General features: G+C 46.4%; 54 protein-coding genes and 3 pseudogenes (2 of these 57 running past the window's edge). 6 read left to right on the top strand and 51 right to left on the bottom strand.

What is annotated here, in order from left to right:
* On the bottom strand, positions 1 to 510 hold the 5' portion of the coding sequence (locus tag MKY75_RS10690) for a PLP-dependent cysteine synthase family protein (protein WP_029519141.1). It extends 414 nt beyond the left edge of the window; the window shows 510 of its 924 coding nt (coding positions 1-510); it begins with the start codon at positions 508 to 510; its stop codon lies off the left edge, out of view.
* Between the two features lie 256 nt (positions 511 to 766).
* On the opposite strand from MKY75_RS10690, the gene MKY75_RS10685 reads away from it, so the two are divergent.
* Entirely contained in the window at positions 767 to 1,129 is a 363-nt protein-coding gene (locus MKY75_RS10685) for a hypothetical protein (protein ID WP_069010202.1), read from the top strand.
* A 139-nt stretch (positions 1,130 to 1,268) separates the two neighbouring features.
* On the opposite strand, the gene MKY75_RS10680 is transcribed toward MKY75_RS10685, so the two are convergent.
* The 27 genes and pseudogenes from MKY75_RS10680 to MKY75_RS10555 all read right to left on the bottom strand — a co-directional run bounded on the left by MKY75_RS10680 (position 1,269) and on the right by MKY75_RS10555 (position 28,981).
* Positions 1,269 to 1,568, bottom strand: coding sequence for a DUF6509 family protein (locus MKY75_RS10680; RefSeq protein WP_039273380.1), 300 nt, complete (start codon positions 1,566 to 1,568; stop codon positions 1,269 to 1,271).
* Positions 1,562 to 3,529 carry an ATP-dependent DNA helicase gene (locus tag MKY75_RS10675; protein WP_029519138.1) on the bottom strand — a complete coding sequence of 656 codons (1,968 nt, stop codon included), beginning with the start codon at positions 3,527 to 3,529 and terminating at the stop codon, positions 1,562 to 1,564. The genes MKY75_RS10680 and MKY75_RS10675 overlap by 7 nt, the downstream gene beginning before the upstream one ends.
* Positions 3,530 to 3,887: 358 nt before the next feature.
* A complete protein-coding gene (locus MKY75_RS10670; RefSeq protein ID WP_340885212.1) occupies positions 3,888 to 4,640 on the bottom strand; it encodes a hypothetical protein in 753 nt (250 codons plus the stop codon).
* A gap of 43 nt (positions 4,641 to 4,683) precedes the next feature.
* A complete protein-coding gene (locus MKY75_RS10665) occupies positions 4,684 to 5,178 on the bottom strand; it encodes an RDD family protein (protein ID WP_029519136.1) in 495 nt (164 codons plus the stop codon).
* 397 nt (positions 5,179 to 5,575) lie between these two features.
* Complete coding sequence (locus MKY75_RS10660) at positions 5,576 to 6,712, bottom strand: glycosyl hydrolase (RefSeq protein WP_340885209.1); 1,137 nt, start codon at positions 6,710 to 6,712, stop codon at positions 5,576 to 5,578.
* 56 nt (positions 6,713 to 6,768) lie between these two features.
* The gene (locus MKY75_RS10655) at positions 6,769 to 8,679 is read right to left on the bottom strand and encodes a glycosyl hydrolase (RefSeq protein WP_340885208.1); all 1,911 of its coding nucleotides are present in this window, start codon (positions 8,677 to 8,679) and stop codon (positions 6,769 to 6,771) included.
* 28 nt (positions 8,680 to 8,707) lie between these two features.
* Positions 8,708 to 10,612, bottom strand: a complete 1,905-nt coding sequence (locus MKY75_RS10650) for a heparinase II/III family protein (RefSeq protein ID WP_340885206.1) — start codon at positions 10,610 to 10,612, stop codon at positions 8,708 to 8,710.
* Between the two features lie 206 nt (positions 10,613 to 10,818).
* A complete protein-coding gene (locus MKY75_RS10645) occupies positions 10,819 to 11,811 on the bottom strand; it encodes a cation diffusion facilitator family transporter (RefSeq protein WP_025724173.1) in 993 nt (330 codons plus the stop codon).
* Positions 11,812 to 12,060: 249 nt separating this feature from the next.
* On the bottom strand, positions 12,061 to 12,330 hold the full coding sequence (gene rpsN, locus MKY75_RS10640) for a 30S ribosomal protein S14 (RefSeq protein WP_029519131.1): 270 nt from the start codon (positions 12,328 to 12,330) through the stop codon (positions 12,061 to 12,063).
* Between the two features lie 266 nt (positions 12,331 to 12,596).
* Positions 12,597 to 13,565, bottom strand: coding sequence for an ABC transporter ATP-binding protein (locus MKY75_RS10635; protein ID WP_069010207.1), 969 nt, complete (start codon positions 13,563 to 13,565; stop codon positions 12,597 to 12,599).
* Positions 13,558 to 14,541 carry an ABC transporter ATP-binding protein gene (locus MKY75_RS10630; protein ID WP_340885205.1) on the bottom strand — a complete coding sequence of 328 codons (984 nt, stop codon included), beginning with the start codon at positions 14,539 to 14,541 and terminating at the stop codon, positions 13,558 to 13,560. Before MKY75_RS10630 ends, MKY75_RS10635 begins: the two co-directional genes overlap by 8 nt.
* Positions 14,542 to 14,554: 13 nt before the next feature.
* Positions 14,555 to 15,481, bottom strand: a complete 927-nt coding sequence (gene opp4C / locus MKY75_RS10625; protein WP_029519128.1) for an oligopeptide ABC transporter permease — start codon at positions 15,479 to 15,481, stop codon at positions 14,555 to 14,557.
* A 15-nt stretch (positions 15,482 to 15,496) separates the two neighbouring features.
* Positions 15,497 to 16,450: an ABC transporter permease gene (locus MKY75_RS10620; RefSeq protein WP_165147273.1), complete on the bottom strand. Its 954-nt coding sequence runs from the start codon at positions 16,448 to 16,450 to the stop codon at positions 15,497 to 15,499.
* Positions 16,451 to 16,557: 107 nt separating this feature from the next.
* Positions 16,558 to 18,282: an ABC transporter substrate-binding protein gene (locus MKY75_RS10615; RefSeq protein ID WP_049817073.1), complete on the bottom strand. Its 1,725-nt coding sequence runs from the start codon at positions 18,280 to 18,282 to the stop codon at positions 16,558 to 16,560.
* Positions 18,283 to 18,480: 198 nt separating this feature from the next.
* On the bottom strand, positions 18,481 to 19,416 hold the full coding sequence (locus MKY75_RS10610; RefSeq protein WP_029519125.1) for an ArsR family transcriptional regulator: 936 nt from the start codon (positions 19,414 to 19,416) through the stop codon (positions 18,481 to 18,483).
* A 250-nt stretch (positions 19,417 to 19,666) separates the two neighbouring features.
* A pseudogene (locus MKY75_RS10605) lies at positions 19,667 to 19,918 on the bottom strand (discoidin domain-containing protein); the annotation flags it as partial.
* A 159-nt stretch (positions 19,919 to 20,077) separates the two neighbouring features.
* Positions 20,078 to 20,212, bottom strand: a pseudogene (locus tag MKY75_RS25585) (dockerin); the annotation flags it as partial.
* A 9-nt stretch (positions 20,213 to 20,221) separates the two neighbouring features.
* Entirely contained in the window at positions 20,222 to 21,379 is a 1,158-nt protein-coding gene (locus MKY75_RS10600; RefSeq protein WP_340885203.1) for an amidohydrolase, read from the bottom strand.
* A gap of 56 nt (positions 21,380 to 21,435) precedes the next feature.
* Entirely contained in the window at positions 21,436 to 22,452 is a 1,017-nt protein-coding gene (locus MKY75_RS10595; protein ID WP_340885201.1) for an LLM class flavin-dependent oxidoreductase, read from the bottom strand.
* A 15-nt stretch (positions 22,453 to 22,467) separates the two neighbouring features.
* Complete coding sequence (locus tag MKY75_RS10590) at positions 22,468 to 23,220, bottom strand: amino acid ABC transporter ATP-binding protein (RefSeq protein WP_340885199.1); 753 nt, start codon at positions 23,218 to 23,220, stop codon at positions 22,468 to 22,470.
* Entirely contained in the window at positions 23,217 to 23,927 is a 711-nt protein-coding gene (locus MKY75_RS10585; RefSeq protein WP_340885196.1) for an amino acid ABC transporter permease, read from the bottom strand. The genes MKY75_RS10590 and MKY75_RS10585 overlap by 4 nt, the downstream gene beginning before the upstream one ends.
* Positions 23,924 to 24,703 (bottom strand): amino acid ABC transporter permease, encoded by a 780-nt coding sequence (locus MKY75_RS10580; RefSeq protein ID WP_340885194.1) that lies wholly within the window; start codon positions 24,701 to 24,703, stop codon positions 23,924 to 23,926. Before MKY75_RS10580 ends, MKY75_RS10585 begins: the two co-directional genes overlap by 4 nt.
* Positions 24,704 to 24,779: 76 nt before the next feature.
* Positions 24,780 to 25,631 (bottom strand): transporter substrate-binding domain-containing protein, encoded by an 852-nt coding sequence (locus tag MKY75_RS10575; RefSeq protein WP_029519118.1) that lies wholly within the window; start codon positions 25,629 to 25,631, stop codon positions 24,780 to 24,782.
* Positions 25,632 to 25,791: 160 nt separating this feature from the next.
* Positions 25,792 to 26,682: a LysR family transcriptional regulator gene (locus MKY75_RS10570; RefSeq protein ID WP_340885192.1), complete on the bottom strand. Its 891-nt coding sequence runs from the start codon at positions 26,680 to 26,682 to the stop codon at positions 25,792 to 25,794.
* A gap of 111 nt (positions 26,683 to 26,793) precedes the next feature.
* Positions 26,794 to 27,324, bottom strand: a complete 531-nt coding sequence (ssuE, locus tag MKY75_RS10565) for an NADPH-dependent FMN reductase (protein ID WP_340885189.1) — start codon at positions 27,322 to 27,324, stop codon at positions 26,794 to 26,796.
* Positions 27,325 to 27,341: 17 nt separating this feature from the next.
* A complete protein-coding gene (locus MKY75_RS10560; protein ID WP_340885187.1) occupies positions 27,342 to 28,682 on the bottom strand; it encodes an LLM class flavin-dependent oxidoreductase in 1,341 nt (446 codons plus the stop codon).
* Between the two features lie 29 nt (positions 28,683 to 28,711).
* Positions 28,712 to 28,981 (bottom strand): glutaredoxin family protein, encoded by a 270-nt coding sequence (locus MKY75_RS10555; protein ID WP_029519113.1) that lies wholly within the window; start codon positions 28,979 to 28,981, stop codon positions 28,712 to 28,714.
* A gap of 272 nt (positions 28,982 to 29,253) precedes the next feature.
* Here MKY75_RS10555 and MKY75_RS10550 point away from each other — a divergent pair, with 272 nt between their 5' ends.
* Positions 29,254 to 30,123: a DUF421 domain-containing protein gene (locus MKY75_RS10550; protein ID WP_069010217.1), complete on the top strand. Its 870-nt coding sequence runs from the start codon at positions 29,254 to 29,256 to the stop codon at positions 30,121 to 30,123.
* 87 nt (positions 30,124 to 30,210) lie between these two features.
* Here the strand turns inward: MKY75_RS10550 and MKY75_RS10545 are convergent, their stop codons facing one another.
* The 5 genes from MKY75_RS10545 to MKY75_RS10525 form a co-directional block, all read right to left on the bottom strand.
* Complete coding sequence (locus MKY75_RS10545) at positions 30,211 to 31,335, bottom strand: sensor histidine kinase (protein ID WP_165147288.1); 1,125 nt, start codon at positions 31,333 to 31,335, stop codon at positions 30,211 to 30,213.
* Entirely contained in the window at positions 31,332 to 32,006 is a 675-nt protein-coding gene (locus tag MKY75_RS10540) for a response regulator transcription factor (protein WP_340885183.1), read from the bottom strand. Before MKY75_RS10540 ends, MKY75_RS10545 begins: the two co-directional genes overlap by 4 nt.
* A 63-nt stretch (positions 32,007 to 32,069) precedes the next feature.
* Positions 32,070 to 32,885 carry an ABC transporter permease gene (locus MKY75_RS10535; protein WP_029519108.1) on the bottom strand — a complete coding sequence of 272 codons (816 nt, stop codon included), beginning with the start codon at positions 32,883 to 32,885 and terminating at the stop codon, positions 32,070 to 32,072.
* Positions 32,882 to 33,901, bottom strand: a complete 1,020-nt coding sequence (locus tag MKY75_RS10530; protein ID WP_165147309.1) for an ATP-binding cassette domain-containing protein — start codon at positions 33,899 to 33,901, stop codon at positions 32,882 to 32,884. Before MKY75_RS10530 ends, MKY75_RS10535 begins: the two co-directional genes overlap by 4 nt.
* A gap of 78 nt (positions 33,902 to 33,979) precedes the next feature.
* Complete coding sequence (locus MKY75_RS10525) at positions 33,980 to 34,309, bottom strand: antibiotic biosynthesis monooxygenase family protein (RefSeq protein ID WP_013310063.1); 330 nt, start codon at positions 34,307 to 34,309, stop codon at positions 33,980 to 33,982.
* A gap of 134 nt (positions 34,310 to 34,443) precedes the next feature.
* On the opposite strand from MKY75_RS10525, the gene MKY75_RS10520 reads away from it, so the two are divergent.
* Entirely contained in the window at positions 34,444 to 35,304 is an 861-nt protein-coding gene (locus MKY75_RS10520; protein ID WP_029519105.1) for a LysR family transcriptional regulator, read from the top strand.
* Positions 35,305 to 35,309: 5 nt separating this feature from the next.
* On the opposite strand, the gene MKY75_RS10515 is transcribed toward MKY75_RS10520, so the two are convergent.
* Positions 35,310 to 36,497 (bottom strand): GTP-binding protein, encoded by a 1,188-nt coding sequence (locus MKY75_RS10515; RefSeq protein WP_340885180.1) that lies wholly within the window; start codon positions 36,495 to 36,497, stop codon positions 35,310 to 35,312.
* A gap of 140 nt (positions 36,498 to 36,637) precedes the next feature.
* Here MKY75_RS10515 and MKY75_RS10510 point away from each other — a divergent pair.
* A pseudogene (locus MKY75_RS10510) lies at positions 36,638 to 37,331 on the top strand (DMT family transporter); the annotation flags it as partial.
* Positions 37,332 to 37,397: 66 nt separating this feature from the next.
* Here the strand turns inward: MKY75_RS10510 and MKY75_RS10505 are convergent.
* The 8 genes from MKY75_RS10505 to MKY75_RS10470 all read right to left on the bottom strand — a co-directional run bounded on the left by MKY75_RS10505 (position 37,398) and on the right by MKY75_RS10470 (position 44,236).
* Positions 37,398 to 37,685: a hypothetical protein gene (locus MKY75_RS10505; protein WP_223822054.1), complete on the bottom strand. Its 288-nt coding sequence runs from the start codon at positions 37,683 to 37,685 to the stop codon at positions 37,398 to 37,400.
* A 66-nt stretch (positions 37,686 to 37,751) separates the two neighbouring features.
* Entirely contained in the window at positions 37,752 to 38,120 is a 369-nt protein-coding gene (gene mnhG, locus MKY75_RS10500; protein ID WP_165147318.1) for a monovalent cation/H(+) antiporter subunit G, read from the bottom strand.
* A complete protein-coding gene (locus MKY75_RS10495; RefSeq protein ID WP_340887085.1) occupies positions 38,104 to 38,397 on the bottom strand; it encodes a Na(+)/H(+) antiporter subunit F1 in 294 nt (97 codons plus the stop codon). Before MKY75_RS10495 ends, mnhG begins: the two co-directional genes overlap by 17 nt.
* Positions 38,397 to 38,873, bottom strand: coding sequence for a Na+/H+ antiporter subunit E (locus tag MKY75_RS10490; RefSeq protein ID WP_165147321.1), 477 nt, complete (start codon positions 38,871 to 38,873; stop codon positions 38,397 to 38,399). Before MKY75_RS10490 ends, MKY75_RS10495 begins: the two co-directional genes overlap by 1 nt.
* 6 nt (positions 38,874 to 38,879) lie before the next feature.
* Complete coding sequence (locus MKY75_RS10485) at positions 38,880 to 40,355, bottom strand: Na+/H+ antiporter subunit D (protein ID WP_340885178.1); 1,476 nt, start codon at positions 40,353 to 40,355, stop codon at positions 38,880 to 38,882.
* Positions 40,352 to 40,687, bottom strand: a complete 336-nt coding sequence (locus tag MKY75_RS10480) for a Na(+)/H(+) antiporter subunit C (protein WP_134902158.1) — start codon at positions 40,685 to 40,687, stop codon at positions 40,352 to 40,354. The genes MKY75_RS10485 and MKY75_RS10480 overlap by 4 nt, the downstream gene beginning before the upstream one ends.
* 1 nt (position 40,688) lies before the next feature.
* Positions 40,689 to 43,547 (bottom strand): Na+/H+ antiporter subunit A, encoded by a 2,859-nt coding sequence (locus MKY75_RS10475; RefSeq protein ID WP_340885175.1) that lies wholly within the window; start codon positions 43,545 to 43,547, stop codon positions 40,689 to 40,691.
* A gap of 47 nt (positions 43,548 to 43,594) precedes the next feature.
* Positions 43,595 to 44,236: a universal stress protein gene (locus tag MKY75_RS10470; RefSeq protein WP_165147333.1), complete on the bottom strand. Its 642-nt coding sequence runs from the start codon at positions 44,234 to 44,236 to the stop codon at positions 43,595 to 43,597.
* Positions 44,237 to 44,425: 189 nt separating this feature from the next.
* Between MKY75_RS10470 and MKY75_RS10465 the strand changes: the two genes are divergently transcribed.
* Positions 44,426 to 44,653, top strand: a complete 228-nt coding sequence (locus MKY75_RS10465) for a hypothetical protein (protein WP_165147336.1) — start codon at positions 44,426 to 44,428, stop codon at positions 44,651 to 44,653.
* A 179-nt stretch (positions 44,654 to 44,832) separates the two neighbouring features.
* Here MKY75_RS10465 and MKY75_RS10460 read toward each other — a convergent pair whose 3' ends face one another.
* From MKY75_RS10460 to MKY75_RS10435, 6 genes are all read right to left on the bottom strand, one after another.
* Positions 44,833 to 45,807: an aldo/keto reductase gene (locus MKY75_RS10460; RefSeq protein ID WP_340885174.1), complete on the bottom strand. Its 975-nt coding sequence runs from the start codon at positions 45,805 to 45,807 to the stop codon at positions 44,833 to 44,835.
* A gap of 407 nt (positions 45,808 to 46,214) precedes the next feature.
* Positions 46,215 to 48,890 (bottom strand): YhgE/Pip domain-containing protein, encoded by a 2,676-nt coding sequence (locus MKY75_RS10455; protein ID WP_340885172.1) that lies wholly within the window; start codon positions 48,888 to 48,890, stop codon positions 46,215 to 46,217.
* A 210-nt stretch (positions 48,891 to 49,100) separates the two neighbouring features.
* Positions 49,101 to 49,652, bottom strand: a complete 552-nt coding sequence (locus MKY75_RS10450) for a DUF2062 domain-containing protein (protein ID WP_049817076.1) — start codon at positions 49,650 to 49,652, stop codon at positions 49,101 to 49,103.
* Between the two features lie 190 nt (positions 49,653 to 49,842).
* A complete protein-coding gene (locus MKY75_RS10445) occupies positions 49,843 to 52,296 on the bottom strand; it encodes a glycogen/starch/alpha-glucan phosphorylase (RefSeq protein WP_340885170.1) in 2,454 nt (817 codons plus the stop codon).
* Between the two features lie 45 nt (positions 52,297 to 52,341).
* Positions 52,342 to 53,445, bottom strand: a complete 1,104-nt coding sequence (gene glgD, locus MKY75_RS10440) for a glucose-1-phosphate adenylyltransferase subunit GlgD (RefSeq protein WP_340885168.1) — start codon at positions 53,443 to 53,445, stop codon at positions 52,342 to 52,344.
* A 23-nt stretch (positions 53,446 to 53,468) separates the two neighbouring features.
* Positions 53,469 to 54,614, bottom strand: a complete 1,146-nt coding sequence (locus MKY75_RS10435) for a glucose-1-phosphate adenylyltransferase (RefSeq protein WP_340885165.1) — start codon at positions 54,612 to 54,614, stop codon at positions 53,469 to 53,471.
* Positions 54,615 to 54,869: 255 nt separating this feature from the next.
* Here MKY75_RS10435 and MKY75_RS10430 point away from each other — a divergent pair, with 255 nt between their 5' ends.
* Positions 54,870 to 55,007 carry a hypothetical protein gene (locus MKY75_RS10430; protein ID WP_023988334.1) on the top strand — a complete coding sequence of 46 codons (138 nt, stop codon included), beginning with the start codon at positions 54,870 to 54,872 and terminating at the stop codon, positions 55,005 to 55,007.
* A gap of 104 nt (positions 55,008 to 55,111) precedes the next feature.
* On the opposite strand, the gene MKY75_RS10425 is transcribed toward MKY75_RS10430, so the two are convergent.
* The 3 genes from MKY75_RS10425 to MKY75_RS10415 form a co-directional block, all read right to left on the bottom strand.
* Positions 55,112 to 55,924, bottom strand: a complete 813-nt coding sequence (locus MKY75_RS10425; RefSeq protein ID WP_029519094.1) for a DUF3891 family protein — start codon at positions 55,922 to 55,924, stop codon at positions 55,112 to 55,114.
* A gap of 131 nt (positions 55,925 to 56,055) precedes the next feature.
* Positions 56,056 to 56,844, bottom strand: coding sequence for a response regulator transcription factor (locus MKY75_RS10420; RefSeq protein WP_340885164.1), 789 nt, complete (start codon positions 56,842 to 56,844; stop codon positions 56,056 to 56,058).
* Positions 56,816 to 57,671, bottom strand: partial view of a sensor histidine kinase gene (locus tag MKY75_RS10415; protein ID WP_340885162.1) — the 3' end only. The gene runs 1,106 nt beyond the window's last position; the window shows 856 of its 1,962 coding nt (coding positions 1,107-1,962); the start codon falls outside the window, past its right edge; its stop codon occupies positions 56,816 to 56,818. The genes MKY75_RS10420 and MKY75_RS10415 overlap by 29 nt, the downstream gene beginning before the upstream one ends.

Here is a 57,671-nt window from a genome sequence, read left to right as displayed (position 1 = left end):
CACTTTGCCGTCCAGATCGTTCCATATTTCAGGTCCCATTGTCGTATAGTATGCCTCGGGATTATCCGGATTACTGAATTGCCGCGGCAAGTATGCATCTTTTATTTCAGCAGCCAATTCTTTTGTTTTTTCGATAGCTCCTTTCATCCCCTTACTCGTCGGGGTATGAACGATGCGTGCTCCCAATGCCTTCATCAGGTCCTGTTTCTCTTGGCTGAACTTCTCAGGCACAGCAAAAATAACCGAGATATTATAATGAAGTGCTGCCATCGCAAGACCAATACCTGCGTTGCCTGCTGTTGCTTCAATTAATGTCCCACCTGGCTTCAGCTGACCTGTTTTTAATGCTTTTTCAATAAGAGCCTTACCCACCCGATCCTTTACGCTGCCGCCGGGATTCATAAACTCCAGCTTCGCAAACAGGCGAATTCCTCTCGGTAGAGAATAGCTGTTCAGCTCCACTAATGGCGTACGTCCGATGAGTTCAAGGGTATTTTGATATACATTCATAATTTCAAGCTCCTTTTAATGGCGAATCCAAAATAAACCAATGGTCAAAAATTAACGCCTACTGTCGGAGAAGTTCGCTATCATCTCCAAGAAAACATAGTAATGCGGTAAGTATTGATGCAATAAGATTTTATGTGTATTTGAAGCTTTTGTCAAATGGACCAGTCACAATACCCACACCCCCTGCCTGCTTGCTCGATAGGATAGAGAAGATGTCACAAAATATTTCCCGTGCAACATAAGGAGGAGTTCATATATGGGAAAGCAATTTCTAAAGATAGCTGCCGTATATTTTGCCCTCAGTGTGCTGCTTAGTGCCATTATTGGCGTGTCGGGTGATTACAGTCTGTCCAATATTCAGTCTAATATCTATTTATTAGGTTGGACAACGCTTGGAATCATAGGTCTGATCTATGTGGCCTTTCCCGCACTTTCAGTTACTATTCTGGCACATATCCATTTTTGGATGCATAATATCGGTCTGCCCGTGTTGATATTGGCGCTTATAGGTCAAAATTACAAGGTTCCAGAGACTGAAGTTTGGATCGTCATAGGGTGGGTGTTACTCGCAGGGGGGATTATGCTGTTTATGGTGAATGTGTGGGACAGACTGCGCTAGAGCAGATAAGTTCTCTTCATTTGACCATAAAAAAAGGAGCCTGATCATGTCAGGACTCCTTGATATCTTCATCATATGTTAGCCATATACCAGCTGTACTAGCTAAGTGTCTTACTGTTACTTCACTATTACTTCACTGTTACTTCACTGCTTCATCCTGTACATGTTCTTTACAGAAGTTCTCAACAGCTTGCAGCTCATCCTCTTCAAGTTCAAGATCAATGTAACGATTCGTTACTTTTTCAATTAATTCATACTTCAGCAGTCCTGTCTTTTCTTCGTCTACTAAATAAAGACAACGGATATACAGTCCGTTTTCAGTGTATAGCTCGTCGTCCTCCTCTACCTCTACATCAATGATAAATTCATAACGCTGTCCAGTCAAAATACCAAAAGCATCTTTAATCTGATCTACGGTGTACGCTGTAAAGTTCAACATGTTTTTATTCCCTCCGGGTTTCCTTCAATTACGGTGCATTCTACGCCTGCAGGCAGTAGTTGTTCAACTTGTATACGTACTTCTTGGCGACTCAAATCCTGGCCCATGATGGATATCCAGCCCCGATCATTACGCGAGCGAATTAAACGCCCTATGCCTTGTCTGAGTCTAAGTGCCATGTGAGGCATATCTATCTGAATAAACGGATCTGCTGCATCCTTGCGCAGAGCCGTAAAAACCGGATCATTCGGAGGAAATGGCAGTGACCAGATAATAACGTGCGACAGAGAAGGTCCAGGAATATCCAATCCTTCCCATAATGTGACAGCGCACAACACACTTTCCTCATCATTCTGAAAAGCTGAGATCAGATGGCTGATTTCAGCCGAACCTTCGTACAGAAAACGATAGGCAGACGCCTCCGGGTAAGCAACGAGACCCGTCTGGAATGCAGCCAATTCCTCCTGTGAAGGAAACAGGATAAGCGCTCTTCCCTGCGATTTCTCCAGCAGTGCCAGCGCTCTCTGGATTGGATCATCCCCCGCTTGCAACGGGTACAGTGCAGCTTGCATCTGATCGCTGTAGTCATAAGGTGAAGCAACAGAGAACGTTAGCGGATTTTCAATACCGAGACTCTGCGCCATATAGTCAAAAGAGCTTTCTACGGAAAGCGTAGCTGAAGAGAATACGATCGGTATATGCTGCGCAAATACTCGCTCTTTGAGAATCTCTTTTACCATCTTCGGCATAACCACAAGCGTTAATCCATCCTGATCCTCCATCACCCACGAAATGAGAAGTTCAGGACGCTTAAACAAAGCCAACGCGGTTTGAATCATTTCCAAATGTTCTTCCACAATTTTGACTTGATACTCATCCAAAGAGAATAGTCCGCTTTCAAATACAAGCTCTTCCTCGATCATGCCGATCAGTTCTCCAAAGCGGTTTACCTCTCGAGTCAGTGACTCATTCAGGATGAACTCCTTGCGATTAGAACCCTGGACAGGCTGACTGTTCTTATCTAGTGCAGCGAACAAAGCCTCACTTTGGGAGATTGCATCTTCAATCGTCATTGCCAGAGATTCTCGCACTTCTCCCTCCAGCAGTCGGGTAATTATAGACTCAAACTGAGCGTGCTTAAGCTTGTAAGTAAGCGCATTTTGTGCCGCTGTCTCCAGTAAATGCCCTTCGTCAAAAACAACAGAGCTGTGCTCCGGCAGCAACGGCAACTGACCCTCGCGCTTTCTCGCTTCGTAGGTCCATACATGCTCCATATAAAAATCATGAGAGCAGATGACCAGATCTGCCGCTTTGCGATAATGATCACGAGACAACGTCTGACCACAACGATGCCGCTGATGGCAAACGAGACAGTCTTGAAATACATCCCATCCGAGTCTGCTCCATTGTCCATCTGTTAGCTCAGGATATTCCTTTCGGTTCCCGTAAGGAGTGAAGGACTGTAACGTATCTGGAAAATGAACAAAATCCGGTAGATCCTGATAGATATCACGGAAAACATCTGCGTCCTCATCCAGTCCGCTTCGCACCTCATCCAGCTTATTCAGGCAAATATACTGATCTGGCGACTTCCCCAATCTGGCATCAATCGTCAGACTCAAATGCTGTGCCAGCTTGGCGATATCCCCTTCCGGCTTTACCAATTGTTCAATTAACGATTCATCTGCACAGGCGATAATCGCCGGTTTTCTCATGTATCGGGCATATGCAATAGCGTACAGCAGGTATACCAGCGTTTTACCAGTACCCACACCTGCTTCTGCAAAAATGGTCTTTTTTTCCTTATAGGCACGTTCTAGCTGGAATGCCATATAAATTTGTTCATCCCGAACCTCAAAGCCGACTTCAGGCAAAACTTCATAAAATACATCCGCAATCCAGTCACTTGCCTGCTCAATAAACGGCTTGGACGGATCAAAGGCAAAAGGGTAAGTAGTCAATCGGGCTGTGCCTCCAATTCGTTCATAATGTGCATCCTTTCATTATAACGCAAAACAAGCTAAAAAGAACATGAAAACTGTAAGAGCAGCTTATATTTTTTTTATGTCGGTATAAGATTCCCTTTAAAATAAAGGGGCATACTTTCGTCTCAGTGAGATGCTACGTTATATTAATATTTCATAAAGAAAGCTACATAGACATCTACGATGGAAATTTTTTGAGAAATGTCTGTTTTTTCCGTAATAGTAAATGAAGAAAATTATCATGACAAAATAAAAGAAACTAGCTAATGTATTACAAGCATTAGCTGGTTTCTTGTTGATTGATGAATATGCATTAAGCAGAAGCTCGTTCTCCTTAACTCATGTTTAAGATTCGCCAATTAGATCCAATTTTCCCCACGCTTATTAATACATGGTTTTGTTCTTCTCCATCTATATAAAGCTTAACTTCAAGCACCCTTATTTCTTGTATATTCATAGTCTGCTCTATAACATTTTTGTTCTTTTCACTATGACTCGATATTATTTGAGGCTTAGAGTACGTGCTACTCACCTTCATTTCCTTGATTTTCTTTAGGTCCCTAGCAGCATTCGCTTCTCCCATAACGATACGTTTGCCCACCATATCCGGATTTGAGTTTAGGAACAGTAACATATAAAATTTCTCCCAATACTGTTCATATTCGATAAAGCTTTTTAAAAAGTTATGGCTTTCAAAGGAAGGAATGGGAGCACCTGCTTGAAGCTCATAGGTATGGAGCAAATTGAAATGATTATCTACTGTATTCGCACGATACTTTTCCACAATAGGAAAACATTTTAACGCACTGTCGAAGTTATGATCATTTACAGCTTCAAAAAAGGCTTCTACCACCAATTCGGGCGTGGAAAATTGCGCCTCAGTGGGTTGTGGCAGATCTGCCTGCAAGTTCTCCAAATAAGTGCTTCCAGGCTGCTCTTTTCTAGCATCTTCAGAGCTGATCTCTCCAGAATGTCCTTTATTCGTACAACCCGCAACCACTACGAACAGCAGCAGGACTACAACTGAACAAAATATCCATTTTCGTTGTCGCATGAATTCATGTTCCCCCATTATTTTGAAAATCAAAGACTACTAAGCTTTCCTTAATAATCGGTGATCTCCTCCGTACTTACAGAAAAGACGATTGCTGATTGTATCGCTGCAACTCTTTTTTATGTACAACAAAGGTATTGGTACAAAGATCGTGGACTCCCTGTTTCTTCGCAGTAAAAGCGACCACAATATATATAAGACGTAAAATCACAAAAGAAACGGCTTTAATCCAATAACGTCCTGAGGCATGCAAGAATCCAAGACGCTTTCCTTCCTTGTCTACAACAATTAAAGAGAACACAAGCTTACCCGGTGTTGCTCTTACCTTCGATGATTCCCATAACACACAGTAAAGCCATGGTACTACGAGCCATAAGATCAGCGGCCAAACCATAAGCAGCACTTGTATGAAACCCGTCTCCTTTATACCCAGAAGATCTGGGATAATGTTAATTGCTCCCCCTACTAAAAGGACTATGCCAGTAAGGATGATCAAATCAATCAAAAACGCGGCTGTTCTTATCCAGAATCCTCCGTACATCCGTCTTTCAGTATCACTTGTTCCTGTCATGATATGTATAACTCCTTTTGAAACGATATTTAAAATCCAGTTTATTCCTTTACACAAGATGATATCATACGGTTACCTACCTATATTGTCAATTTACGAATAAATACTCTTAAACAAGTAAAAGGACCTATTTCCATGCATTAAAATGAAAATTTTTAGGAATTAAGATCTTATATACAATGATTTTTCTTTGATTGGGTACAAAATAAGCGCAGCTACAATCTCTTCCCCCTCTATAAGTAGTACTTTGGCATCGAATTAAATAAAGTCTTTTTTTGTGCATAAAAAAACAGCGTATATGTAAATGAGATTACATACACGCTGCCTCACTATTACTCTGTGGATTTGACAAGCAACAGCTCAGCTCGAATGAGCTTGTTCCCGACCATCTTACTCACTATATTTTTTTGCATTCAACACTAAACAAACCTTCTTCACCGCGCAGCTTTGCCAATGCCTCGACAAAGAAATAATCGCCATAGATAATGGGAACGTTGATGTATTTTTGCTCAGGATAATGTACGGTCCCATTCATCAGCAATCCCTCATGCTCCTCGCCCCACGCCGTACACGTATGATGCAAGCCCTTGAGAATAGATTCTGCAGCTTCTGTAAAATGCTCCGCACGTGTCGAATATTTTGCCAGCTCCAGCAAACCACTGGCTGCAATTGCCGCAGCCGACGAATCCCATGCTTCGCGGTGCCCTTCTTCTGCTCTAAAATCCCACACAGGCAGGCAAGCATCACCCAACTGGGATAGGAAAAAATCAGCCGTGTTCTCGGCCACCTTCAAATAACGCGAATCGCGCGTGTACCCATACGAAAGCGTAAAACCATACAATGCCCAAGCCGTGCCACGTGCCCAGGCAGAACCGGGAGCAAATCCCTGTCCACCATGCTCGGCGACCTTTTTTCCAATCTCCGGATCGAATTCGACCACATGTGCGATAGAACCGTCCGAGCGGACAAATTCACGTGCTACGGTATCTGCATGCTGCATAGCGAGAGCGGCAAAACGCGGATCTCCGCTTTCCTCCGAAGCCCAATAAAGCAAGGGTAGATTCATCATACTATCTATAATCGCAACGCCCCGTGTATCCATGTCCTTCGAGGGGAAGTTCCATGCGCGAATAAAACGGCCATTCACGTTAAAACGAGCAGCCAGCAGATTGGCAGCCAACACCCCGCGTCTTCTGGACTCTAAATCTCCGGTCAGCCGATGGGCGGCTACACCGCTGAGCAGCCAAATAAAGCCAAGATCATGGTCTACAGCTTCGCTATTATAGAGTATTTTTTCCAAACGACCCTCGCACCGCTGTGCAATCCCGGCAGCCACACTGTCAGGACGCGCCCGATTGGTCAGCCACAGTAGCCCCGGATAAAAGCCTGCTGTCCACCACGCTTCTTCACGATTATCATAACGTCCACCCTCAGCAACATGTGGAAAAGCGTCCCCCAGTCTTGCCGCTAAGGCAAGGGTCTTATCCAAAGCCAGCTCCCACGATTGTTCCAGCCACGCTTCTGCTTTCGTCATTTCTTTTCCCTCTCCTTTTTCCGCATGTTAAACCATATTCATGGCTCCAGCTCTAACTATTCAGGTAACCGAATGATAAAGGAAATGCGGTTGCCTTCATATTCCAGACGCGCTCCCTTAAGTAAACCATTCCGACAGGCTACTGAAGCTAATTCTTCCGGCCATACCACGTTCGTTCCTTCCGTCGTCGGGATAACTTCGAGGCTTGCGCCTGCGTATTCTACTCGAATGCTTTCCGTTTCTTTCCCGGCTGACATGACATGATGAATTACGCTGCGTTCCCGACCGTCATACGCCATTAAGGGAATAAGTGCCCCTACATTCTGAATATTGCCTTGAATCTCATACGCCACTTCAATTTTGCCAGGTACCTGACGATAATGCGTTCGGATTTCCCTCACTCCCGGGAAGGGACCTTCCCACAGAAGAGTAAAATCCGTTGCTCCGTCAGACGCTGAGCTTTGTTCCAGCTGCACGGTTCCTCCGCCATCCTGCGGGTCAATCCCTCCATCCCGATCGAACTCCAGCGTACCGGGAATGCCTTCCGACAAGCTGTGCCACTTTCCGTCCTCCGTTTGCCAGGCCGGGGTATAGCTCAGCGGGAAAATATCTCCCTCCGCGAAGCCTGTAAAGCCACGGTCTGCATGACCTGCTGAGGACGGACCGATCAGCGACGGCAGCGCAGACTGCTGAATACGCACGATGCCCGGAACATTATACGGGTCGTTGACCGATGTTTGCACAAGCATTTGCTGCCCCTCTACGGCTGCAATGACAGTCTGGAACCAGCCATCCGTTGCCAACACCCGGCTGCCGATTTCCGCCGGGACGAAGGTTGGAGAAATGCGATCCATCTCCTCCCCATATAGAAGGGTGTGGGCCAGCACAGCCGCCGTCCACAGACTGTAGCAGGTATGATTCGAGTACACCTCAAAGCCATGCCGTGCCTCGGACGAATAATGGTTGCGGACGATGTGCAGCTTGCCGTCATCGGTCTGCCAACGGCTAATTGCTTGCCAGCATAGATCTGCTGCCCGTCGGAACGCACCTGCAAGCCCATGCTCTCCTGCCGTAATAGCCTGCTGAGCATGTGTTGTAAAGACAAAGGCAGCAGCCGCTTCGTTCCACTGATGCTGCGCGCTTCTTCCACGCGGCGGAATTTCCCCGTGCGGGGATAGCGCCAGTAATGTGCTGAGCGCCCCCCTGCGAAGGTGGTCACGCAGTTCGAGTGCGCAGCTGCCATCATATCCATTCTCCAGCATCACGCCCAGATGGAAGCGTGTAACGATATCGTAGGCAAATGGGCTATTGGGCCGATCCAGCGGTCCATCCTGATACAGGCCCAAACCGGTAAAACGAGGCAAATGGTAGCTTCGGATATACTTCTCCATCCATTCCGAATCGGCTGCAATTCCTTCCGCTGCACGCAAAAACTCGCCGGAAATCATAATTGCATTCCAGTTGATCATCCGGTTCGGGTTTTTCATTTTGCTCATCGTAAAAATGTAGGTCTGCTCCGGCTGAATTCTGCTCAGTTGTTGCTTCCATGCCGTGGCTTGTTCTGGCAGCAAATTTTTAAGGAGCCGATACGCTCCCATCATCATAATTGGAAAAAAGTCTGGGTGGTGATCGGGCGCTTTTTCCTCCACTACACAAGCTATGCTATGCGTCAAGGCCGCAGCAGCAGATTCCAGTAAATCATGCCGGCCTTCTTTGACCAATACCGCCGCAGCGAACGCATAGGACGGGGTGGAGTAGTACCGTTCACTTTCAGAATGGAGGTCAATGATAGCTCCAGATTCATCCTGATGCAGGGCATATGCGCGAACCAGCTTTTCCAGCACGGCCAGCTTATGTTGGTGAGTCCATCCGTCATTCACTTGGTTCGGTGCGCTTTCCACCTGTTCTATAAATCTCTCCAGTTCCGTCTGCCAAGGGTACGCGCTGCCTGTCTGCAGCTTATTCATCCTGTCTGCCTCCCATTCAAAATGAAAATTAATGTATGGTAAAAAACAGATTGCAATCTACGCTTGCAGAACCGTTCCAGTGATTGGAGCCCAGCTGCAGCGATGTTTTATAAAACACAAAGGGAACTCCGTCATGATCTATGTGCTTCACAGCCTCCACCCCCGCCCGCAGCACGCTGGCATCATAATCTAGCCTGACGACCGCGCTCGTTCCCTTCCATTCCACGAAGTTTGCTCCCAGATTAGGCTGGATGCGGCTGATGAAAAGCTCCTCCACATCCCATGACTTCATGCTCACGCCAGACGTTTCAAACTCAAAATGATCTGTGACGGTAAGCCTTGCTCCCTTGCTTCCCTCCAGCACAGTCCATGTGAAGGAGCGGGTGAAGACTGCCAATTCTTCTACGGGATAAGCAGATGTCAAATCAAGCTTAAGTCTTGTGCCTGGCTGTACCTCCTCCTGCTCATCCAAAGCAATATCCAGTACAACCGCCTTTGCCTTTGCGCCCGATTGCTGCATAGTCCCATTGATGACAGGCACGGAGTGACCTCCGGAGGAGATATTGATAATCGACTCTCTTCCCGGTGAAAAATAGGCCTTCGTGTATAAGCCTGCTCCCAGATCACACAATAGATTTTCGCCACCACCATGAAGGATGAAGTGTCCAAGATCGTTATGATTGTGCGGTTCATTGTTATGCCCAGCCTTCGCTGAAAATGCAAGCATGATACCTGATTCACCCTTTTGGCTTCCATGTCCACTATGGCTGGAACTGCGGCTGCGGCACATCAGCCAACCAAGTTGCGGCAAATAATTGGCAACGGTCTCACCGCTCCCAAATGCCAAAGGATTCGTCCAGACCAGATTACGCAATACATGAGCCCAGCGGCGACAGGGGTCTTCCAACAGACCAGGTACGCGGAAAGGGAGTGTAGATGGTCGTTCTTGCAATGAATTCAAATGAGAGATGAGTCCGGAAGGCAAACGTTCCGTTTCACTACTGTCCGAATAATTAGCAAAAATGCCATCCGACAGATGAACCCGCTCTGCAAAGGCTGCGATTTGCCTAATCTTTTCCGAGTTCAGAATATCCACTGCTCCTTCGGTAAACTCACGCAGCATATCGGCAAAATAAATGAAATAACCAAAGCCGTACACCCAGTATCCTACGCCTTCGGGGCATCCCCCGTCCTCACTGTAGCCTGCCAAAAAACAATCCAGTGCGCCCAGCATACTCTCGATGGCTACCGCTCTGGAAAAGTCATCTTCTACCAGCAGCAATGCTGCAATTCCACAACCCGAAGCACATACTGCCGACCAGTTATGATCTGCGGTTTCCCATCCAAAATGACGAGGCTGCCAAAAAACGGGTTCCAGCACACGACGTTCGATCTCTTCGTGCACCTGAGCAACCACATGGCTAGCCAGTTGTTCTCCTAGCAGCAATAAAATTTCAACCAGTATTTGTGCTGTTTCGGACGCGAATAAATCCACCTGCTGCCAAGGCGGTGTTACTGTGTCCTCTTCATTGACATGTGCAGGAAGCGCCCAGGTGTACTCGCTGCATATGTCCAGCAGACCGCTTTCCACCGCTTTTATCTTTCGAGGCTCCGGCTTGACAACCGCTTCCAGCACTATAGCAACCAGTCGTCCACGCCGTCCAAAGTATACATCCTCATACGGTTTGCGCTCCCCTGTATTAGCAAATTCCCGAAACAGAGACAACGGCAGTTCAGGCCATGATGTTTCCCGATTATCTTTACAGGCACGCTCAATATCCTTCCAAAACTCGGCGTATATCGGCTCAGAGACAGTCGTCCGCAGCCTTTTTGTCCAATTACTCCTTAACCGTTGCCTTGCTGAATCCTGCATACTACCAGCTAGCGCCTTAACGAGCCGCGAAGCAGGCCAAGCCTCCCTCAGAAGACTCATTTGCCTTTCCTCCCCATGAGAAGCATTCGTTTCACCCTCTTTTTTTGTTAACGCTTTCATTGTATCTAACAATCATCCTAAATTCAAAGGGGTAGTAAAACAATGGAGAAAAATAAAAGAACCTCCAAGCCCCGTTGCCGTGGTCATGGAAGTTCTTTTATTACGCTATTGCCAATCTACGTCCAGATTAGCTTTGATCATGTTTTCTAAACTGTAGGTTTCTCTTGTTTCCACTTTCTAATCCCGTCATCCTCCAGAATACCCAGTGCTGCATCTGAGATATTAGGATCACGTAGCAAAGCGTCCTCGACTCTAAATTTAATATCGTCAGCATCTGCCAGCGTCATGCCCGGTGTAAGCTCAATCAACCCTTCCACGTGATAGTAACGTCCTTCCTGTAGAATACGCATTTGATAAATATCCGTAACATGTGTATCTGCGAGAATAATGGAAGCCACACGTTCTTCGATATCAGGAGGAGCAGATACACCGATCAAACCTACCATGTTGTCGTAACCGACCCGGAAAGCAACACCGACCATCAGACAACCGATGAGAATACTTGAAATACCGTCCAACAGTTTAAAATCGGTCAGCGATGTGACCACCACTGCTAGCAGGGCGAGTACTCCCCCCGTTGTTGCTACCAAATCTTCATAAAATACCAGACGGGTTGGCGGTGCAGCACGCCCCACGTGGCGGAACGCAGTGGTGAAAATGCTTAGCCCCTTCGCTTCTACTCTGGATTCATGCAGCACTTCTTTCATCGCTTTGCTCCATACAAATCCGTCCACCACTAGTGACAAAATCAGCACTACTACATTAATCCAAAATCCATGTGTAGATTCAGCCGGATGCTGAAGCAAATGAATGCCTTCCAATGCGGTTTCATAGGCCATGATCGTTACGACAATAACAGCAACCATACAGAACAGGTTAATCACCCGTCCAAAGCCGGTAGGAAAGCGTTTTGTCGGTTTTTTCTCTGCTAGTACACTGCCCGCGAACACAAACATTTGATTCACTGCATCCGCAATGGAATGCATCATCGTAGCAAACATAGAACCACTACCTGTCAAGGCAAAAGCAATCCCCTTAATCAAGGCAATACCGGTATTACCTAACGCCGCCGAGCCCGAAGATTTGTTTCCTTTTTTGACCATACTCCAAAAGGAGTCCTCTTTCTGTTTCACTTCCATCTTGTAGCTCCTCCTGAGGTATACATAATCTGTTATATCATCGTTTGTTATGTATTATTTTTAACCCGTCCATATTCTACCTAACCAGCTGAGGAGAATCAATACAAACGATAATATTTTCCATGGAAAAGGAATGCCCCGTGTCCCCCTACGACATGAAGCATTCCCGTTACAGCCTTCTATCAGACATACCCTCAGGTTAACAACACAGATAATCTACATGCGCTGGCGATCAACATAAGTGCCTGTTTACCAGCTTGATTTCGTAATGCCTGGAATTTGGCCTTGATGTGCCAACTCGCGGAACGCTATACGAGACAGCTTGAATTTGCGCAAGTATCCTCTGGGTCTTCCTGTCAGCTCACAACGGCTTTTCAGGCGTGTTGGAGATGAGTCACGCGGAAGCTTTTGCAAAGCTTCGTAGTCCCCTTTTGCTTTCAATTCACGTCTCAGGTCCGCATATTTAGCTACAATTTCCTGGCGTTTCTTCTCTTTTACGACTTTTGACTTCTTGGCCATGTAAAGCTCCTCCTTGTGTTATATGCCAATCATGAAGGTTCACCATCACTACCACGAGATTGATGAACACGGATATGAACATGATTTCACACCATAAATAGTAATAATTACGATTACAATTTAATATAACGCTGCTCCAAGCGTGTTGTCAACCCAAGCGGTTTGAATCACAACAACATTAAAAAGCCGTTGAAACAGTAGACCCCTTTCACTCTTGTGATCGGTCTGCCGTTTCAACGGCTTTAAAATTTGTTGACTAGCTCTGTTCATTCAGCCAAATGGCAAGCTACCCAGTGATCTGGACGTGCCTCACGATAGAGTGGAATCTCTTTAGAACAACGCCCGATGGCAAAGGGGCAGCGAGTATGGAATTTGCAGCCCGAAGGCGGATTAACCGGACTAGGAATATCCCCCTTGAGCAAAATTCGTTCTCTTTTCAACTTCGGCACCGGAATAGGCACAGCCGACAGCAACGCCTTCGTATACGGATGCAGCGGATTGCCGAATAACTCGTCACGCGAAGCCGTTTCGACCATAGAGCCTAGATACATCACGCCAATACGGGAACACAAATGTTCCACCACGCTCAAATCATGCGAGATGAACAAATATGTCAAACCCCGTTCGGCCTGCAATTTGGCGAATAGGTTAATAATCTGCGCCTGTATGGACACATCCAGCGCTGATACCGGCTCATCAGCGATAATTAGATCCGGCTGAAGCGCCAACGCTCGGGCAATGCCGATCCGTTGACGTTGACCTCCCGAAAATTCATGGGGGAAACGGTCGATATGATATTCGGACAATCCACATAGCTTGAGCACGTCCAGCACAATCTGCCGGACCTCCTCTTTGGTAGCTATACCGTGATCCAGTAGCGCCTCACCAATGGCATCACCAATCCGTACACGGGGATTCAGCGAGCTATACGGGTCTTGAAAGATCAGCTGAATTTTAGGACGAAGCTCCTGCATCGCTTTGGCAGACAAGCTGTGCAGATCCACCCCTTTGTATTTTACGGTACCGTCCGTTTTATCCGTCAATCTAACAATCGTGCGGCCCACCGTGCTTTTACCGCTCCCCGATTCCCCTACCAACCCGAAGGTTTCACCCTGACGGATTGTAAAGCTGATATCGTCTACCGCCCGCACATGTCCTGAAGTACGGTTCATAAACCCGGACTTCACGGGAAAGTATGTTTTTAAGCGGTCTATTTCCAACAATGGCTCAGCCATGAACAACCGCCTCCTCATATAGCCAGCAGGATGCTTTCTGCTGAGCTGAAACTTCTTTTAATGTAGGCTCTTTTATACGGCAAATGTCCATGCAATACCCACAGCGGTCGTGAAAATAACAGGAAGTCGTCAGCTCCAGCGGATTAGGTACCTGCCCAGGGATGGAATACAGTTCCTCTTGGCGCTGATTAAGCACCGGTTTGGACTTTAGTAACCCCTGTGTATAAGGATGCTTGGGATGATTGAACAGCTGTACCACCTCGCCTTCCTCGACGATCTTGCCTGCATACATCACTATGACGTAATCAGCCATTTCGGCGACAACACCCAGATCATGGGTGATTAGCATGAGCGACATATTGGATTGGGCTTTGAATTCACGCAGCATATCGAGAATTTGCGCCTGAATCGTTACATCCAGCGCTGTGGTTGGCTCATCCGCGATAAGCAGCTTGGGACCGCAAGAAACAGCAATGGCAATCATAATTCGCTGCAGCATCCCCCCGCTCAGCTCATGCGGATAGCTTTTTAAAATCTGCTCCGGCCGGGATATACCGACCTGTTCGATCAGCTCCAGTGCTCGCTTACGAGCTTCCTTACGGCCTATTTTCAAATGCTCAATCAGTGGTTCGGATAGCTGTTCACCAATGGTCATGACTGGATTCAATGAAGACATCGGCTCCTGAAAGATCATGGATATTTCATGCCCGCGAATCGTGCGCATCTCATTTCTGCTAAGCTCTAGCAGATCGGTTTCCTCAAAACGGATGCTTCCGCCTGCCACTTTACCACCAGGACTCTGGATGAGACCCATGATCGACATCGCGGTAATACTTTTGCCGCAGCCCGATTCACCGACAATGCATACCGTTTCCCCCGGCTTCACACGGAAGCTGATATCATCCACCGCTTTAACCGTTCCTTCTTCTGTATAAAAATGAGTGCTTAAATGTTCAATGGAAAGTAAATTGTCCATGGTGTATGATCACCTACCTCTTATGTTTCGGGTCAAGTACATCCCGCAGCCCGTCACCAAAAATATTAATAGCGATGACTGTAGCAAAAATAGACAGTCCTGGCGGTATCCACAACCACGGTCGTTGCTGAAAATCCAGCACATTGTTAGCGGCATCAATCATATTGCCCCAAGTTGGTGTCGTGGGTAGCACGCCAAGGCCAAAGAAGCTGAGTACAGATTCACTCAAGATAGCTCCGCCAATATTCAATGTAGCGATAACGATCAACAACGGTAAAATATTCGGCAGCAGATGCTTGAACAGCTTTCGACGATTCGAGAGTCCCAGTACCGTCGCGGCTTGCATAAATTCACGTTCCCGCAAACTAAGCATCTGGCCCCTCACCATCCGTGCAATCCCCGGCCAGTTGACCAGACTAAGCATCAGCATGACAATATACATCCGTTGATCGGGTGGAACCTTCCAATCAGATAGCAGCGCGCCCATAATAAATAGCAGGGGCAAACTGGGAATTGTCAGCAGCAAATCAGCAACGCGCATAATAATCTGATCTGCAATCCCGCGAAAATATGCGGATATGACCCCCAGCGTAGCCCCCAAAAAGACTGACAATACCATGGAAGCCAAACCCACGGTAAGAGAAATTTGACCTGCCTGCATCACACGTGTCAGCACATCCCGTCCCAGCTTGTCTGTTCCTAACCAGTGATGGATATTTGGCGCCTTGTTCATCATTAATATATTTGTTTTATTATCGGAATAAGGAGAAAATAGCGGGCCGATAAAACAGAGCAAAAACATAAATACCACGACGAGCAGACCAGCCATAGCAAGCTTGTTTCTGAACAGCTGCCGGAGCGCTTGCTGCCACATTGAAGATTTAACAGTTGCTTGCAGTCTGCCGTTGCTCTTGCTCAAATTACTGCTCACGGATGACATTCCTTAGCCCCCTTCTTACACTTTCACACGCGGGTCCGCGATGCGATACAAAATATCGGACAACAGTGTCCCGATCACGCTCAATATGGCAATTAGCATCGTAAAGCCCATAAGTAGCGGATAATCCCGGAGCGAAAAGGATTGCATGTACAACTGACCGATTCCCGGCCAATTAAAAATCTTTTCAATAATCAGGGACCCGCCAAACAGCGCAGGTAATTCGAAGCCAACGAGCGTAATGGCAGGCAGTAATGCATTTCTCAATGCGTGCGTAAAAAGTACCTTTCTTTCCTTTAAGCCCTTTGCACGGGCTGTGCGTATATAATCCTGCTGGATCACGTCGATCATATTGCTACGGAAGTAGCGGGTCAACGACCCCAGTCCCAGCAGCGTCATAACGATCACTGGCAAGGTCATATGCTGGAGAACCTCCTTCACATACTCCATACCTGTAGCGTTACTGCCCGTATTGAGCATGCCACCGGGTGGCAACCACTTCAGGTCAACCGCTGCGATTTTAATCAGATACAGCCCGATAAAAAAAGAGGGCACAGACATGGCAGCGAAAATCACTATCATTACCAAAGTATCAAACCATGAATACTGCTTATAAGCAGCAACCACACCAATAATGACCGCGATAAACCAGGTCAGGAAGGTCGATATAACGGCCAGCAAAAACGAGTTCCAGATATATTCATTAAATAAGGTCAGCACCGGCTTCTGCTGGGCAAGCGAATAGCCAAAATTGCCATGCAGCGCATTGCCTAGCCAATTTCCATAGCGTTCAAGAATAGGCTTATTTAGGCCGTAAATTTCCCTCAGCTCCGCCTTTCTCTCTGGCGACAGCTTCAGATTGCCGCTAATGAAATCTCCCGGTGTCATGGCATACAGGAAAAAAATCATCATCGATGCGGCCAACAAAATAATAACCATATACGTCAGTCTTTTCGTTAAAAACGAGCTCATGACAGACTCCTTTCAATTCAAGGTCAGGCTACTCATTACGTTTCCCCCATTTGGGAGGCCCCTTGATCCGAACCTGATGTTCTTCACAAGGGGCCCGCAAATGTGGCTTATTTAAGGGACCATTCGAACAGATTACCAGACAAGCCAATGAACGGACTGACCTTTACATGTTCCATCCGACCATTGTAGGCATACACCGTCTTCTTATAGTTGGTAAAAATAACGGGCAGTTCATCGTTTAGCAGCACATATAATTCTTTATATATTTTCTTGCGTTCTTCCATATTCGTCGTAGACAAGCCTTTTTCATATAGCTCTTTTACCTTTGGATTGTTATATCCCTTGACTTCTCCATTAACGAATTGCTCGATTCCATCCGATGGATCTGTCAGCATGCCTGTCGAGAAGGCGGCGAGATCATAATCTTTACCTTCTACTTTGGCTACCATTGCATTAAAGTCTGCAAAGATTTCCGGCTGAAGGTCAACACCAATCGCTTTGTAATTTTCAGCCGCAAGCGCAATAAAGGTGTCTGTTTCTGGACGTTTAGAGGTCAGCAGGTGAATGGTCAGCTTCTGTCCGTTTTTCTCACGGATACCGTCACTACCTTCCACCCAACCCGCTTCATCCAGCAACTTTTTCGCTTGCTCCGGGTCGTAGTTGTATGGATTGATTCCTTCGGTCGTGTAAGACCAGAATATTGGGGAAGCTGGAATGTTTGCGACTGCCCCTGCTCCCTGAGCTGCGTCGACATAAATACTTTTCCGATCTAGTCCATAGGTCAATGCTTGACGAACCTTTTTATCCTTAAGCTTTTCATTTTCTAGATTTACTTGCAAATATCCGTAAGTGCTAGGGGTATACGGCAAAATGTTTAAAAAGCCAAGCCCTTTCAGTTTGTCAATATTTTCCTGAGTTGCGGTGAAGGATGCAAAGTCGGTATCGCCCGTTTCAATAAACTGCCAAGCATCGCCTTCTGCTGTTTTGTAAATGAAATGCTGTGTTTTCGGCTTGCCTTTGAAAAAGTGATCATTCGCCTCCAGACGAACTTCTTGCCCCGGAATAAATTTTTCCAGCTTATAAGCCCCATTCCCCAGAGGACTACTATGTAGATTCTTAAAATAATCCAGCTGTCCAAACTTATAATCCTTGCCGTAGTAGGCTTTGGACAGTACATATTCACCCAGAATCGGCAGAGCCAACGCGTTAGGTTTTTCCAACGTCGCAGAAATGGTCTGCGCATCAATTACCTTGATTCCTGCAATTTGTTTTGCCTTGCCTTCCGTATAGGCGTTGCCGCCTTTAATGTTCAGCTTTCGGATTTGACTGTCGCCAGGATAGGCTTTGTCATAGATCAACGTCCAAGTAAAAGCGACATCTTCTGCTGTCAAAGGGGAGCCATCACTGAATTTAGTACCGGGAACCAGATGAAATGTATACGTTAGATTATCTTTAGAAATATCCCAGCTCTTAGCCAGATTGGGCAGCGGAAGCCCCTTCTCGTCTACTGTGACCAGCGGAGTCCACAATTGCGAAATCACGTTGCCGTCATAGCCGCTTTGGTTAAAATACGGAGTAAACACCCCGGCTGGGTCAGTCAGACCCACAATAATCGTGTCGCTTCTCTTTTTGGACACTTCCGGCAATTTGGACATATCAGAGGCCTTTACCAAACTTGTTAATGGCTGCGTTGTAGTAGCTGTCTGTGTGTCCCCATTATTTTGGGCAGTAGCATTGTTGGAGCTGTCCGGTCCACCGTTAGAGCAAGCCGCCAGCAAAATAGAGCTCGCCAGAAGTAGACTGCTAAGTAAAATAATACTCTTTTTCAACATAATCCCCCCGAGTTAAATTATTAAATTCCGATAGAACAAGTTGTGATTAAGAAGATAAACCTCATTATAGGAATTTATTGGGGTTCTGTAAAGGGAGAACTACATTTTTTATGTAAAAAAAAGACGTCAACTCATCTGGATTCCAAATGATCGACGTCTATTTGTTTAAAGTGTTAAAGTCTGACGGGTGCGTGCAGCCTAATTTCGCTCCATATAGCCAAAAATGCTCCGATGCATTTCATCCACAGCCGAAAGCCGTGCGCTATATCCGAGTAATGTTTCTCCATCAAAATGTGCATGAATGAAGCCGGAGGCCCGGAGCTTAAAAATATGGTCGTGCGTGATTCCCTTGGACAGCTTGAGATGACGGACAATCTCAATAAAGGTTCGTGGAGACTGGCTTTGATACAAATATTTTAAAATCCTAAGCCTGCTCTTCTCCCCCAAGCTTCGGATCATTCGATATTCCTGTGGGGATAAAAAATCTTCCTCCTGAACATAAATTCCTGCCGAGTAATGGCATAACAGGAGCGACCCAAATCGATAAATAATATTTATCGGCTGAAAATGGTATTGAGGCACCAGCAACACGCGCGTCAGTCCCTCGGAAGGCTCGAACCGGAAGCCATTAGTGGTACGATCCACCCACTCCATAGAGCTATAAACGCCCTTCTCCTTATTTCTTCGTTCAGCTTCCTGTTCCAGACCGCTTAGAATACTTATATCCACATGGCGAAAATACTCTTCGTCCCAGCCAGATAGCAGTTGCAAAGCAAGTTTGCGAAGCTTCTCCATGTCGTCAGGCAGCGGAATCCCATAGGCTGATGCCTGTTGTTTTAATTCCTGTAAAGTCTGGCTTTCCAAACGGTCTACGACCTCTTCAACGCCCCCCTGATCAGAAAGCATATAGACAAGTCCATAAATAACCTTCCAATCTGCATTGATTTCCATGGACTCAAGCAATTCGGACAAACCTGGAGACAGCGTTCCACTCACTTGCTCCGCCCATCCGGCTGATAAGTCGGTCTTCTTGTAAGCCTTGCGGCAAATAAAGGTGTGTAAGCTGCTGAGCAGCTCAAACACCGGTCCATATGCTACATGTACATCGTAAGGAGCATTCACGTCGTGACTCATCGCTTTCTGTCCTCTTTTCTATCATATCTGATGTCCATTATACATACTATCGTACACCCATTCATTCTTAGTGAGCCATTCGTACGAGAATTTAGCAAAACACAGACACAAATATGAAGGAAACAAGCGCTATAATCAAAGCGCAAAAAAAGCCTGATCTCACCAGACTTTAACTGTTCAGCTATGAATTCAAAAAGGTTGTCTCCCACAAATATCGCAGGAGACAACCTTGGGTCAAATAGTATAATGTTTAAAGTTTGTTAGCTGCTACTTTCCACTCTAAAATTCCTGTGGATGCTGAACCTTTGGATACCATTTCAATTCTTAATTTCGTTGTTTTTACAGGCGTAAAAGTAGTTGTATTATACTGGTCTGCCGAAGCACCCAATCCATTAGCCTGCTTGACATTGGACCAGCTGCGACCATTCCAATACTTAATCTTGTAAGACTTAGGAACATCAATGCCACCGCCATCTTTAAACCAATAGACATCCGTTTGGGATACCGTATATTCTTGATCAAAATCATATTGGACCCATTGTGTACCTGTCTCAGGCCAAAATGAAAAAACCGTTTATTCACTGAATCAATTCCATCGCAGAATTTGATTTTGGAATAAACGGCTCTATTTATAAGCTTTTTCACACTACTCTAGCATTTTTTAGCGGGTAGGAAAACGAGTAGTATCCTTCTTGACTTGGCTCCAGGTATACCGCAACATCCAGGTATCCCACTCTGTTATTTTGGGAGAATTGCCGGCCCACATAATAGTTGGCACAGGAAAACCACCGCTAGGCTCACGCTCCTAGTCTATGGATATCAATGCCGACTCGGCCAGTGAAGCCAGTAGCTTCGCTGTTCCGGGCAACGCACGTTCGTCCAGATCAAAGGCAGGATGATGCCATTCCTGGCTTCCCGCAGTGCCGACAAAGACAAATACACCTGGGATGTTCTTCTGATAAAACCCAAAATCCTCGCTCGCCGAGGACGGTACGGGGCGAACGACTTCCAGACCGACCGCTTCGGCCACCTCTTCCGCGATAGCGGTCAACTTACCGTCATTCAGAACAGGTGGCGGACCCTCGATCCAGCGGATGGTTGCTTTCGTGCTGAAAGCATCGGCAACACCTTTTACGACCTGCTCGAAGCGTTCAGTCACCTGAGCGCGAACATTCTCGTCAAATGTGCGGATTGTTCCGTCCAAATGGGCGCGGTCAGGAATGATGTTCCAGGCGTTGCCACTGTGCAGCTTCGTGACGCTAATGACCGCGCTATCCAGCGGATTAACGCTCCGACTCACAATGGATTGCAGCGCCGTAATGATATGTGACGATACCACGATGGGGTCAATCCCTGCATGCGGCACTGCCGCATGTGTGCTCAGACCCTCCACCTCGATGTAAAAACCATCCGCCGCTGCCATTAGAGGACCTTCTTTGATGCCGACCGTGCCTACGGGCAGGTCTGGCTTGTTATGCAGGCCAAATATGGCCTGCACCCCTGCCAACGCACCGCTGTCCAGCACTTGGGCAGCGCCTTTGGCCTTTTCCTCAGCTGGCTGGAACACCAGCCGAACCGTGCCTTTCAGCTCCTGCTCCCGCTGCTTCAGGAGTATGGCTGCTCCTAACAAGGACGCGGTATGAAAATCATGCCCACAAGCATGCATCTTGCCCGGATGCACCGAAGCATAAGGCAATCCCGTCTCCTCCTGAATAGGCAACGCATCAATGTCTGCACGAAGCGCGACAGTTGGTCCCTCCTGCCGTCCGCCAATTTCCGCTACTAATCCGGTACGCAGCGGCACATCCAGAATCGTTATGTTCTGTTCTTCCAACAGACGTCGGATAAAGGCGGTAGTTTCAAACTCCTCGTTAGATAGCTCGGGATTTCGATGCAGATGGCGGCGAATATCCACCAGTTGCTGCTCCAAAACCTGCTCCTTCGTTCCGGTTGATCCACTCATCCCTATTCCTCCTTCGTGAACCCAAAATAGTTACAATTCTCTCAGACCAACAATTTCTAGGACTGCACAGGCAATCCGGCAAAAGCTTCATGCAACAACTCGAACGAGCGCACGCGCTTGTGTATATCTCTTATTCCTGTCGTAACGATCAGCTCATCGACCTGATACTTCGCTTGAATTTCCGTCAGGACAGCATAAATTTCGTCTTTATTCCCTTTGTTAATTTGCGCTTGTGTAGCTTCAATTGTATATTCTTCACCCGATTGCTTGCCAAACTTTTCTGCACTTTCCAACGTGCCCACCGTAGCCGTCTTGCCACTGGCCAGATGAATTTTGTACAGCTTGTGCTCCCCTGCTAACTCTGCAGCTTCCTCGGAAGTGTCCGCTACGATGACTGAAAGCGCAAAAAGAGCTTTCGGCTCACGTCCATAACTATAATCGAAAGACGCCCGATACGTACAGAATGAGTCCAATGCAACCTGCTCATTACTATTGATAAATTGCGAGAAAACGTAGGGCAACCCCAAACGCGCAGCAATTCCAGCACTGTCTGTACTTGTACCCAAAACGTAAATATCTGCCGGTGTTTCTGGAATCGGATTCGCCTGTAACCCGGCTAACGGTCCTTCTTCAGACGGAATATTATGAATATAGCGACTTACTTCATCAATTTTTTCTTCGAGAGAAGGCGCATCATGAACGTTTCGTTGTAACGCCTGTGTGGATTTCGGCAACCCGCCCGGTGCGCGTCCGATTCCCAAATCTACGCGACCCGGTGCAAGAGAGGACAGCACATTAAAGTTTTCGGCTACTTTATAAGGGCTGTAATGCTGAAGCATCACTCCACCAGAACCGACTTTAATACGCTCAGTGCGTGCCAGCAAGTGGGAAATGAGTACCTCTGGCGAAGAGCCCGCAACCTGCTCGGAATCGTGATGCTCTGATACCCAGAAGCGCGTAAAACCCAATTCCTCTACACGCTGTGCTAGCTTAATCGTATTACGAAGGGCCTGCGCTGCCGTTTCCCCCTCGTGTATAGGGCTTTGATCCAATACTCCGATTTTAATACTCATGTCTCCCTCTCCCGTCTAAATTGAATAGTTATATTCCGGTGTAATCCGTTTCAGGAATTGTTGGGTACGTTCCTCTTTGGGGTGGTTAAAAATGTCGTCCGGTGTGCCTTCCTCGATAATATGACCGCCATCCATAAATACCACATGATTTGAAACATCGCGCGCAAAGCCCATTTCATGTGTAACGACAATCATCGTAATGCCTTCCTTCGCAATCTTGCGGATCACCGACAACACCTCACCCACCAGTTCAGGGTCCAGCGCCGAAGTCGGCTCATCGAACAAAATCACTTCCGGGTTCAGCGCCAAAGCACGCGCTATGCCGACACGCTGCTGCTGCCCGCCGGATAGCTGGCTTGGATAATGATTTAGCTTTTCACCCAGACCGACCTTTTCCAGCACTTCAATGCTAATTTTTTTCGCTTCCTCCTGCTTGACCTTGCGGACAACGACAAGTCCTTCCATGACATTTTCCAGTGCTGTTTTATGCTTGAACAAATTGTATTGCTGGAAAACCATAGCCGTCTTTTGGCGTAGAGCCAAAACATCCTTCTTCGCAGGTCGCTTGCAGTTCACTGTAAAATCTCCAATGCTGACTTCCCCATCATTCGGCTTTTCCAGATAATTAATGCAGCGTAGCAGAGTCGTTTTTCCTGAACCGCTCGGGCCTAAAATAACGACGACCTCGCCTTTGTTCACGGTCAAATCAATGCCTTTAAGCACTTCATGTTTGCCGAACGACTTCGTAATATTTTGCAGATGGATCATGATGCTCGACCTCCATTAAACACATTGATTTTTTTCTCCACCAACCCAGATATTCGCTCGATCAATACCGTCAAGCCCCAAAATAGCAGTGCAGCTGCGATATATACCTCCAAATATTTCCAGTTGGTAGATGCCAGAATTTCAGCCTGTGCCTGGATTTCTGTGACAGAAACCGTGAAAGCCAAGGTAGAGCCATGAAGCATCCCAATAACGGAATTCGTCAGATTTGGCAAACTCACCACGAATGCCTGCGGAAATACAATCCGTCTCAGCACTTGCCACGTCGTCATCCCGACAGCATAAGCCGCCTCGATCTGCCCCTTGTTGACCGATTGAATTCCAGAACGGACGACCTCAGACATATACGCGCCACTGGTAATGGAAAACGAAATGAGTGCAAATACCATATAAGGAACATCTTTGGATTGCAGCGGCCAGCCGAAATGCTTCGCTCCCGCATCAATTAACAAAGGCAAACTGAAATAAATAAGCAGCAAATGCATCAGCATCGGTGTGCCACGGATAAATGTAACGTAACCGTGAGAAATCTGGGATAACACAGGAACCTTATAGATTCGCGCCAGCGCCGTTATTATACCGATGACCAACCCTGCCAGTACAGAAACCACCGTAATCATTAAGGTGTTGGGCAACGCGGAGAACAACCCTAAAAAGGCAGTATATATAAATCCAAAATCCAGACTCATATGCCTTTACCTCCTTTACTCAGACGAGGACTTCTCAGGTAGCGCACCACAAAACTTTTTCGTTTTTCGGGTTCTTTCTGCACTTCATCCCGATGCTCATGCCGGAGAAGCGTATTTTCCAGCACCCTGAACAATTTTTGTAAAATCAGACTGATGACCAGATAAATAAGAGATAACGCGATGTAGGTTTCAACAAAATGCTGGGTAGCCGACCCTAATGTCTGTGATTTCCCTGTCATGTCCATCGCTCCGATCGTAAATGCCAGCGAGGTATCCTTCAGATTGCCAATCACCAGATTGGAAAATACCGGAATCACCACAGCCAGCGCTTGCGGCATTATGATACGTGTAAAGGTCTGATAGCCTGACATGCCGACGGACTGTGCAGCCTCGATTTGTCCTCGGTCTACTGCCTCTACTCCTGACCTGATAATTTCGGAAATAAAGGCTCCACTATTGAGTGCGTAGGTCACTACAGCAAACCACAGCACATCCCATCTGGAGGAATTGATATCTACCAGCTTTAGTAGCTCTGGCAGGCCGTAATACACCAGAAACAATTGGATTAGAATAGGTGTTCCGCGAAAAAAGGAAACATACACCTGAGAAACACGTTTGAGAAATGGAATGTTATACATGCGAGGCAGCGCAACCAACAGACCAATGATAAGCCCCAATACAAGCGAGCTTGCTACAATAAACAAGGTGATGTGTAAGTAAGACAGCATTTTCGGGATAAAGCTAAAAACATAGTCAATATTGAACTCTCTGCTCATATGCCTGCCTCCTTTCTATACATCAGCGGTCAGAATACATAGAGTACCCTGACCGCTGAAATGTCCAAGTCTATCCTTACTTTTTACTGCTGTTACCTTCCTTTTTCACATCTTCCAGAGACTTCGTGAAATCCTCTCCAAGCCATTTAATGCTCAGCTTCGACAGCGTACCGTCGTCCTTCACTTCCTGAATGGCTTTGTCCAGGTCATCCGCCAATCCTTGCTCATTTTTATTCAGTACATACAGTACATCCGATTGAGTCAAAGGATCACCAACGGTTTTCAGAGCTACTTCTCCTTTTTCATCGGTGTTAAAACGGTTCGCAAAGTCTGTCGTAACGGTAGCATCTATACGGCCACTCGTAATTTGTTGCACCGTATCATTGGCCGCACCACTCGTATAAACGATATTCAGGGCATCTCCATGGTTTTTGTTATATTCTTTTAGCACATACGCCGCATTACTGGTTGGGCTGGTAAGTACCTTTTTCCCTTTCAAATCATCAATGGAATGAATGGTATTGTTATCCTTCGCTACAGCGACTCTGTTCAGAAAAATGCTATATGGATTTTTGTTGAACAGATACTTGGCTTCGCGCTCCGGGTTTTTTTCCATTTGATGCGATACCAGATCAATCTTGCCGGCATCGAGACTTAGCAGCAAATTTCCAAAGTCCATCGTTTTGAATTCAAACTCGTATTGAGGCAGGCGCTTGTCCAGCTCCTTAATCAGCTCCACATCAAAACCTGTTAAATTTCCGTTTTCGTCAATAAAACATACATTTTTGAATTGAGTACCTGTGCCTACGATAATTTTCTTCACGTCTCCGCTTGAACCTGACGCGCTAGACGCGTTATCTGAGGAACCGCAGCCTGCCAACACCAGGATGATTGCCATAACAGACAATATTGCAAACCACTTTTTCATATGAATCCCCCTCATCTCTTTGTATATCAGCAGTTTGCGACATACATAGTAGCTACAGTATATAATAATCAATAATTCCTATAAACTTAATTGGTTTTAGGATGTGATTAATTTAACACCTGGAAATCTATATGTCAATCCACCAAGCTATAGAACTTTTCTATAACAAAACAGCACCCCGGAAGCCCTCTGTCAGTGCATCTGCAAAATCCGAGGTCACTGCACAGTCTTCTTTGGTCGCAATTATGCTAATCTGCATCGACACCCCAGCTACCTCTGGAACATGGATACGGAACAGTTTCTGATCTTTCACTTCACGGTTTACACAGACATCCGGCAAGAAGGCAATACCCGCTTCTTCCAATACCAGCTTTTTGGCCGTGACCACATTGTCTACCTGAAAAGCAATGTCTGGTGGCTGCTCCAGTGATTCAAAAGCGTGATGAATTCTCATCCAATCTAGTGATCCGCATTCAAAAAACACCAGTGTTTCACGTTGAATATCCTGTATGCTGGCCTTTCCTGTCTTCATAAACGGATGGCCGTCGTATACATACAGGGAAATCGGATCTTCATAAAAAGCAAGCGTACGGATAGCCGGATGCATCACTTTACGGACAAAACTAATGTCTACCTCACGGTTCAACAGTTTATGTAGCAGTTGATCCGTCGTTGCCGTCACAATTTTGTAGTTAACCTCTGGATAACGGGCACCAAGCTGCTTTAATATCTCTGGAATAATGTAGTTCGACACCGATATCGTGCAGCCAATTCGAATTTGTTGAGGGGCTTTCTTACGCTGTTGGAGCTTTTGCTTCCCTTTTTGCAGCACCTGAAGCATCTGCTCCGCATAAGGAAGAAACTTTCGTCCATCCTCCGTCAGAACCGTTTGCTTGCTTTGACGGTCGAACAGCTTGCATTCTAGCTCGCGCTCTAGCGTCTGAATCCGGGCTGTAACAGAGGGCTGGGACAAGAACAAGGCTTCTGCCGCCTTATTAAAGCTCCCATAATGATTCACGTATACAAAGGCTTCCATATTCTCGATATTCATACGCAAGTCCCCCAGTAAGTTTTATATACACTTATCCAATATATTAACTCGGTTTTTTTGTATCATAAAACTCACTGAACGACCTGTCAATGGACATATTGAAAAAAATATCTATAATTTTAATAGCTCATTTAATTCTTTAACAGAACGTTCCAACCGTGCAACCAATTCTTCGGACAACCCGTATAGTCCATCCGGCAGACGTTCGACCCACTGATCCACTGCATACACCCCGCCAAGAATATGTCTTCCGCCCAGTGCATTGATAACCGGCTTCAATGCATAGTCAATGACCAGCAGGTGAGCCAGTGTGCCTCCGATAAATAAAGGCAAGACAGGTTTCCCTCTTAGTCCCTCCTGCGGAACCAAATCCAGAAAGATTTTCAATAGTCCTGAATAGGACGCCTTATAGACTGGAGAAGCCACAATGACGGCATCCGCTGCTGCAATCAGCGCAAGTGATGCTGTGATATCAGGGCTGTTAAAGTTAGCTGTGACTAGATCCTCCGCTGGCAAGTCGACCACATTCAGCAGTTTGACCTCCGCTCCAGCCTGCTGCAACTGCTCCGTTGTATAGTGAATCAAGCCGTATAAACGGGATTGTGTAGACGGACTGCCTGATAGGATGACAACCTTGGACATATTTTTTCCTCCTTCTGTTATGCGTCAACCTTCACTTTAGATCTGGCCGCTGTGTAGCGGTTCTCAGGTATAGGCACGCCCAAGTTTTCACGCAGTGTGCTAAATTCATAATCCTGACGGTACACACCGCGTTCCTGCAAAATAGGCACAACCAGATTTACGAAGTCATGCAGACCCGATGGTACATCAGAACCAATAATGAATCCGTCTGCTCCTTTTCTATCAAACCACTCCTGCACTCGATCCGCCACCTGCTCAGCGGTTCCGATAAAAGAGGTTTTCGGCGTAGCTGAACGCAACGCAACCTCGCGTAAGGTCAAGTTTTGTTCCTTGGCTACTCGTTTGATTTTATCTGTACCGCTGCGGAACGCATTGCTGCCAATACCATCAAGCTCAGGGAATGGCTCATCCAGCGGATATTGTGAGAAATCATGATGATCGAAGAAACGTCCCAAATATTTTAGCGCAGCCTCAATCGTCACCAGATTCGTGATCTCTTCATACTTACGTTCCGCTTCCTCCGTTGTATTGCCAATAATCGGCGATATGCCTGGCAAAATGACAATATCCGCTTCGGATCTACCATAGCGTACCGCACGTTCTTTCACATCATGATAAAACTGCTGCGCTTCCTCTAACGTTTCATGTCCTGTAAATACAGCATCCGCTTCCTTGGCGGCCAGGTTTTTGCCATCCTCCGAGGAACCTGCCTGGAAAATAACCGGCTGTCCCTGCTTGGATCGTCCAATGTTCAGCGGACCCTGCACAGAGAAAAACTCACCTTTATGGTTCAATGTATGCAGCTTTTCAGGATCAAAAAATACTCCAGCTTCCTTATCACGAACGAACGCATCCGCTTCCCACGAGTCCCACAGTCCTTTCGTAACCTGTAAATATTCCTCTGCAATTTTATAGCGCTGCGGATGCGACGGGTGCTCGCCTTTGCTAAAGTTAAGGGCAGAGCCTTCCAGCGGGGAAGTCACCACATTCCAGCCTGCACGACCTCCGCTAATATGATCAATGGAAGAAAACTGGCGTGCTACCGTGAACGGTTCGCTATAGGAAGTCGACAATGTGCCAACCAGTCCGATATGCTTCGTCACTCCAGCCAAAGCAGACAAAATCGTAATTGGCTCAAAACGGTTCAGAAAGTGAGGAATGGATTTTTCGTTAATGAACAGGCCATCTGCGATAAATACGAGGTCGAACTTTCCTTCCTCTGCCTTTTGCGCCTGCGTTTTATAAAATTCAAAGTTAACACTCGCGTCCGCAGGTACTTCAGGGTGACGCCAAGTCGTCATGCTTCCCCCAACGCCGTGAATAATCGCACCAAATTTAATTTGTTTATTCTTAGCCATAACTCTTCCACCTCTCTTGAACATGATTGTTATACCACTTGATTGTAACTTTCCAGCACTTTACCCAACTCTTCCAGATCCGGGTTGAGCAGGGCTTCATATTTGTTATCCCCGCCTACTTCGACGACAGGAACATAACGAACACCATATTTGGTTTCCAGCACGTCACGCAGCGCATCATTTCCGTCCACTTGGATATTTTCATACGGCTGATTTTGGGATTCCAGGTACGATTTGATCTCTCCACAAAAATGACAGCCGGTTTTGCTCCACAATACAACTTTAGGTTTGGACGACATATACATACCTCCGTGAGCTTAATGTTTATAATTCCGATGAATTAAATAAGGATTATATTTATAATGTATCCTGCCGACCCTTTTCCGTCAATCGCTTGTGTAATAGACATTGCTAATTCAACGATAGAAAATTTTAATCTTATATCGTATTTAATCGGTTTATTGGTAGCTCAGTTATTTAAATTTAGGGGAATTGGAGTTTAAATGTGCCTTGACGCGGATATCCTTGGAATAGTAGCGCCCTTGTGGTGAAATGAAATGGGGTTGAGTAAATGCAGGATTGGGCCGAGGTTGCTATACGCACATTAATGGCTGTCGCTATATTATTTTTAATCACCAAAATTCTTGGAAAACGTCAGGTATCCCAGCTTTCCTTGTTCGAATATATAACAGGAATCACGATAGGTAACCTGGCTGCTACCATTCCTATGGAGCGTGAATCCACCTGGTATCTAGGCCTCATAGCCTTGTCAGTATGGGTACTGACAACACTTGGCATTGAATATTTGCAAATTAAAAGCAAGAAAATCAGAGATATAACAGATGGAAGGACAACAATCCTGATCAAAGACGGCAAAATTTTAGAGGATAATCTGAGAAAGGAACGGCTCACCCTGGATGAACTCATGGAGCAGCTACGAAGCAAGAATGTATTCAAAGTATCTGATGTAGAATTTGCTCTCATGGAAACCAGTGGCGAAGTCAATGTGCTGTTAACCAAAGACAAGCAGCCTGTGACGCTTAAAGATTTGAATATGTTTCAGCTACCGGAGAAAGAACCCACAGCAGTCATTATGGATGGACAACTTATGGAGCAACAAATGGCATATATGGGGATTACTCAACAATGGCTGGATGCCAAGCTAAAGGAAAAGAGCCTGACGGTCAAAGATGTGTTTTTCGCGCAGGTGGACACGCAAGGGGAGCTATATATTGACCCATACAGTGATAATGTACAGATGTCCAAGGCACAGGATTCGAATCAAGCTGTGCTGACGCTGCTGCAGCAATGTACAACCGAGCTGCAAAAACTGGCTACGAATTCCAGCGAACAGCAAAGGAAACAGTTGTATGAGCTATGCTCACACAACTTGAAGGAAGCTATCCAGGAAATGCAGCCGGTAAATTCATCTAAGTCCTGAGCACATACGCATATGCCATAAGAGTATAAGCATGGGAGTTAAAAAGGAGCGTCCTTCAGCCGCTTATGGCTTTGAAGACGCTCCTTTTTATATTACTGTGCCGGTGTACATTTCACAGTTGTTGCTGCCTTTCATTCCTTGCCGGCGCAGCGGCAGCATAACCGTAAATACCGTTCCTTCTCCCACCTTGCTGGATACAGAGATAGAGCCGGTATGCATCTCTGTTATTTTATAAGCAATGGACAGTCCCAAGCCGCTGCCTCCTGCAGTTCGGGCCCGTGACTGGTCTGCTTTATAAAACCGTTCAAAAATGCGTTGCTGATCCTGTTCGTTGATGCCCTGTCCCGTGTCCGCAATGCGGATAACCGCCTGTTCACCGTTACTTGAAAGAGAAACAGATATGCTTCCACCCTGTGGTGTAAATTTAATGGCGTTGTGAAGGAGATTTACCCAAACCTGGCCCATCAGATCCTCGTCCGCGTTGATCTCAACGATATCCACCTCAACAGTCATCTCGATTTTTTTAGCCTCCCATTGCGGTTCGCAGGCGAGAATAAGCGAAATTAGCTGCTTGTCCAGCCGATAAAGGGACGGACGAAACAGATGCCGCTCCGAATCCAGAATCGCCAGCTTCATGAGATTATCGCTTAGCTTGGATAGACGAATACACTCCGTCTCGATGATCGTCAAATACCGGTCACGCTGTTCACGATCCAGATTCTCGTCCTTGAGCGCCTTGGCGAATCCGATTATCGAGGTCAGCGGTGAGCCGATTTCATGGGATACGTTTGAAATAAACTCCTCCCGCAGCTTTTCCATAGCCTTCAGATTTGCAGCCATATCATTGATACTGTCCACCAACTGTACATAAGGATGCGGCCTCCGATGTTTTCCGTTCCTCCCGCCGAGATCCCAATCCAGATTAATGTGAAAGTCTCCTTGCGAAATACGTTTTAAAGCATCGATCATTTCGGTAAAAGCGTGCTGTTCTCTAGGCTGGAAGAAGCGCCTTACCGTCATACTGATAATACCGAAGAAGAAAAAGCCTAGCGTCGTATTCATAAGAAAGACGAACAAACCATGGGGAGCCCATGACATGTGCGAATAGATCGCCTCCATAATAAAGAACGCGGCAGTCCAGCTGAGATACAGCACCAATAACACCAGCATGAGTCTCGCAAGGATATGGAGGAATCCCGGTTCTCGCTTCATTGCCTTACCTCCAGCCGATAACCCAATCCTCGGATCGTACTGATCCGGAAGGAGTGGCTTGCCTCCGGAAACCGTTCCCGAAGGCGTTTGATATGGACATCAACCGTTCTTTCGTCTCCCTCATAATCATAACCCCAGATCTGTTCGATCAACTGGTCGCGGGTAAAGGTTTTGCCAGGATAGCTGGCCAGCTTGAAGAGCAGCTCAAATTCCTTGCGCGGCAGGGTAAACTCCTCTTGCCCAGCCCGGCATTCAAATGTATCACTCCGCAGGACAAGATCTCCGACAGTCACTGATTTGGAAACCATGATACGATAGCGTTTTAATAAAGCCTTCACGCGTGCAACAAGCACCATGGGGTCGAATGGCTTGACAAGATAGTCGTCCGTTCCGAGCGCGAAACCTTTCACGATCTGTGACGTCTCGCTTTTAGCTGTAAGCATAAGCAGCGGCAGGTCGATTTGCTCTCTCAGCTTACGGCACAACTCCCAACCATCCATTCCCGGCATCATGATATCAAGAACAAGTAAATCGACCTTGATTTGCTCAAAAATGCGCATCGCGTCCAATCCATCCACCGCCTCGACTACATCCAGACCTTCCATCCTCAAAAAGTGTCCGACCATTTCGCGAATATGCGGATCATCATCAACGACCAATACACGCGCCATTTCAATCCCCCCCCTAACTAGTTCTGCCTTAAATCTCTCATCCTCGTCAAGAAGACTGCCATCTTATGCTTTACGCATATATGCACGCACCGTAAGCGGCGCGAAGATCGCCACAATGACTGTAGCGCCAAGCAGGGAGATCGCCAGTTCCCCGCCAATCGTTCCCGTATTCGCAAGCTCCCTGACTGCGTTCACAAGATGTGAAATCGGGTTAACGTTCACAAACCACTGTAGCCAACCAGGCATTGTGTCCACAGGCACAAATGCGTTGGAAACAAAAGTGAGCGGAAACAGAACAATCATGGAGATGCCCTGTACACTGGAAGCAGTGCGGGCAATCACGCCAAAGAAGGCGAAAATCCAGCTGACTGCCCAGGAACACACGATGACCAAAAGCGCGGCGATAGCAACACTCAGCAGCCCTCCCTCTGGCCGATACCCCAAAATATACCCCATGGCGAAGGTAAGTACAGTCGCAATAGTATACCGGATACTGTCAGCCAGCAGAGCTCCAGCCAAAGGCGCAATACGTGCGATTGGGAGTGACTTGAACCTGTCGAACACTCCTTTGTCCATATCCTCACGTAGTTGGACGCCGGTAACGACGGAGGTCGAGATCACAGTCTGCACGAGGATGCCTGGAATAATAACCGGCAAATAATGCTGCACGTCTCCTGAGATGGCGCCACCAAAGATATAGGTAAACATAAGTGTGAAAATGATCGGCTGGAGCGTGACATCAAACAATTGCTCGGGAGTATGCCGGATCTTCAGAATGCCCCGGTAGGCCATCGTCATGGAATTGAAGAACGCCTGTCTGAAACTCACAGACTTCTTCAAAGTGCGATCAAAACCTGTCATAACCGTAGTGCTCTTCATGCTCTCGCCCCCTCCCCAGCATGCGCTCCTTGGGACGTCTGCTGCTCGTTTACTTGTGCCCCATGACCAGTGATGGACAAAAACACCTCGTCAAGCGTCGGCTTTTGCACACTCATTTCTGCTAGACGAATCTCTCCAGTACGGAGGGCAATCAGCAGGTCCGTTACCCGATCTGCATTGGCCATCGGAGAAATAATCTTTCCAACTTCCACTGACACGCTGGACTTGACTGAAAGCACCTGTTCAACGATCTGAACAGCTCTCTCAATGTCCTGTTGATTTTGCACTTTGAGTTGCAGAGTCGACGCCCCCACTGCCGCTTTCAGTTCATCCACCGTACCCTCAGCGACTACCCGGCCATGATCGATCACCGCGATTCGGTCAGCAAGTTGATCCGCCTCGTCGAGGTACTGGGTAGTGAGCAGTACGGTGGAACCGGTCTTGACCAGACGCCGGATCGTGTCCCACATCTTGACACGCGTGCGCGGGTCTAGTCCGGTAGTCGGCTCATCCAGGAAGATCAGCGGCGGCTTAGCGATGAGACTGGCGGCCAAGTCCAGTCGGCGGCGCATGCCTCCCGAAAAATTTTTTAACGGTCGCTTGGCTGCTTCGGCCAAGCCAAATTCCTCCAACAGCTCCGCTGCCTTATGACGCGCCTCGGCACGTCCCAGTCCAAGCAGTCTAGAGAAGATGATCAAGTTCTCAGTAGCGCTAAGCGACTCATCGACCGATGCGTATTGGCCTGTTACCCCGATCAATTGACGCACAACCTGCGGCTCCTTTACTACATCGTGCCCGAAGATACGCGCTGATCCACCATCAGGTCGCAATAACGTTGACAGCATTCGGATGGTAGTCGTCTTACCTGCTCCATTAGGGCCGAGCACACCGTAGATCGTGCCAGCATGGACATTCAAATCGACACCGTCAACCGCATGCTTATCACCAAAAGTTTTAACGAGTCCCCTTGCTTCAATGGCCAAGGTCTCTTTTTTGTCTGTATAATCCACATTCATATCCTCCCTATACGGTTTCTATAGCGAGGATAACCCACGTTTATGAACTGAATATGAATAGAAAGATATTGAACCTATTTACACTGTAAAAAAATAATCTCGTTCTACCTTGCTCACTCTTAAACCAAATGTTTTATACCACTCGGATTTCCCTTTTTCCTGCGCTACCTTGTGCAGCTCGTTATGTTTCCAATTTTTTATAGCGTCTAGAGACTCCCAATAGGAAACTGTGATGCCTACTCCATTGTGATCACGAACACTTTCCACACCTAGAAAACCAGGCTGCTCGGCAGCCAGTTCCACCATTTTGTCTCCCATCACTCCGTATCCGCCATCTCCTTCCGTACGTTCAGAAGTAAAGATAGCCGCATAATAGGGTGGCCGAGGAGTTTTAGCAATTGAGTTCATATGTTCCTCCTAAAACAAAAATATATAACCTTTCTTTCATTTGATTATAATCATAAATATTAAATAAAAAAAATGAATATATCTGATATGATACATGAATATATTTCATTAAAAAAATAGGAGTGAACAGGAATTTGTTTAAATATAAGATTTTTCTTTGCGTAGTTGAAATGGGAAGTTTCACAAAGGCCGGGGAAGTTTTAAATCTTACACAATCGGCAATCAGCCATGCGATCTCTGGATTGGAACATGAATTAGGGTTGACTCTTCTGATCCGAGGTCGTTCAGGCATCAGATTGACCAATAACGGAGAAAGATTGATGAAGCAATTTAGAGAGATCGTACAAATGGACGAAAAGCTCTACCAAGAGGTAGCTCTAATTAAAGGATTGGAAATCGGAACCGTAAAGATCGGCACATTTTCAAGCGTCTCTATTCATTGGCTGCCCCGTATTCTAAAAAAATTCAATGAGCAGTTTCCTCTTATTGAAATAAAACTGCTCGATGGGAACTACCATGAAATTGAGAGCTGGATAATCAGTGGGGAGGCTGATTTCGGCTTTGTGAACCTCCCCACGCTAGACACATTAGAGGCGTTGCCCTTAAAAGAAGAAAGCATGCTTTGTCTACTTCCTTCCGATCATATTCTGGGAAAGCAAGCCTCCATTCGAGTAGAACAGCTCAGAGATGAGCCTTTTATTATGCCTGTTGCAGGCTGTGACACCGATGTAAGGAATATTTTTTCACAGCATAATATGTCACCTAAAATCAAATATGAATTAGAAGATGACCATGCGATTATGGCTATGGTGCAGAATGGACTAGGCGTGAGTATTCTTCCTGAAATGATCCTGTCTCACATTCCTTACGACATCTCTATTCGTCCATTGGATGAGAGGCATTCCCGTACTATCGGTATCGCTACCGCTTCCTTAAAAAATGTTTCTCCAGCAGCTAAAAAATGTATGGACTTTATTAATGAATGGATCAACTAGCTTCATCATGTCGGCCAAGGAAGCGGATTTTCAAAACTGGACCAGTCCATATCCATTTCATTATCGTTCAGCAGACATTCATCTAGCTCTTCTTCCAAGTCCGGTCGATTCATTCCGATACCGATCATGACGATTTCGTTCATGCGATCGCCCCATTGTTCATCCCATTGGTCCAGAGCCTCAGGGTCAGCTGCAACGATCTCCTGCCGTTCTTCTTCGGATAATGCAGCAAGCCAGCTTCCCGCAGGGCCAAATTGAATAGATGGTCCTGCCTGACTAATACTCGCTGCCCAATCCTGCGGGGTTGCAATCCAGGCCAAACCTTTGGCGCGAACGATCTCCTCCGGCCAATAGTTCATAAATTCAGCCAATCTTGCAGGATGAAATGGTCTTCTACGACGATATACAAAGGAATTTATCCCATATTCGTCCGTTTCCGGTGTATGGCTTTCAAGCTCCAGCTCCCGAATCCATCCAGCGGATTGACTAGCCTTGTCAAAATTGAACAGCCCTGTATTCAAAATGTCCGAAGGAGCGACCTTTCCCTTGGAAGTACGAATGATTCGGGCTTCAGGCTGTAATCTCCGCAGCACACCCTCCAGCTTATCCAGCTCAGCAGACTGAACCAGATCGCACTTATTCAGAATCAATACATCACAGGTTTCAATCTGGTCTATGAGCAAGTCCGAGATATCACGCGTGTCGTCTTCACCAGTAGCCTGCCTGCGATCCAGTAACGTTTCTCCTGATTCAAAATCATGCCAGAAACGGTTCGCATCGACTACGGTCACCATGCAATCCAGTTTTGCCAGCGATGCCAAATCAATGCCAGTTCCTTCATCGGCGTACGTAAAGGTTTGAGCGATTGGCACAGGTTCACTGATGCCTGTAGATTCGATTAAAATATAATCAAACTCGCCTTGTTCCGTCAGCTTCTTGACCTCCACCAATAAATCTTCACGCAATGTACAGCAAATACAACCATTAGACAACTGGACCAGTTTTTCTTCTGTTCTGGACAAGCCGCCCTCTTTTTTAACCAGCTCGGCATCTATATTCACTTCACTCATGTCATTGACGATGACTGCCACTTTCATTCCGTCCCGATTGTTTAATACATGATTCAATATCGTTGTTTTTCCTGCACCCAAATATCCGCTCAACACTGTTACCGGTATTGGTTTCTTATTCATCGCTGGTACCCTCCTTTGAATATTAGCTTTCTCTTCTATAAATCGTAATAATTACTATTAATATCAACTTTCAGTAATATACAGCATCCCTTTTGCCTTGTCAACTGTGAAGAAACTCTTGAAATGAATAATCTAAGGTTGCTTCGTTGCGATATCTGTTTATGGTTCCTATTCTAGTTGTCATTGTGATAACCCAACAAAAGCTAGCCTCTTTGGAAAGTCATGACCAAACAACCAGGAACGTGGTTGTGGTGGAGCTTCATCGGATTTGGCTTATTTTATGCTCCGCTATGCTTCGCATCGGCTTATTCACCGGGTTGGTTGATTGCGGGAACCCGGCAAATTACTATTATTTCTGGTTCTTTGCTTGTCCCTTTATTTTCGGAATTCTGCCTGTCATACTCGCCTCATTCGCCTATCCATTAGGTAATCGCAAAATGATGGAAGTCTGCGCGGGACGATTGAATGCCTATCAACGTGTGCTCGGGATGACATTGGCTAGCTTACCCTTCTGGTTATTGCTTTCGTTGTATGGAGTTTTCAGCGCGGGAATGCCAAGTAAGGAACAGACGGTACAGTCCGCCTTGGTGGCTGTGTTTTTCAGGGGTGATCGCTACGGTTTTATTTTTTAAAGCTACAGATCAGGTTCGTGGAAATATGCAAAAGCTGGGACCGTAGAAGCAACACAATCTCTGGAAGTTCTTTATGCATTAATGGGAGAATTATTTTTTTTATATCCCCATGCCGTCTCCTTTATCATGGATGGGTATGTTCATCGTCATCCTCGGCATGATTCTGCGCAGTTATGTAACACATGCTAAAAGCTTTATGTAACTTCAGGCATTAGAAAAAGACCGCAAAATAGATGCGGTCTTTTTAAATTTCTTATATCGAACAATCTTACTTTTCTACAATTTTTTTGAATTCGATCATAAAGTCTTTAGGATCTGATTCTACAGTATAAGGGAATACACCTTGTTTCGTATGCAAATAAAGAACACCATGGCCCTGCCCGATACTTTTAAACGATATATCATATACCTCATTGAGAGAAAACTCCCGGTACGCTGATACAATTTTAGTTGTATACAAGTGTAAAACTCGACGATGAATGACTGTTTCCTGTTTTAACGGAGTTACGATCCTTTCCGCTTTGTAATACGGCTGGACTGAAACAATATTGTGCACACGATCCCTCCACATTTATTATCAATCCAGACGGACATGACGCAAATCCTGCACTATGGGCTGCTTTCATTTTGGTTGTTTTGAAGACGTATTTTGTTCCAATACCGGCGCCAACTCATCCTGAACACTGTTTTCCCATAGAGGGACTCCCGAACGGTAGGCAGCTCTTCCATTTAGATGTCCGGCTACGGGAGAAGTGATAAAGACAAATACAATGGCAAGCAGTAATTTGATACTGACCACGTCTACATAAAACAAAAAATAAAGAAAGGCTCCTGTTAATACGCAAAGCACGCCAAGCGTTGCACTTTTGGTTGCGGCGTGAGAACGTAAATAAACATCTGGCAGCCGCATCAATCCAAACGCGCTCAATCCACAGAACAGAGCACCGAGTAAAACAAGGATCGCAATAAGCAACTCACCGATCAAGTTCATCACCCCCAGTATCTATGACGGCGTCTCTTTCTATATATCTCGCCAATGCCGTTGTTCCTATGAACGTCAGTATTCCTATAACAAGAACAATCTCAATAAAATCCTGTGTCCTCAGCTGCATGCAGATCACAGCAATCATAGCTAGCAGATTTATACCTATCGTGTCCAGCGCTGCTACCCTATCCGGACGTGTCGGTCCTTTAATCAAACGGTACAAGCAACCTAATATGGCTAAGGAGAGAATAGCCAGTGATGCAGTCAAAAGTGCCGAAACTATCACTGTGTCACCTCCATGATCGCTTTTTCAAATGTCCCTCTAATTTGCTCAGAAAGCAGTGTCGCGTCCTGTATGTCCATGGCATGAATATACAGCATTTGACCTTCTCCAGATACTTCTAGAGTGAGCGTTCCTGGTGTCAGACAAATGAGGCACGATAAAATAGTGATCTCCCAATCTGACTTTAGGGCGGTCTCATAGGCAAAAATGCCTGGGCGGATCGTCAGCTTCGGGCGGAGAATATGATGGATAACCGCAAAGCTGGAAACGATCAGTTCCCGCATAAACAGAAGTAGCAGCTTTAGGATGGCCCATATACGCTTCAGGTAGAAAGGTTCTGGACGGAATTTACGCAAAACAAGCAATATGGCTATCCCTAGCAGAATGCCCATGGTGAACCGCGACCCTGACCAGTCGTTGTTAAGTAGCATCCAGAGCAACGCAATCATCAGATTTAATAATATTTGAAAGACCATCTTCATCTACTCCTTTATTACAGCTTCGATGTATAGCGCGGGATGAGCCAGCACATCCCCGGCTTGTGCAACATAGGTATAGACCCAATCCGCCCCGATGCCCATCAATATAACCAGAACGAGCAAACCGGCCGCCACAGCATTCACACTTTTTAGCCCTATCCTCGGCAAGTCGCCTTCGGGTTCATTCCCCCAAAATGCAAGCCTGAATACTTTGATCAGCGAATACAGCACAAGGAAACTCGAGCCTAGCCCAATCAAGGATAATGTCAGCATTCCGGCATCCAGTCCGCCCCGAGTGATCAACACTTTACCGGCAAACCCGCTGAGCGGTGGAATACCTACAAGTGCAAGGGCCAGTGTAAAGAACATCCAGCCGATTAAGGGATAGCGTTTGATGAGGCCCCCCATATCTTTTAATTGGTCCGTTCCCGCTGCAGTGATAATGATGCCCCCAAGAATAAACATTAATCCTTTCGCCAACATATCGTGCAGCAAATAGAAAACCGCCCCATTCAATGCATCTGGTGTCGCTGCAGCCAGACCGAAGGCCACAAAACCTACACTGATAATGACGTTGTAATTAAAAATACGGGGAATATCATTATAAGCTACCGCTCCCAGTCCTCCTAGAATCATCGTAGCCGCCGCCATCCAGGCGATCCACGTATGCGTGAGTCCGGGATCATTCACAAAAATAAGAGTAAAGGTCCGAATGATTGCATACAGTCCCACTTTTGTCAGTAACGCACCGAACAAGGCCCTTATAGCAGACGGCGGCGAACTGTAAGAACCCGGCAGCCAGAAAAAGAGGAATAACCCCGCCTTCAATGCGAACACAATCAGGAACAGAACAGCGATCACATTGAGTACGCCGCCCTGCCCCGCTTCAGCAACCCGCTGAGACAAATGAGCCATATTCAGGGTGCCTACAGCCGCATATAGATAAGCAACTGCCGCCACAAAGAGTGTGGAAGACACAATGTTAATAAGCAAATATTTGGATGTTTCCCGAAGCTGGAGCTTCGTTCCCCCCAGTGAAATTAAGGCATAGGAGGAAATCAGCATAACCTCGAAGAAAACGAACAAATTGAACATATCTCCTGTAAGAAATGATCCATAGACACCTACAAGCAGGAAGTGAAAAAAGGTATAGTAATAAAAACGCTCCCGTTCTGCCCCTATACTGCGGAAGGAGTAGAGGAGAATACCCAAGCTTACCACTGAAGCGGTCAGCACAAGCAGAGCCGCAAACATGTCCCCCACGAACACAATGCCATACGGCGGCACCCATCCCCCCATTTGCAAAGTTTGTATCCCCCCGCTATGAATGCGGTAAATCAGCACAAGAGCACTTATAATATTCAAAATGGCGCTAACTGTACTAATGAGCCGCTGAAGCAGAATCTTCTCCTTCAGAAAAATCAATATAACGGCGGTACACAAGGGAATTAAAATCGGTAGTGCCAAGAGATTGGTCATTGTTCTTCCCCCTTAACACTGTCGATTTCATCGGTGCCCAACGTCTGGTATGAGCGGTAAGCAAGCACGAAGAAAAAGGCAGTGACTCCAAAACTGATAACGATAGAGGTCAGAATTAACGCCTGCGGTAAAGGGTCCACATAAGTTTCCGCTTTACCTCCTAATACTGGAGCAGCTCCCGTCTTTAGCCCGGCCATCGTCAGTAGCAGCAGATGGACGCCATGTGTTAGCAAGGAAGTACCCAAAACAATACGCAGAAGACTCTTAGATAGAATCAGGTACACTCCAATTGTAAATAAAATACCGACTGCTACAGCCATAATCAGTTCCATTTCACTCATCCCCCCCTATGGTAAAAATAATACTCATGGTCACACCTACTACAGCCAGGTATACCCCCAGATCAAAGAGGACTGCTGTAGCCAGCTCGGTATCACCCATAATAGGCAGATCGAAATGGCCAAAGGCATGGCTGAGAAAAGGGGCTCCGAAAACAAACGAGCCAGCCGCAGTCAGAATTGCAATGAGCAGCCCCACCGCCGTGATCATGCGGTAATTCACCGGAAGGACTTTACGAACCGTGTCCATTCCGAAGGAGATCGCCATCAAAATAAGCGCAGCTGAAGTCATCAGCGCTCCGATGAAGCCACCTCCCGGATTATTGTGTCCGGCAAAGAACAAATACATTGAGAAGGTGAGAATCACGATTATGATAACCTTGGACAGGGTTCGCAGGATCACATCATTACTCCGGAGCGGAAAGGCAATTCCCCCCCCCTTCTTATTTTTGTTGGCGGGTGAAATACCAGGCTCCATTTTCAAGTTAATCAAGGCATAAATGCCGAGGGATGCAATAGCGAGAACCATAATTTCGAATAAAGTATCGAATCCCCGGAAGTCAACGAGAATGACATTGACTACGTTTTTCCCTCCGGCCAAGGAATAGCTTTCTTTAAGGAAAAACTCCGAAATGGGAGCGAATGGACTACTGCCCATGGCTGCCAGCGCAATGAGTGTCATCGTAATTCCTACACCTACAGCGATAATCAAATTCGGCAATCTAAAGCTCAGACGCTCCTTATCCTTCTTTAACTTTGGAAGATACTTAAAGCACAGAAGGAACAGAATGACGGATACTGTCTCCACGATCATTTGTGTTAACGCAAGATCCGGTGCGCGGAAGATAACAAACAGCAGGGTCACCATGTACCCGACTGCACCGGTGAACAAAATCGCGTTGACCCGCGACTTGGCAAAGGGTACGGCAAACGCTGCTAGAAGCATTACAACAACAATGACAGCCTCATAAAAGGCCAACGGAGCATAGTGGCCCATACCCAGCGATATCCCTTGCGTCCCAAGCATCACACTTCCCAAGGCAATGACGAAAAAGCCAAATATATAAAGCAAATAGTGTCTGTTTGATCCCGTCATATAGAGATTTGTGAAGCGGTTCGATCCACGCTCCAGCACTTGAAGAGATCCATCATACAAGAGATTAAGAAAATTGCTACCGTTCCATTCCCGATCCAGAATCCGCAGTCGGGTGTATCTTCTATAGAGAAGTGTCCCGGCAGCGATAACACCCAGTGTCATGAATATCTCAGGTGTCCAACCATGCCAGAAATGTATGGAGACACCGAAGGTTTCCACTGGCGACAATAGCTCGTTATAGATCGAGCCCATAGCCGGCTCAATCAGAGAATAAGACAAGAGATCAGGAAATAAGCCGAATACCACAGCGAGTGAAACCAGCAGGACTGGGGAAATCAACAGACCCAGCGGTGCTTCATGCGGTATTTTATCGAGCTTCTCCGGCTGAAGCTTACCAGTAAAAGTCTTAAAGACCAGAATCATACTGTAAACAAAAGTGAATACACTGGCAATCCATGCAATCACCGGAATTAGAATCATCCACGACTGTGTATTCAGAACATCCAACTCCCGAATATTCAACACAGCGGTAAAGAACATTTCTTTACTCAGAAAACCGCTGAATGGTGGTAACCCTGCCATGGAGAAAGCCCCCATCAACGCCACAGAAAAGGTGACTGGCATTAAGGACATTAAACCGCCGAGCTTGCGCAGATCCCGAGTGTTCACCTCGTGGTCGACAATACCAACCACCATAAATAGAGAGCCTTTAAAGACGGCATGGTTGATCAGATGAAAGATGGCCGCCGCAGTAGCCGTCGTATAGAATAACGACTCCTCTGTACCAGAAAAAAAGGCAGAAGCCGATCCCAGCCCGAGCAAACACATAATCAGACCGAGCTGACTAATGGTGGAATAGGCAAGCAGAGCTTTAAGATCTGTTTGTTTAATCGCTTTAAACGATCCATAAAAAAGCGTGACCAGACCGGAAAGTGAGACCAACCAGAACCATTCGGACTGACCAGCGAATACGGGGCTAAGACGCGCCACAAGGTATAACCCCGCCTTAACCATTGTAGCTGAATGCAGATAAGCACTGACAGGTGTCGGTGCCTCCATGGCATCGGGCAGCCAGATGTGAAAAGGAAATTGTGCGGACTTAGTGAATGCCCCCAGTAGAATCAGCAGCATCGCCGGAATAAACAACGGGGACTCGGTCAATAAGCCGACTTGGGCTATAATCTCCCGAATGCTGTACGTTCCACTCATTACGTAGAGCAGATTGAACCCCGCGAACATCGCCAGCCCGCCAAAGACAGTGATTAGCATCGACTTCAGCGCTCCATAACGGGATCTTTCCCGTCGGTGCCAAAAGGCGATCAGCAGGAATGAAGTAATACTGGTTAACTCCCAGAATCCATATAGAACCATCAAATTGTCGGACAAAACGACACCAAGCATTGCTCCCATAAACATGAGCAAATAGATGTAGAAATGGCGAATCGCTTCCGTCCGCTTATTAAGATAATAAATGGAATACAAGATCACCAGCGCACCCATCCCCGTAATCAACAGAGCAAACAGCAGGCTGAGTCCATCCAGATGCAACGTAATATCAATCCCAAGCGAAGGCATCCAAGATATAGTTGACATCGTATCATTTCCAGCCTGAATATTCGATATCCTTGTCAGGAAATACAGGAAAAGAGCTGTGGGTACGGGCAAGACTGTCCAACCTGTATGAAAGCGCGAAATGCCCTTGGTCAACGGGATTAGAACAGCCAGCAGAAATGGAATCAAAATTGCAGCATGCAACACAGTCGAGCACTCCCCCTATATAAACTTATTTTTTTGTATATGAACTTCTAGGAATGCGGCTTTACCCATTCACTTTGTAGAATTCTCAAATACTGGGCTTCGCCATTTCTAACGATTTTGAATAGACCGCTGTTGAAATCAGTATCCAGCTCACGAAAAAATATCCCTTTGATCGTATCTTCTCCACCAGGCTCTTCACTCAGTACATAACTTCCATCCTGCTTCACCAAATAAGCGGAAAATCCCTTCTCATGTGAGTGCTCTAAAAGCTCGGGATAACGCTGTACAGCCACAATATGAAGATCAATAGGACCCAGTTGTTCAATCAAATCGTTGACAAAATTACCACGGGTAATCTCTTGCCATAGCGTTTGACTGGACTGGCCGATGATGATTTGAGTAACCTTTTTTTCCTGGGCTGTCTCCACAATCACCTCAGCTGTCTTTTTCCCATTGCATTTACGAATCAGAAACGCTCCTCCAGCATCTTTAGTCTGCTCTTCCCATCCCGAGAGGTATTGTTCCTTGTTTTGGTTGTATTCATGATCTGTGGTTGCATCCACTGTAAGCACATATAAAGGAGCCCCGAGTAACCGGGACAACTCGCTGCCTCTTTGAATTAACCGCTGTCCGTGCGGACCATAATGGACACACACCATAATGCTCTCATTGTTCATCTCCGCCATCATTTTCTCTGCCTCCTGTTTCCAATTTACGAAAAAAACACAAAAAGAGCCCGCTGTTGGCAGGCTCCTCCGGGTAAACCAATATACAATTAGCTTTAATTATATAGTTTACCAGGGAGATTGTAAAGGTAAATCCTTTTGCGTATAGCACCTAGTATAAATGGAGAATATTCATACAAAGGAGTGGTTCACATGTTGATGCGCAAAGTGATGATCTGCACCAGTCTCTTTATCCTGTTGCTTGTCGTGGGCTGGAGACTTGAATATAATATTCATGAAAAAGCAGTTAAGAGCAACCAAAAGTTATCAGCAAATGAAAGTTACAAATTCCGATCAGCCAATTTTGCTGAACCTGTTCTAATAAGCATTCCCTTTCTCCCCCGGGAGTATGTACGAATAGTACGAAAGATTGGTGAATAGTTGTTAGCTTTTTCGATTATCTTTAATATGAACCCTTGACTATAGCCGTTTTGCCAACCACGATTTAGGATAGGACACTAGTATAAAAACAGCAGATCAAGGAGACTATTCCCGATCTGCTGCTTTTTGCCGATGATTTCTAACAAAGAATGATGCTTTATGACGAGTACAAAGTATTATTACCAAGCGTAGGCTTCTGGCGCAGGTTTTCCCGGACCCGGGAAAATCTCATTCAGCTTGGCAAGCACATCTTCGCTCAATTTGACCTCAGGTACCCGTAGAGCATCCTCTAACTGTTCTAAGGTCCGTGGTCCGATAATTGGAGCCGTTACAGCCGGATGGGACAGTACCCAAGCCAGTGCAATCACGTCTTCCTTTTCACCCAGCTCGCGGGACAATGCTGCAAATTGCTCCAGCTTCGCACGATTCTGCTCCACCTTTTCCTTGGCGCGTGCGCTGCGAGAACCAGTACCTGCTAACGCATTCCGTCCCAGCAGTCCGCCCGCCAGCGGGCTCCATGGAATCACACCCAGCCCCAGCTCTTGAGCTGCCGGTAATACTTCAAGCTCGGCGGAACGTTCGTTCAAGTTGTACAAATGCTGCTCGGATACAAGCCCCAGAAAACGTCGTGCCTTCGCTTCGGCCTGCGCCACCGCAATATGCCAGCCCGCAAAATTACTAGAACCGATATAACCAACTTGTCCCCGATCCACCACGGACTCAAATACGCCCCACAGCTCATCCCATGACACGTTTCGGTCAATGTGATGCATTTGGTATAGCTCTACATGGTCGGTCTGCAGACGTTTCAGAGACGCATCCAAATGGCGGCGAATTTTGTAAGCAGATAAGCCTGATCCTGTATTGGGTCCGTCATGTTCATTTTTCATATCTCCGTATACCTTCGTTGCCAACACGACCTTCTCGCGTCTTCCGCCGCCCTGCTGGAACCAACGTCCGATAATTTCCTCTGTCCAACCTTTACGGTCATGGCCATATACATTAGCCGTATCAAAAAAGTTAATGCCCGCATCCAGCGCGGCATCCATAATTTTAAACGCATCCTTTTCTTCGGTTTCTGGTCCGAAATTCATCGTCCCCAGACATAACCGACTAACCTTTAAGCCTGACTTTCCTAAGTATGAATACTCCATACTACCTCCCGCCTTTGCCTAAGGATTTTAAAATTCCGCAAAATTACATGCCAAAAAAAGACCATACTCCGTTTATTCACCAGAACAAACCGCATTGAAACACCCCCAAATGCAATTTAAAGATTGGATAGCGCATGCAAAAAAGCCTCCGCACCATGCCGAAGCATAACATGCGGAGGCCACCTCCCCGTACTACCCGCCGAATGTTAAAGAAAGTGACTTTACGGCGGATGCCAGCAGAGCGGAGGATTTGAATCTGGAGAAGCGGAGCGTTCGCCTTTGCCACGGGATTCTTACCTTTTCATGTCTATCTAATCCAAAGAATCCCGTGGCAACAGCGATCGTAAGATCAAATCCTTCGCGGAGCGGCTCACTTCAGCCCCCGTAACTCATTCTTTTTTTAACAATCAAGGAATTAATTTCGTTTCTTTCGCTCGCTCAGCCATTTTTTTCGTATGCTTGCTGAGCGGCTTCTTCAACACCAATCCAAACAGGAAGCAAACACCGATAAATACAAACAGCATCACCACATCCCGTATCACCGTTGAAGCCAACATCCCTCCTACTGTCTCTCGTAACAGACTAACCGCATAGGTAAATGGTACAAATGGATTCAGCGCCTGAAAGAATGGTGTACTCGTCGCAATCGGAAACGTCCCTCCTGAACTGGAGAATTGAAGCACCAGCAGGATGACCGCCAGTCCCTTGCCGATATTGCCGAACACAGAAACTAGTGTATAGGTCATCGCCGTAAACACCAGACTGATCAGCATAGAGGACAGTACAAAGGCTACTTTGGCATCCACATACGCCCCGAGCAGGAACAAGTCACCGAGAGATACGCTCAGCGCCTGAAAAATACCAATTGTGGAGAATGTCATCAGCCGTCCGAAATACACTTGGTAGCTTTTAAATTGTCCTTCCGGGTCATCCACATCTACCCTGAACATTGATACCAGTAGCATCGCACCTACCCAAATCGACAATGTAGTGTAAAAAGGTGACATCGCAGAACCATAGTTAGGGATTGGATATATCCGTTCCTGCTTCAACGATACCGGACTGCCGAGAAACTCACTTTCCTTTTTCACATCCCCCTTGAGCAATGCAATAGCGCGTCCGAGTGCATTTTCGCCCTTAAGCTTGCGAATGGTATCTGCAGCCTGACGTATGGAATCCTCGGCAGCTGGAAGATCGCTCCTTACAAAATTGGCTACTTGGTGCACCGCTTTTTCCGCTTCAGGAAATTTATTTTCAATTAAGTCAGCCATTTTGACAAACTGTTGTTCCGCTTTGGGCAAATCATTACGCACAAAATCTGCCGCCTGATGAATTTTACTTTTAACCGTCGGCAAATCGTTATTTACGAAGTCTGCTGCTTTGTTCACAGCATTCGTAAACTCGCCCATACGTCCCTGAATCGTTGTCGCCGCTTCATGCAGTTTCTGACGGTATTGTGGCAGATCCTGCTGGAGACGTGTTAGCTCTTGCTGGCCGAATTCTGCTGCAGCCTGTGCGTCATTTAATAGCTTTTCAATATTCGGTAGCTGCTCTTGAGTTGTAGTCAGCACATTGGCAGAATTGCGGGCTACGGATTTGATCTGATCTAGCGCCTTTTGAATGGCGGGTGCATACTCCGTATCATAATTGCCCAAAATGCTGTCAATTCCGCTACTGATTTCTCCAGCAAGGCGATCAGTGTCATCCAGCAGATTTTGCGCAGGCTTTTCACCGCGCTGGATGGCATTCCCGATACTAGTTACTGTGCTATTCAGACGGCGGAAACGATCCTCCACCCCGCTCACACGGGAAATAAGTGAATCCAGAGGTTGACTTGGCAAATATCCGTTCACACGGTTCAGCAATTGAGATATATGATCCAGCACCCCCACGGCAGTTGTCAGCCTACCGCTGACACGATTCACCGCAGCTTGTGCTGCTTTAGGATCAAAATCCACACCACGAATGATGTCTGTAATCTGAGAAACCTCATTCGCAATTTGTTGTACCAGTTGTAAATCTTCTTTAACTACTGTACCTATCGAATCAAGCGCACCCTCATTTTTGTCCAGAAATTCAAGTAAACCGTTTGTAAAGTCCTTGCCTGTGTCCGCTATCTGCTGTACTTCTGGCAGTGCCTTCTGGGCAGCATTAATAACTTTAAGAGCCGTTTGCATGTCCTCTAGGGCGGTGGTCAGTGCGCTTTCTACCTTGCTAAAATTTTGATCCAGTTCAACAATTCGATCACCAGCCTTTTGAATATCAGGTAGTCTTTTTTGGATATCTAAAATAACAGCGGCTACCTTGTCCAGCTCAGGCATGTTTTTGTCAATTTTGAGCACCAGGTCACCGGCGCGGTTAATTTCAGGAATTTTCTCCTTCAATGCGATAATCTTTTGTCCCTGCGCCTTAATTTTCGGCAAATTTTGCTCCAGCTTCAAGGCCTGTTTGCCCAACCTATCGATATCCGGTAGTCGATTATTTAGCTCCAACACCCGGTTTTCAATATTACGAATTGTCGGGAGTTCCTCCTCCAACTTTACTCCAGCTTCCTTCAACTTCGTCAATACCGCCTGGCTGGCAGTTTCAATAAAGTTTTGGCTAATCTGGTTCGTCAGAGAAGTTGCCCCCGAAGATGTAATTTTCGGAGCTACTGCATTAATTTTTTCATTTACGGCGTAATCAATTTCCGGCTTTTGCGGATTTTCCGTCAGCACACTCGTAATTTTCTCTGAAAAGTCTTTCGGGATCAGCAGGCTGGCATAATAATCACCATCCAACACACCTTTCCGTGCTTCCGCTTCATTGACAAAAGTCCAACCCAGCTTCTTGTTATTTTTAAGGTTATGCAAAACCTCATCGCCGATATTAATCTTCTTACCATTCACTTCTGCACCCTGATCTTGGCTGGTTACTGCAATTTTAATTCCAGATGTATTCGCATATGGATCCCACATCGCTTTCAAATTCACCCATGCATAGACGGAAGGCAAAAGAATGATGCCAATAACTAATAAAGTCCCGGTCGATACTTTGAATACATTTCTCCAGTCTGTTAAGTAGATTTGCCATATCTTCCGCAACTTCATCACTCCTTGTATGTACATTAACCTGTCGTCCATTGTTGTATGCACACGTATTGTAAACGATTCGAGCGAATGAAGCCAACCCTGTTACAATATATGCCAAAAGCGTATGGGTCTTATAGAGATCAAAGGCTTTTTCTTGCCCCAACTCAAAGAAGCCCTTCGGACCTAATAAATAGGCTCGAAGAGCTTCTTTCTTATACATAGTTATCCATTCTTCAGCAGTCTGGCCGCCGAAAATGCTGCGCCATGACGCAACTTCCGCTTCTCCAACCGTTTGTGCAGCGAACGATTATACAGAACCTGAATGACAAAATACGAGATAATGCCCAGCACCACACCGAAAATCGACATGCCGATCAGGATGTGCAAGCCTCCGTGCAACAAGTCTCTGAATACAGACCAGTTGCCGTGAAACAGCTCCATAAAAGAATGCTCGTGAAGTCGTCCACCCCTAACATGTACCGGATAATGAGATGGATAAATCCAAGCCCCCACTTGCTTGGCGAATGGCATCAGTACAATTGGTAAAAAGGTTAGCTTACCTACAACGTTACCCACAATGGCCGCAGGCAGCGATCCGCCAGAGAGACGAACAATCGGATAAAAAACAAGGTATACCAGAGAAGCCGTGGAAATCACAATCATCTCCAGCGCAAAGCCAATGGCGAAGCCCAAGGAGATCTTTTTAACTCCTCCAGGGGCGCGCAACAGCTTGATGAAATTCAGCCGAATCGCACGCCCTATATTTTGAAACATATTATAGTTCTTCTTCGATTTATGAGGTTTGAGCCTTTTCGGATTGAGCTTTATCAATAGGAGGACTCCTTCAACAGTACAATTCAAGTTCAGGAATGAGTATTTACAGCTCCCATCCTTACTTATGTCTATACTGTCATTATAACCCTCAGCGTTCGAAAAGCAATGCTATTCCGCCTGTTTCGCCGTTTTAGGACAGAATTCGCTTGTAGACATCGTTCTGGAGAGGTACAATGTCCCAAATCTCAGCCGCGTATTGCTGAATCGTACAATCACTAGAAAATTTACCGGAGTGTGCCATATTGACAATAGCACGCCGAGCCCACTCCGAGGGATTCCGATACACCTGTTCAATATGAACCTGCGTATCCACATAGGCTGCGAAGTCCTTGAGCACAAAGTATTCATCATTATGATCAATCAGGGATTGATAAATGGCCTCAAATTCCCGTTCATGCCGCGTAAAAGGAGCATCGTTCACGAGTTGATCCAGCACTTCACGCAGTCTTTCGTCACTGTTGGCTGTTTTGCGCGCCGAATACTGGCCGTCCCGGTAATATGCCTCGATCTGATCCACCTTCAATCCAAAAATGAACATGTTGGCATCGCCTACCATTTCATGCATTTCAACATTGGCTCCGTCCAATGTACCTATTGTGAGCGCACCGTTCATCATAAATTTCATATTGCCTGTGCCTGAAGCTTCTTTGCCTGCCGTGGAAATCTGCTCACTGACATCCGCCGCAGGAATAATCAGCTCCGCCAGTGAGACCGAATAATTTTCAAGGAAAACGACTTTCAGCTTGTCCTTGACTTCCACATCTCGATTGATCGTGTCCGCCACGTTATTAATGAGCTTGATCGTCTGTTTGGCGAGAAAATAACCGGGTGCGGCTTTGGCTCCAAAAATAAATGTGCGTGGCGTCACATCCAGGCCCGGATTACTTTTAAGCTGGTTGTATAGATGCATCACATGCAAAATATTGAGCAGCTGTCGCTTATAACCATGCAACCGTTTGACCTGTACATCAAAAATGGAGGACGTATCCAATCGCACGCCCTGTTTTGCAAAAACATACTCAGCAAGCCTGACTTTATTATTTCGCTTAATCGCATGTATCCGTTCTTTGAACGTCTCGTCCCCACTGTAACGAAGCAGGTCGATGAGCTCCCTTGGACGGGTCCTCCAGCGTGTGCCGATCGTCTCATCGTACAAGCTTGCCAGCTCCGGGTTGGCGTGCATCAGCCAGCGGCGATGGGCAATCCCGTTTGTTTTATTGTTAAAACGGTCAGGGTACAGCTCGTGAAACGACTTCATCTCTCGTTCCTTTAATATTTGCGTATGCAGCGCAGCCACCCCATTAACGCTGTAGCTACCGACGATTGCCAAGTGGGCCATACGGATTTGTTCACCGTGAATAATCGCCATTTCACCAATTTTGATGTCCTGGCCTGGGTAACGCTCCAGTAGCATAGCGCAATAACGTTTGTTAATTTCTTCAATGATTAAAGAAATACGAGGAAGCAGCTCCCGTACCATATTAACAGGCCATTGTTCCAACGCCTCACTTAATATCGTATGATTCGTATATGAAACGGTTCGCGTCGTAATATCCCATGCTTCGTCCCAGCCCAAGCCCTTCACGTCCATCAGAATACGCATCAGTTCCGGAATAACTAGGGTCGGATGTGTATCGTTAATGTGCAGTGCTATTTTATCGGGCAAATGGCTATAAGGTAAACGAAGCTTCTCAAACGTACGCAAAATACTTTGTAATCCGGCCGAGCACAGGAAATACTGCTGCTTCAAGCGAAGCAGCTTTCCCTCATAATTGGAGTCGTCCGGATATAGAAATGCGGAGATAGATTCCACCGATCGATTGTAGTCGAGAAAGCGGTAATAACCGCCTTCGCCTCGAATCGGTCCTCGAACGGGATCAAGCGCTGATTCCGCACTCCAAATCCGCAGCGTATTCACCTGTGTATGACCATAGCCTACCAGCGGAATATCGTAAGGGACAGCCCAAACCGTTTCAGCATCCTTTGTCTCGAATACAAGACGTCCCTCCTGTTCGTGGGTTTCCACTCTTCCCCAAAAATGAACCTCGACCTTTTTATCAGGACGACGTTCCTCCCAGACATTCCCTTTCTGTAGCCAGTAATCCGGCAGTTCAACCTGATTGCCGTCCACAATACGCTGTTCAAACAGACCATATTTATACCGGATGCCGCAGCCATGTCCTGCATAGCCAAGGGATGCCAGCGAGTCCATGAAGCAAGCCGCCAGACGGCCGAGACCCCCATTGCCTAGCCCCGCGTCCGCCTCCTGTTCTTCAATTTCCTCCAGATCCCAGCCCAGTTCACCCAATGCCTGCCGAACCATATCCAGTACGCCCAAATTCAGCAGATTACTGCCCAGTAGACGACCTATCAAAAATTCCAGGGAAAAATAATAAATCTGCTTCTCTTGTCCTTCTTTATAGGCTTGGTTCGTTTCTGCCCAATTCTTGCCGACTTGTTCACGAATCATGCCACCCAAAACCTTATATACGTCTTCCGACTGAGCCTCCTGCAGCGGTTTGCCCAGCCTTCCGACCAGTTGCTCTCGAAAAGCCTGCTTAAATGCTTCTTTATTGCTGAACAAAGTTGTACCTCCTGTTATTTCCGTTTTAATGGCTAAGTATATCCTTTAAATTACGCTATTCTTGGCAATGACATAGGGAACTCTAATGTCTCCAATCAGAGTTCGATCTGGTGAAAGCTGTACATCTTTATCTAAAACCACATTCTCCACAACTGCCCCTTTACGGATGACACATTTTTGCATAATAATCGAGTTGCTTACCCGCGCACCCTCCTCCACCCGCACTCCACGGAAAAGAATACTATTCTCGACCTTGCCTCCAATGGTGCAGCCATTGGCAACAAGTGAATGATCCACCTCGGCGCTGTGCGTATAGCGGGTCGGGGCTTCATACTTGATTTTGGTGTGCAGCGGCTGATTCTGAAACAGGGCTTGATACTGCTGCTGATCCAACAGCTTCATGCTATTTTTATAGTAGCTCTCAATAGAATTAATAACCGCATGATAACCTTCATAACGATACGCATAAATACGCAGTCCACTTGGGTTTTTCTGGATGGCATCACGAAAGAAATGATTATCCTGATGGGCAATGCAATGCTTCACCTGATCCAGATACAAGTCTTTGTCCATCACAAACATCTCCAGATAAATGTTATGATGATCCTGCTCCTGATGAATACCCGTCACTCGTCCGTTCTCATCAATCTCCAGTCGTGCACAAGGATCATGCTCAGATTCTAGCTGGTCTATGGGTTTATATACAAGGGTAACATCTGCATTTTTCTCCTGATGATAACGGTATACATCCTCGATATCCACCTTATTGACATGCTGAGTTCCTGCGTGAATAATGGTTTGCCCCGATGAGCGATGGAAAAAGTCCAGATTGTTGTGCACATGCTGCAAATCTCCACGCGATGCATCCGTCGGATCATTCCAGTCCGGTGGCAAAATAAACAACCCGCCCCGTCTGCGGTCTAAATCCCAAGGCCGACCTTCGCCCAGATGATCCAGCAGCGAACGGTATTTGCGGCGGATAAACAGTGCAATATCATGCACCCCTGCATGCATCATATTGGATAAGGTAAAATCAATGAGCCGATATCGACTAGCAAAGGGGACTGCGGCCCCGCACCGGAAATAGGTCAACTCCTTCAACTGATCCAGTTCGTGATCCAGGTTGATAACTCCAATGAGTCGACTCATAGCAGACACCGTCCTTATCCGGGTTAAATTCGTGCATGAAGCTGGCTTTCCTGATCGAACAAAATAATCTCATCAGAACTATCTTCAGGTCCAATAAACGCGTTGTCTTCAATAACGATGTTCTCATTCACGATAGCCCGGTGAATACGTACATTGCGCCCAATTTTTACGTTCGGCATGATGACAGAATCGGTAATGACACTCCCTTCACCTACTTCGACCCCATAAAATAGTACAGAATGCCTTACTTCTCCATCCACCATGCAACCTTCATTTACAATGCTGTTTTTGAGGATCGCCCGTTGGGTTATATACTGGGCCGGTTGATTGGGGCTGCGAGTATAGATGCGCCAGAAAGGATCGTTCAGATCCAAAGGCGGATCCTGAACCAGAAGATCCATGTTGGACTCCCACAAGCTCTGAATGGTACCCACATCCTTCCAGTACCCAGCAAACGGGTACGCATACAGCGACCGGCCATGCTGAAGCAACAATGGAATGATATCCTTGCCAAAATCATGTGAGGACTCAGAATCGCTTGCGCTTTCCAGTAAATAGCGACGCAACACTTCCCATTTGAACAAATAAATACCCATGGAGGCCAATGTACTTTTCGGCTGTTCAGGCTTCTCCTCAAAGTCATATATCTTCAGATCATCGTCGGCGTTCAGGATTCCAAATCGTTTGGCTTCCTGAATCGTGACATTGATAACAGAAATGGTGCAGTCTGCTCCCTTCTCCTTGTGATAGTGGAGCATTCGACTGTAGTCCATTTTATAAATGTGATCCCCTGACAGAATGAGTACATGCTCCGGGTCATACTGGTCCAAGAAATGCAGGTTTCGATATATTGCATCCGCCGTGCCCCTATACCAGTTGTTTCCATCTTCTTTCTCGTGCGGAGGTAAAACGAACACTCCTCCATCCAGACGATCCAAATCCCAGTCGCTGCCTACGCCGATATAGGAATGGAGCACCAACGGCTCGTATTGGGTCAATACACCTACAGTGTCTATACCAGAATGAGTGCAATTGCTGAGAGGGAAATCAATAATGCGGTAAGTTCCTCCAAAAAATACTGCCGGTTTGGCTAGTGTACGAGTAAGTCCTTTGAGTCTTTTGCCTTGTCCGCCGGCGAGCAGCATGGCAACCACTTCCTTCTTTCTCATAACAAAGACCTCCCTGTCATGTGCGTCTGAAGCCATTGTGGCGGGATATTTGATAATATCCATTAAACATGAAAAGACAGTCGTAATCGTTTCATTGGCGAAGGAACGGGTAAGATGTGATGGAGAAGGGTAAATCATAGTTATGCGGAACGAGTGCAAGGAATCACTAAATCGTAAAATCCCGTTCATCTTTTCACATTTTGGATGCTTTTAAGCATTTGGGTATGACAACATGATCATAAGGAGGCGTACTTTATGAAGAATAAGAAATGGGTGGTAGCAGCATTGGGAATGGGTGTGACGTATCTGATGAAAAATAAAGGGGCACGCGATAAGGTATTGAATAAGGTACAGACTATTGTCAATCGTGCGAAAACCTCTGCAAAATCGTAAAATCTTAAAGCTAGAAAAAAGCGAGCCTCTCTGAATCATGGTTCAGGGAGGCTTTTCTCTGCGTCTACAAACAAATTATTGTTCGAGGCTGTATCCGTAGACGGTCAGGCATTCTCCTTATGTTCTTCTACTTCCATGATATGTTCAACGGTAAAGGTTCGATGCGTCCATTCGGAAGAACGGTAAGCCTCTAGGAGACCGAAGGTACGAATTTTCTCCTTGTCCACCTTTTTAAAGGTATGAGTAATCCCTACCTTGCCCTTGAAAGGAAAAAAGGAGAGACCTACAGTCTGATCCGATAGCCACTCGGCCCAAACTCGCCCGCTTTCATGACGAACAGCCGGGAAGCTCAAACCTTCAGCAAACCATTCATATTCTACTGTAGGCGTACCCGGCTCTCGACTGCACAAAAACAGACTCAATTCGTCGCAAAACAACATTCTCCGTACATCCGTCCGCACTTGATGGTCGAAGGTTACGCCACATGCCAGCTCCTGTTTGAGCCTCAGACGACGCTGTTCCTCCGCTTCCTGATAAGCATGCGTAATCTGCTTGTCCTGAGCATTTTGATGCTCGGTCCGCCCGACTAGCTCCTTGTACATCAAGCTACACAGCAACGCAGCATACGTGTTTCCTTGTTCGACTTCATCAATCCCAAGACGATAGAAAACAAAACGTGGACTGAGCGGAAAATCAATAAATGTATAAGGTACTGACATATGATCATTCCAGAAAGGAGCAGCGTCTAACTGTATCCAACCCCGATCATGCTCCCTTGCTGCATATACAAAATCCTGCTTATGACGTCTATTCTTGAAGGCACTCTCTTCCCATTGTAAAGCCAACTCACCTGAAATATGGGCATGGTCATGCTGCGTCGTCATGATATAAGCTTGGTCCGTTTCATAAATAACCATATGCTCTCCCCTTCCGTTCGGCGATTCGTGTGATTGTGTACAAACTCTCTGATTGAAGGTCATGGTTATGCATACGTTTATTATATCAGGATAAGGGTAAAAAGGCAGTGGAGTTTTCCCCCTCTTTATATCTAATTACCCCTTTGATTCTGCACTCGAAACTGCTGCGGGCTCATCCCCTCCAGCTCACGAAACACTTTGTTAAAGTGCTTTGCATTGTCAAAGCCCACGTTAGCCGCAATTTCATAGATCCTGCCCCCTTGACACTCCAGCAGCTTTTTGGCTTCTGTAATGCGCAGCCTTTTTACATATTGAACAAAGCTGAGGCCTGTATAAGCTTTGAACGCCTGACTAAAATACGTATAATTCAAGGATACTGAGTTGGATACTACTGCCATATTCAAATCCTCGCTGTAATGAGCGTGGATATATTGGATAGCACGTGTCATACTACCACTTCTATCGACGTTGGCACTCGCGCCAGCTAGTCTATCTTTCTCTACGCCGACAACACTATCGTATGTGAGGGGGTTCCTCTCCTTCAATTCCTCATTCAAAACTGCCAGTGCACCGAACAGTTCCTCCCTTACGATCGGCTTGAGTAAATACTCCCGTGCCCCACAGCGAATCGCTTCGCGCGCATACTGGAACTCGTCATATCCACTGAGAATGATCACCGAAGGCCTGCGTTCCGGCTCCAGCTCACGAATATGCTGCATCAGCATAATGCCATCCATAATAGGCATACGGATATCCGTTATCACCAACTCGGGCAAAAACTGCTTCACATGCTGCCAGGCTTCCCTTCCGTCCTTGACCAGTACACATTCATAGAGACCGGAAAATTCCCGTTCGATCATAGCTTGAAGTCCCATTCGAATATTTTTCTCGTCATCCGCAATCAACAGCTTGGTCGTCATGGTCCGTCCCCCTCATCATGTAACGTCTAGGCAAAATCAGGGTCACTGTCGTCGATTGTCCGTGGATGCTGTCCAGTCTTATGCCATACTCTTCGCCATACTGCATACTTAAACGGCGATGCACATTATACAAACCGATTCCCCCATTCATCCCGGGCTCGTGGAAATCCATATTCGTTCGCGCTAGACCAGCCATGATGGCGTTTCTTCTTTCTTCAGATATCCCCACTCCGTTATCCTGTATACGCAATTCTATGATATCCTGCTTAGAGCAGGCTTCAATCGTGATGCTGAATGGGCTTTGCAATGTACTCCACCCGTGCTTGATAGCATTTTCGACTACAGGCTGCAGCGACATTTTCAGCATCTCCAGTTCCATAAACGCCGACGATAGATGAATTTCCAATCCAATTTGGTTATCGTGGCGAATGTTCATGATGGCCACGTAATGCTGGATATGTCGGATTTCATCCCGCAACGCAACACACGACCCGGACCATTGGAGATTATAACGCATCATCGAGCCAAGGGAGGTAAGGGCATCCGACAGCGGATACTGCCGTTCTATCTCCGCCATCATTTTTAAATTTTCCAATGTATTATAGAGAAAGTGGGAATCAATCTGATGCTTGAGCGCTAGCAGTTCAGCTTCTTGAGCAGTGGCCTGCTTGTGTACTGCCTCGGCAATGAGCCCGTTAATTCGACTCAGCAGACTGCGAAAATATAAAGCCAGCTCAGCCACTTCTCCCCGTCCATATACTGGAATCTTAAGCTGAAAGTCACCCTCCTGCTCTACTTTTTTCATGGATTCACGCAGGGTATGTAGC

It is taken from the genome of Paenibacillus sp. FSL L8-0663 (assembly GCF_038008125.1).
In the GTDB taxonomy this organism is placed as follows: Bacteria; Bacillota; Bacilli; order Paenibacillales; family Paenibacillaceae; genus Paenibacillus; species Paenibacillus polymyxa_D.
Note: the sequence above shows the minus strand (reverse complement) of the source record. Positions and strands in the feature narration are given on the sequence as shown.

Coding starts and splice junctions, on each gene's coding strand:
- MKY75_RS10685 (WP_069010202.1), top strand. CDS start 767: ATGGGAAAGCAATTTCTAAAGATAGCTGCCGTATATTTTGCCCTCAGT.
- MKY75_RS10680 (WP_039273380.1), bottom strand. CDS start 1,568: ATGTTGAACTTTACAGCGTACACCGTAGATCAGATTAAAGATGCTTTT.
- MKY75_RS10665 (WP_029519136.1), bottom strand. CDS start 5,178: ATGACAGGAACAAGTGATACTGAAAGACGGATGTACGGAGGATTCTGG.
- MKY75_RS10660 (WP_340885209.1), bottom strand. CDS start 6,712: ATGACGAAAGCAGAAGCGTGGCTGGAACAATCGTGGGAGCTGGCTTTG.
- MKY75_RS10655 (WP_340885208.1), bottom strand. CDS start 8,679: ATGAATAAGCTGCAGACAGGCAGCGCGTACCCTTGGCAGACGGAACTG.
- MKY75_RS10650 (WP_340885206.1), bottom strand. CDS start 10,612: ATGAGTCTTCTGAGGGAGGCTTGGCCTGCTTCGCGGCTCGTTAAGGCG.
- MKY75_RS10645 (WP_025724173.1), bottom strand. CDS start 11,811: ATGGAAGTGAAACAGAAAGAGGACTCCTTTTGGAGTATGGTCAAAAAA.
- rpsN (WP_029519131.1), bottom strand. CDS start 12,330: ATGGCCAAGAAGTCAAAAGTCGTAAAAGAGAAGAAACGCCAGGAAATT.
- MKY75_RS10635 (WP_069010207.1), bottom strand. CDS start 13,565: ATGGCTGAGCCATTGTTGGAAATAGACCGCTTAAAAACATACTTTCCC.
- MKY75_RS10630 (WP_340885205.1), bottom strand. CDS start 14,541: ATGGACAATTTACTTTCCATTGAACATTTAAGCACTCATTTTTATACA.
- opp4C (WP_029519128.1), bottom strand. CDS start 15,481: ATGTCATCCGTGAGCAGTAATTTGAGCAAGAGCAACGGCAGACTGCAA.
- MKY75_RS10620 (WP_165147273.1), bottom strand. CDS start 16,450: ATGAGCTCGTTTTTAACGAAAAGACTGACGTATATGGTTATTATTTTG.
- MKY75_RS10615 (WP_049817073.1), bottom strand. CDS start 18,282: ATGTTGAAAAAGAGTATTATTTTACTTAGCAGTCTACTTCTGGCGAGC.
- MKY75_RS10610 (WP_029519125.1), bottom strand. CDS start 19,416: ATGAGTCACGACGTGAATGCTCCTTACGATGTACATGTAGCATATGGA.
- MKY75_RS10600 (WP_340885203.1), bottom strand. CDS start 21,379: ATGAGTGGATCAACCGGAACGAAGGAGCAGGTTTTGGAGCAGCAACTG.
- MKY75_RS10595 (WP_340885201.1), bottom strand. CDS start 22,452: ATGAGTATTAAAATCGGAGTATTGGATCAAAGCCCTATACACGAGGGG.
- MKY75_RS10590 (WP_340885199.1), bottom strand. CDS start 23,220: ATGATCCATCTGCAAAATATTACGAAGTCGTTCGGCAAACATGAAGTG.
- MKY75_RS10585 (WP_340885196.1), bottom strand. CDS start 23,927: ATGAGTCTGGATTTTGGATTTATATATACTGCCTTTTTAGGGTTGTTC.
- MKY75_RS10580 (WP_340885194.1), bottom strand. CDS start 24,703: ATGAGCAGAGAGTTCAATATTGACTATGTTTTTAGCTTTATCCCGAAA.
- MKY75_RS10575 (WP_029519118.1), bottom strand. CDS start 25,631: ATGAAAAAGTGGTTTGCAATATTGTCTGTTATGGCAATCATCCTGGTG.
- MKY75_RS10570 (WP_340885192.1), bottom strand. CDS start 26,682: ATGAATATCGAGAATATGGAAGCCTTTGTATACGTGAATCATTATGGG.
- ssuE (WP_340885189.1), bottom strand. CDS start 27,324: ATGTCCAAGGTTGTCATCCTATCAGGCAGTCCGTCTACACAATCCCGT.
- MKY75_RS10560 (WP_340885187.1), bottom strand. CDS start 28,682: ATGGCTAAGAATAAACAAATTAAATTTGGTGCGATTATTCACGGCGTT.
- MKY75_RS10555 (WP_029519113.1), bottom strand. CDS start 28,981: ATGTCGTCCAAACCTAAAGTTGTATTGTGGAGCAAAACCGGCTGTCAT.
- MKY75_RS10550 (WP_069010217.1), top strand. CDS start 29,254: ATGCAGGATTGGGCCGAGGTTGCTATACGCACATTAATGGCTGTCGCT.
- MKY75_RS10545 (WP_165147288.1), bottom strand. CDS start 31,335: ATGAAGCGAGAACCGGGATTCCTCCATATCCTTGCGAGACTCATGCTG.
- MKY75_RS10540 (WP_340885183.1), bottom strand. CDS start 32,006: ATGGCGCGTGTATTGGTCGTTGATGATGATCCGCATATTCGCGAAATG.
- MKY75_RS10535 (WP_029519108.1), bottom strand. CDS start 32,885: ATGAAGAGCACTACGGTTATGACAGGTTTTGATCGCACTTTGAAGAAG.
- MKY75_RS10530 (WP_165147309.1), bottom strand. CDS start 33,901: ATGAATGTGGATTATACAGACAAAAAAGAGACCTTGGCCATTGAAGCA.
- MKY75_RS10525 (WP_013310063.1), bottom strand. CDS start 34,309: ATGAACTCAATTGCTAAAACTCCTCGGCCACCCTATTATGCGGCTATC.
- MKY75_RS10515 (WP_340885180.1), bottom strand. CDS start 36,497: ATGAATAAGAAACCAATACCGGTAACAGTGTTGAGCGGATATTTGGGT.
- mnhG (WP_165147318.1), bottom strand. CDS start 38,120: ATGAACTTGATCGGTGAGTTGCTTATTGCGATCCTTGTTTTACTCGGT.
- MKY75_RS10490 (WP_165147321.1), bottom strand. CDS start 38,873: ATGGTCTTTCAAATATTATTAAATCTGATGATTGCGTTGCTCTGGATG.
- MKY75_RS10485 (WP_340885178.1), bottom strand. CDS start 40,355: ATGACCAATCTCTTGGCACTACCGATTTTAATTCCCTTGTGTACCGCC.
- MKY75_RS10480 (WP_134902158.1), bottom strand. CDS start 40,687: ATGGAACTGATTATGGCTGTAGCAGTCGGTATTTTATTTACAATTGGA.
- MKY75_RS10470 (WP_165147333.1), bottom strand. CDS start 44,236: ATGATGGCGGAGATGAACAATGAGAGCATTATGGTGTGTGTCCATTAT.
- MKY75_RS10465 (WP_165147336.1), top strand. CDS start 44,426: ATGTTGATGCGCAAAGTGATGATCTGCACCAGTCTCTTTATCCTGTTG.
- MKY75_RS10460 (WP_340885174.1), bottom strand. CDS start 45,807: ATGGAGTATTCATACTTAGGAAAGTCAGGCTTAAAGGTTAGTCGGTTA.
- MKY75_RS10450 (WP_049817076.1), bottom strand. CDS start 49,652: ATGTTTCAAAATATAGGGCGTGCGATTCGGCTGAATTTCATCAAGCTG.
- glgD (WP_340885168.1), bottom strand. CDS start 53,445: ATGAGTCGACTCATTGGAGTTATCAACCTGGATCACGAACTGGATCAG.
- MKY75_RS10435 (WP_340885165.1), bottom strand. CDS start 54,614: ATGAGAAAGAAGGAAGTGGTTGCCATGCTGCTCGCCGGCGGACAAGGC.
- MKY75_RS10430 (WP_023988334.1), top strand. CDS start 54,870: ATGAAGAATAAGAAATGGGTGGTAGCAGCATTGGGAATGGGTGTGACG.
- MKY75_RS10425 (WP_029519094.1), bottom strand. CDS start 55,924: ATGGTTATTTATGAAACGGACCAAGCTTATATCATGACGACGCAGCAT.
- MKY75_RS10420 (WP_340885164.1), bottom strand. CDS start 56,844: ATGACGACCAAGCTGTTGATTGCGGATGACGAGAAAAATATTCGAATG.